Source organism: Helicobacter sp. L8 (assembly GCF_003660355.1).
Classification (GTDB): Bacteria; Campylobacterota; Campylobacteria; order Campylobacterales; family Helicobacteraceae; genus Helicobacter; species Helicobacter labacensis.
Window position 1 is genome coordinate 1 of sequence record NZ_QXQR01000002.1, and the last position, 57,671, is coordinate 57,671.

At 47.4% G+C, this 57,671-nt stretch carries 48 protein-coding genes, 5 tRNA genes and 4 pseudogenes (1 of these 57 running past the window's edge); 27 read left to right on the forward strand and 30 right to left on the reverse strand.

Going from position 1 to position 57,671, the window contains the following annotated elements; genetic code table 11:
• From EAO37_RS01130 to EAO37_RS01150, 5 genes and pseudogenes are all read right to left on the reverse strand, one after another.
• Positions 1–497 (reverse strand): annotated as a pseudogene (locus tag EAO37_RS01130) (hypothetical protein); the annotation flags it as partial.
• An 8-nt stretch (positions 498–505) separates the two neighbouring features.
• Entirely contained in the window at positions 506–1,681 is a 1,176-nt protein-coding gene (locus tag EAO37_RS01135; protein ID WP_120951067.1) for a tRNA methyltransferase, read from the reverse strand.
• Entirely contained in the window at positions 1,632–2,924 is a 1,293-nt protein-coding gene (locus EAO37_RS09490; protein WP_240451676.1) for a hypothetical protein, read from the reverse strand. Before EAO37_RS09490 ends, EAO37_RS01135 begins: the two co-directional genes overlap by 50 nt.
• Positions 2,924–4,108: a tRNA methyltransferase gene (locus tag EAO37_RS09495; protein WP_240451677.1), complete on the reverse strand. Its 1,185-nt coding sequence runs from the start codon at positions 4,106–4,108 to the stop codon at positions 2,924–2,926. The genes EAO37_RS09490 and EAO37_RS09495 overlap by 1 nt, the downstream gene beginning before the upstream one ends.
• Positions 4,109–4,251: 143 nt before the next feature.
• The gene (locus tag EAO37_RS01150; protein ID WP_120951069.1) at positions 4,252–4,449 is read right to left on the reverse strand and encodes a hypothetical protein; all 198 of its coding nucleotides are present in this window, start codon (positions 4,447–4,449) and stop codon (positions 4,252–4,254) included.
• A gap of 248 nt (positions 4,450–4,697) precedes the next feature.
• Between EAO37_RS01150 and EAO37_RS01155 the strand changes: the two genes are divergently transcribed.
• On the forward strand, positions 4,698–7,025 hold the full coding sequence (locus tag EAO37_RS01155) for a TonB-dependent receptor family protein (protein WP_120946022.1): 2,328 nt from the start codon (positions 4,698–4,700) through the stop codon (positions 7,023–7,025).
• Here the strand turns inward: EAO37_RS01155 and EAO37_RS01160 are convergent.
• The 5 genes from EAO37_RS01160 to EAO37_RS01180 all read right to left on the reverse strand — a co-directional run bounded on the left by EAO37_RS01160 (position 7,009) and on the right by EAO37_RS01180 (position 10,843).
• Positions 7,009–8,223, reverse strand: a complete 1,215-nt coding sequence (locus EAO37_RS01160) for a molybdopterin molybdotransferase MoeA (protein ID WP_120951071.1) — start codon at positions 8,221–8,223, stop codon at positions 7,009–7,011. The genes EAO37_RS01155 and EAO37_RS01160 overlap by 17 nt on opposite strands.
• Before the next feature lie 9 nt (positions 8,224–8,232).
• Entirely contained in the window at positions 8,233–9,000 is a 768-nt protein-coding gene (fliR, locus tag EAO37_RS01165) for a flagellar biosynthetic protein FliR (protein WP_120951073.1), read from the reverse strand.
• Between the two features lie 17 nt (positions 9,001–9,017).
• Complete coding sequence (rpe, locus tag EAO37_RS01170) at positions 9,018–9,653, reverse strand: ribulose-phosphate 3-epimerase (protein WP_120951075.1); 636 nt, start codon at positions 9,651–9,653, stop codon at positions 9,018–9,020.
• Positions 9,654–9,668: 15 nt separating this feature from the next.
• Positions 9,669–9,745, reverse strand: a tRNA-Ile gene (locus EAO37_RS01175).
• Positions 9,707–10,843, reverse strand: a complete 1,137-nt coding sequence (locus tag EAO37_RS01180) for an FtsW/RodA/SpoVE family cell cycle protein (protein WP_162982932.1) — start codon at positions 10,841–10,843, stop codon at positions 9,707–9,709. Before EAO37_RS01180 ends, EAO37_RS01175 begins: the two co-directional genes overlap by 39 nt.
• A gap of 76 nt (positions 10,844–10,919) precedes the next feature.
• Between EAO37_RS01180 and EAO37_RS01185 the strand changes: the two genes are divergently transcribed.
• Entirely contained in the window at positions 10,920–11,693 is a 774-nt protein-coding gene (locus tag EAO37_RS01185; RefSeq protein WP_120951077.1) for a sulfite exporter TauE/SafE family protein, read from the forward strand.
• Between the two features lie 227 nt (positions 11,694–11,920).
• Here the strand turns inward: EAO37_RS01185 and putP are convergent, their stop codons facing one another.
• The 6 genes from putP to EAO37_RS01215 all read right to left on the reverse strand — a co-directional run bounded on the left by putP (position 11,921) and on the right by EAO37_RS01215 (position 17,395).
• Entirely contained in the window at positions 11,921–13,396 is a 1,476-nt protein-coding gene (putP, locus tag EAO37_RS01190; RefSeq protein WP_120951079.1) for a sodium/proline symporter PutP, read from the reverse strand.
• Entirely contained in the window at positions 13,386–16,934 is a 3,549-nt protein-coding gene (locus EAO37_RS01195; protein WP_120951081.1) for a bifunctional proline dehydrogenase/L-glutamate gamma-semialdehyde dehydrogenase, read from the reverse strand. Before EAO37_RS01195 ends, putP begins: the two co-directional genes overlap by 11 nt.
• A gap of 103 nt (positions 16,935–17,037) precedes the next feature.
• Positions 17,038–17,114 (reverse strand) — tRNA-Arg (locus EAO37_RS01200).
• Between the two features lies 1 nt (position 17,115).
• Positions 17,116–17,192: transfer RNA gene (locus EAO37_RS01205), tRNA-Arg, on the reverse strand.
• A 27-nt stretch (positions 17,193–17,219) separates the two neighbouring features.
• A tRNA-His gene (locus tag EAO37_RS01210) sits at positions 17,220–17,296 on the reverse strand.
• Between the two features lie 22 nt (positions 17,297–17,318).
• Positions 17,319–17,395 (reverse strand) — tRNA-Pro (locus EAO37_RS01215).
• A gap of 168 nt (positions 17,396–17,563) precedes the next feature.
• Between EAO37_RS01215 and EAO37_RS01220 the strand changes: the two genes are divergently transcribed.
• The 9 genes from EAO37_RS01220 (at position 17,564) to EAO37_RS01260 (ending at position 27,748) form a co-directional block, all read left to right on the forward strand.
• On the forward strand, positions 17,564–18,178 hold the full coding sequence (locus EAO37_RS01220) for an XRE family transcriptional regulator (RefSeq protein WP_120951083.1): 615 nt from the start codon (positions 17,564–17,566) through the stop codon (positions 18,176–18,178).
• A gap of 81 nt (positions 18,179–18,259) precedes the next feature.
• Complete coding sequence (locus tag EAO37_RS01225; protein ID WP_104695791.1) at positions 18,260–18,634, forward strand: chemotaxis response regulator CheY; 375 nt, start codon at positions 18,260–18,262, stop codon at positions 18,632–18,634.
• Positions 18,631–19,563, forward strand: coding sequence for a 50S ribosomal protein L11 methyltransferase (locus EAO37_RS01230; RefSeq protein WP_240451678.1), 933 nt, complete (start codon positions 18,631–18,633; stop codon positions 19,561–19,563). Before EAO37_RS01225 ends, EAO37_RS01230 begins: the two co-directional genes overlap by 4 nt.
• 8 nt (positions 19,564–19,571) lie before the next feature.
• Entirely contained in the window at positions 19,572–21,479 is a 1,908-nt protein-coding gene (ftsH, locus tag EAO37_RS01235; RefSeq protein WP_120946029.1) for an ATP-dependent zinc metalloprotease FtsH, read from the forward strand.
• Positions 21,469–22,185, forward strand: coding sequence for a CDP-diacylglycerol--serine O-phosphatidyltransferase (gene pssA / locus EAO37_RS01240; protein ID WP_120946030.1), 717 nt, complete (start codon positions 21,469–21,471; stop codon positions 22,183–22,185). The genes ftsH and pssA overlap by 11 nt, the downstream gene beginning before the upstream one ends.
• The gene (locus tag EAO37_RS01245) at positions 22,185–24,545 is read left to right on the forward strand and encodes a copper-translocating P-type ATPase (protein WP_162982924.1); all 2,361 of its coding nucleotides are present in this window, start codon (positions 22,185–22,187) and stop codon (positions 24,543–24,545) included. The genes pssA and EAO37_RS01245 overlap by 1 nt, the downstream gene beginning before the upstream one ends.
• A gap of 3 nt (positions 24,546–24,548) precedes the next feature.
• The gene (locus tag EAO37_RS01250) at positions 24,549–26,189 is read left to right on the forward strand and encodes an ABC transporter ATP-binding protein (protein ID WP_120946031.1); all 1,641 of its coding nucleotides are present in this window, start codon (positions 24,549–24,551) and stop codon (positions 26,187–26,189) included.
• 18 nt (positions 26,190–26,207) lie between these two features.
• On the forward strand, positions 26,208–26,837 hold the full coding sequence (locus EAO37_RS01255; RefSeq protein WP_120951085.1) for a hypothetical protein: 630 nt from the start codon (positions 26,208–26,210) through the stop codon (positions 26,835–26,837).
• Positions 26,838–26,839: 2 nt separating this feature from the next.
• Positions 26,840–27,748, forward strand: a complete 909-nt coding sequence (locus tag EAO37_RS01260; protein ID WP_120951087.1) for a PDC sensor domain-containing protein — start codon at positions 26,840–26,842, stop codon at positions 27,746–27,748.
• Positions 27,749–27,884: 136 nt separating this feature from the next.
• Here EAO37_RS01260 and EAO37_RS01270 read toward each other — a convergent pair.
• From EAO37_RS01270 to EAO37_RS01295, 6 genes and pseudogenes are all read right to left on the reverse strand, one after another.
• A pseudogene (locus tag EAO37_RS01270) lies at positions 27,885–28,328 on the reverse strand (SLC13 family permease); the annotation flags it as partial.
• Positions 28,329–28,380: 52 nt separating this feature from the next.
• Complete coding sequence (locus EAO37_RS01275) at positions 28,381–29,121, reverse strand: glycosyltransferase family 2 protein (RefSeq protein ID WP_120951274.1); 741 nt, start codon at positions 29,119–29,121, stop codon at positions 28,381–28,383.
• Complete coding sequence (locus EAO37_RS01280; protein ID WP_240451679.1) at positions 29,118–30,152, reverse strand: glycosyltransferase; 1,035 nt, start codon at positions 30,150–30,152, stop codon at positions 29,118–29,120. The genes EAO37_RS01275 and EAO37_RS01280 overlap by 4 nt, the downstream gene beginning before the upstream one ends.
• On the reverse strand, positions 30,134–31,069 hold the full coding sequence (locus EAO37_RS01285; RefSeq protein ID WP_240451680.1) for a glycosyltransferase family 2 protein: 936 nt from the start codon (positions 31,067–31,069) through the stop codon (positions 30,134–30,136). Before EAO37_RS01285 ends, EAO37_RS01280 begins: the two co-directional genes overlap by 19 nt.
• On the reverse strand, positions 31,044–32,267 hold the full coding sequence (locus EAO37_RS01290; protein ID WP_120951093.1) for a glycosyltransferase: 1,224 nt from the start codon (positions 32,265–32,267) through the stop codon (positions 31,044–31,046). Before EAO37_RS01290 ends, EAO37_RS01285 begins: the two co-directional genes overlap by 26 nt.
• Complete coding sequence (locus EAO37_RS01295) at positions 32,268–32,756, reverse strand: HAD-IIIA family hydrolase (RefSeq protein ID WP_120951095.1); 489 nt, start codon at positions 32,754–32,756, stop codon at positions 32,268–32,270.
• 104 nt (positions 32,757–32,860) lie between these two features.
• Between EAO37_RS01295 and EAO37_RS01300 the strand changes: the two genes are divergently transcribed.
• On the forward strand, positions 32,861–33,811 hold the full coding sequence (locus EAO37_RS01300) for an SMP-30/gluconolactonase/LRE family protein (RefSeq protein ID WP_120951097.1): 951 nt from the start codon (positions 32,861–32,863) through the stop codon (positions 33,809–33,811).
• 15 nt (positions 33,812–33,826) lie between these two features.
• Here the strand turns inward: EAO37_RS01300 and dnaA are convergent, their stop codons facing one another.
• Genes dnaA through tig form a run of 6 tightly spaced genes read right to left on the reverse strand, consistent with a single transcriptional unit; the run spans position 33,827 to position 41,144 of the window.
• A complete protein-coding gene (dnaA, locus tag EAO37_RS01305) occupies positions 33,827–35,131 on the reverse strand; it encodes a chromosomal replication initiator protein DnaA (RefSeq protein WP_120944084.1) in 1,305 nt (434 codons plus the stop codon).
• Positions 35,132–35,140: 9 nt separating this feature from the next.
• A complete protein-coding gene (locus EAO37_RS01310; protein ID WP_120951276.1) occupies positions 35,141–37,186 on the reverse strand; it encodes a heavy metal translocating P-type ATPase in 2,046 nt (681 codons plus the stop codon).
• Positions 37,187–37,189: 3 nt separating this feature from the next.
• Complete coding sequence (locus tag EAO37_RS01315; RefSeq protein WP_205589729.1) at positions 37,190–38,671, reverse strand: YifB family Mg chelatase-like AAA ATPase; 1,482 nt, start codon at positions 38,669–38,671, stop codon at positions 37,190–37,192.
• A gap of 41 nt (positions 38,672–38,712) precedes the next feature.
• The gene (gene def, locus EAO37_RS01320) at positions 38,713–39,234 is read right to left on the reverse strand and encodes a peptide deformylase (protein ID WP_120944080.1); all 522 of its coding nucleotides are present in this window, start codon (positions 39,232–39,234) and stop codon (positions 38,713–38,715) included.
• Between the two features lies 1 nt (position 39,235).
• A complete protein-coding gene (gene clpP, locus EAO37_RS01325) occupies positions 39,236–39,829 on the reverse strand; it encodes an ATP-dependent Clp endopeptidase proteolytic subunit ClpP (protein ID WP_120944078.1) in 594 nt (197 codons plus the stop codon).
• A 13-nt stretch (positions 39,830–39,842) separates the two neighbouring features.
• Positions 39,843–41,144, reverse strand: coding sequence for a trigger factor (tig, locus tag EAO37_RS01330; RefSeq protein WP_120944076.1), 1,302 nt, complete (start codon positions 41,142–41,144; stop codon positions 39,843–39,845).
• A gap of 85 nt (positions 41,145–41,229) precedes the next feature.
• Here tig and fliI point away from each other — a divergent pair, with 85 nt between their 5' ends.
• The 15 genes and pseudogenes from fliI to EAO37_RS01405 all read left to right on the forward strand — a co-directional run bounded on the left by fliI (position 41,230) and on the right by EAO37_RS01405 (position 56,065).
• Positions 41,230–42,540, forward strand: a complete 1,311-nt coding sequence (gene fliI, locus EAO37_RS01335) for a flagellar protein export ATPase FliI (RefSeq protein WP_120944074.1) — start codon at positions 41,230–41,232, stop codon at positions 42,538–42,540.
• A gap of 93 nt (positions 42,541–42,633) precedes the next feature.
• The gene (locus EAO37_RS01340) at positions 42,634–43,800 is read left to right on the forward strand and encodes a NifS family cysteine desulfurase (RefSeq protein WP_120944072.1); all 1,167 of its coding nucleotides are present in this window, start codon (positions 42,634–42,636) and stop codon (positions 43,798–43,800) included.
• Positions 43,801–43,809: 9 nt separating this feature from the next.
• Positions 43,810–44,790 (forward strand): iron-sulfur cluster assembly scaffold protein, encoded by a 981-nt coding sequence (locus EAO37_RS01345; RefSeq protein WP_120944070.1) that lies wholly within the window; start codon positions 43,810–43,812, stop codon positions 44,788–44,790.
• Positions 44,791–44,866: 76 nt separating this feature from the next.
• Positions 44,867–45,685, forward strand: a complete 819-nt coding sequence (locus EAO37_RS01350; RefSeq protein ID WP_120944068.1) for an HpaA family protein — start codon at positions 44,867–44,869, stop codon at positions 45,683–45,685.
• 7 nt (positions 45,686–45,692) lie between these two features.
• Positions 45,693–47,339, forward strand: a complete 1,647-nt coding sequence (locus tag EAO37_RS01355; RefSeq protein ID WP_235852959.1) for a methyl-accepting chemotaxis protein — start codon at positions 45,693–45,695, stop codon at positions 47,337–47,339.
• A gap of 37 nt (positions 47,340–47,376) precedes the next feature.
• Positions 47,377–47,880 carry a type II 3-dehydroquinate dehydratase gene (aroQ, locus tag EAO37_RS01360; RefSeq protein ID WP_120944064.1) on the forward strand — a complete coding sequence of 168 codons (504 nt, stop codon included), beginning with the start codon at positions 47,377–47,379 and terminating at the stop codon, positions 47,878–47,880.
• Positions 47,877–48,899, forward strand: coding sequence for an aminopeptidase P family protein (locus EAO37_RS01365; RefSeq protein ID WP_120944061.1), 1,023 nt, complete (start codon positions 47,877–47,879; stop codon positions 48,897–48,899). The genes aroQ and EAO37_RS01365 overlap by 4 nt, the downstream gene beginning before the upstream one ends.
• A gap of 4 nt (positions 48,900–48,903) precedes the next feature.
• On the forward strand, positions 48,904–49,389 hold the full coding sequence (folK, locus tag EAO37_RS01370; protein ID WP_120944059.1) for a 2-amino-4-hydroxy-6-hydroxymethyldihydropteridine diphosphokinase: 486 nt from the start codon (positions 48,904–48,906) through the stop codon (positions 49,387–49,389).
• A pseudogene (gene flhF, locus EAO37_RS01375) lies at positions 49,386–50,713 on the forward strand (flagellar biosynthesis protein FlhF). The gene folK and the pseudogene flhF overlap by 4 nt, the downstream one beginning before the upstream one ends.
• A complete protein-coding gene (locus EAO37_RS01380) occupies positions 50,710–51,582 on the forward strand; it encodes a P-loop NTPase (RefSeq protein WP_120944055.1) in 873 nt (290 codons plus the stop codon). Before flhF ends, EAO37_RS01380 begins: the two are co-directional and overlap by 4 nt.
• A 9-nt stretch (positions 51,583–51,591) precedes the next feature.
• Positions 51,592–51,903: a hypothetical protein gene (locus EAO37_RS01385; RefSeq protein WP_120944053.1), complete on the forward strand. Its 312-nt coding sequence runs from the start codon at positions 51,592–51,594 to the stop codon at positions 51,901–51,903.
• Positions 51,890–52,603 (forward strand): RNA polymerase sigma factor FliA, encoded by a 714-nt coding sequence (locus tag EAO37_RS01390; RefSeq protein WP_235852970.1) that lies wholly within the window; start codon positions 51,890–51,892, stop codon positions 52,601–52,603. The genes EAO37_RS01385 and EAO37_RS01390 overlap by 14 nt, the downstream gene beginning before the upstream one ends.
• Positions 52,596–53,657 carry a flagellar motor switch protein FliM gene (fliM, locus tag EAO37_RS01395; protein ID WP_120944051.1) on the forward strand — a complete coding sequence of 354 codons (1,062 nt, stop codon included), beginning with the start codon at positions 52,596–52,598 and terminating at the stop codon, positions 53,655–53,657. The genes EAO37_RS01390 and fliM overlap by 8 nt, the downstream gene beginning before the upstream one ends.
• Positions 53,654–54,538, forward strand: coding sequence for a flagellar motor switch protein FliY (gene fliY / locus EAO37_RS01400; RefSeq protein WP_120944049.1), 885 nt, complete (start codon positions 53,654–53,656; stop codon positions 54,536–54,538). The genes fliM and fliY overlap by 4 nt, the downstream gene beginning before the upstream one ends.
• A gap of 126 nt (positions 54,539–54,664) precedes the next feature.
• Positions 54,665–56,065 carry an outer membrane protein gene (locus EAO37_RS01405; protein ID WP_120944046.1) on the forward strand — a complete coding sequence of 467 codons (1,401 nt, stop codon included), beginning with the start codon at positions 54,665–54,667 and terminating at the stop codon, positions 56,063–56,065.
• Here EAO37_RS01405 and EAO37_RS01410 read toward each other — a convergent pair.
• Both EAO37_RS01410 and dnaJ read right to left on the reverse strand, forming a co-directional pair.
• Positions 56,062–56,889, reverse strand: a complete 828-nt coding sequence (locus tag EAO37_RS01410) for an NYN domain-containing protein (protein ID WP_162982153.1) — start codon at positions 56,887–56,889, stop codon at positions 56,062–56,064. The genes EAO37_RS01405 and EAO37_RS01410 overlap by 4 nt on opposite strands.
• Positions 56,890–56,900: 11 nt before the next feature.
• A pseudogene (gene dnaJ, locus EAO37_RS01415) lies at positions 56,901–57,671 on the reverse strand (molecular chaperone DnaJ); it runs 341 nt beyond the window's last position.

Genomic DNA, 57,671 nt, shown 5'->3' on the forward strand with positions numbered 1-57,671 from the left:
TTTGTGTTTTGCCATATCTCATCCATGTTTAAACAATCTGGAGTCAAACATGCGTGCGTGTTGGTGTAGTGGTGGATAAACCTAATGTATGCAAAGGGGTTAATCCCATGTGCTTGGAGTTGCAAAAGGGGCATATAGAGAAATGCGTTAATTTGTGAAAAGTCTAAAGCAATTTGCGTGGCTGTCTTACTAAATTGGGGCACTTTTGGATCATCTGGCATGGATTCTTTGATAAGCTCTAAAAGGATGAGCGTGCTAAAGAGATGCATCGCTTCTAGCATGGCGCGCTCTTTGGGGGTGTTTGCCTTGAATTGCTTTAAGATGGGGATGGCAACACTTTTGGCTAGCTGGATTATTTCTTGTCTTTGGGGACTTAGGTTTATCAAAAAGGCATGCAAAGAGGGAGGGTGTGTGTGCCCATATAAGGCTTGTATCTTGTCAATGGGGTTGGCTAGCAGGGGCAGAAAGAGTAAGCCCATCCAAAGTAAAAAGGGCATAGATTTCCTTAAAATTTCATTTTTTGTAAGGCTTGGCATAACGCATTATCAGACTTAAAGACTTGGAGTTTATCCTTAGGGTCTAAATACACACAAGGGCTATCATCAATGGAGAGCAGGCGCACAATGTGTAATTGCTCTTGGATGTCCTTAGTGTCGTAGGTGTTAGCTTGAAAGAGTTGTTGGCAAGTTTGCTTAGATTGTGCGCTTAAGTATTTGGGGCTTAAACACATGGTGGGGTTGTCTTTTAGCGTGTCTTTTAAAATCTTGGGGTCGTCATTTTGTAAGTTATCGTAGTAATAAGGGGCGTTGCGATTTAGGGGGAACACCCGCGCTAGATAGAGATCAAAGAGATGTTCGGGGTCTATGCGTTGGATGTTTTTATCCATGAAGTCCCAAAATGTACGCTTATCAGGTATCCGGTTTGCAGATGTCCCCACCTCAAAGATTGTGTTCATAACGAGCATAACCCAAGAAGGATAGTCTATACCAAGGACGAAGATTTTCATGGGTATATCTACTTCATGCATATCTTGAATGAGGCGTTTTTCAAAAGGCTTATAGTGGACGATGTTTTTTCTTTGTTCTTCATATAGCCCTTTTTCATGAAAAACAAAGATATTTCTCCTACGACGCAGATCAGCATTTTTAGAAAAGATACGATGGAGTTGCTTTAGATAGGCGATCACATCTAGCCCCGCTTTGTGGGCGTTGAAAAGCGGGGCATAAAGCCATGCGTTGATGTGTAAAAACTCGTGGGCAACAGATGTAACCTTTTCTTCAAGCGAAATGTCTATGAGGTCTAGGGCATGGAGCATTGCCATATCCTCAACATGGGCTAAGAATTGCGCTTCTCTTTGGTTTTTGGGCTTAAACTCTTTAAACAAGGGGACTTGCTTAGCCACAGCTTTGGCTAGGGGGATGGCGGCATCTGTGTAATCTGCCATAATCTGAGCCATAGTATAGTTGTAGTTGTCATTTAATGGGACATTTTCGCACGCATCTTTTATCTTAGCCGAGGATTTTTTCATGTAAGTAAAGAGTGCCTTAAACGCCTTGAAAAATTGGGCGTTTTGGGATTCTTGGGGTTTGCCTATGGGGACAAAGTGGAGAAAGATAGCCAATACATCTTCTTTAGCTTGTAGGTTTAGCACCAAGAGGGCTAGAAGGAGTAGGCGGATCATTTTTATTCCTTTGTGAAGTGTTTTTGCAATGCCACACACAACGCGTTACTAGACTTAAAAGTTTGGAGTTTGTCTTGTGCGTTAAGATACACACAGGGCGCGTTTCAATGGAGACAAGGCGCAAGGATTTTAGGTATTTTTGTAAGGGTTTGGGGTTGTAGCTGTGTTGCTTAAACACTTGCAAGCAAACCGCTCTAGCCTCTTTGTTTAAATACTGGGGTTGTAAGCAGGGAGTGGGGTTTTTGGTGAGAGTTAGTTGCATCGCTTTAGCCAAAGGGACTTTTGGCTTGAGAATAGAAACTGAATACTCAACATCCTCAACAAGGGTTACCCGCACATGGGTAACACTCTCCCAATAGAACCCCATGGCACTTTCATAGTCATAGTCATGAGCAACATCCCCTAAGAAGGCAAAATCTTGCGCCTGGTAATAAGCCATCCATGCGTCTAAATCTTGGATCTTGACACCCCCAACAGCACGGACAATCTGGATTGTAAAAAAATCTTTGTAACCATACTCTGCATTTGCGTTATCATCCTTGACCTGGAAACCAAGGTTACCCATGTAATCGTCGTGCGCATCGATGGATTTAAAATCCTCAAAATAGTGGCGCAAGGTCGGGGTCTTAGGACCTTTGATCATGTCCAAACTATCTGCTCGAGTGTCCATAGTCATCCAAAACATCTCAGGAGATAATGCGTCATCCTTGTCTTGCAATGCCTGCAAATGGTAGAGATAATCTGTGAAGTCCAAACCCTGATGATAGGCTTCAATCAAGGGAGTGTAGGTCAATTCTATGCCCCTTAAAAATTTTAGAGTGTGTTTTTTAGCGTCAAAGGGCTTAACACGCTTGGGAAACTTCATTTTCTTGCACTTTGAAGTGTGGTTTTCACAATAAAATTCTGGGGTAGAGTCGCGCAACAAAATAAAAAGGTTATACATCTCAAGGGCTTTGAGTGCTTGGATCATTTGGGCTTGCTTGGGGGTTTTGGGTTGGAGGGTTTGTAAAAGCGGGATATGATCGACAAAGGCTTTTAGGTGCTTGACAAGAGGTCTCGCCTTGTCTTGCATGGCAGTGGAATAAACCATGTCGCTAGCATATACGCGATCGCAACGCTCTTTGAAGGCTTTGTAGTAGATTTTAACCATCAATGCGCGGGCTTGTTGCATTTGCTGGATTAAATCGGTGCTTACAGCCCATAGGGGGCTTATGAGTAGAAGTATGCTAATTAAGCGGGTCATCAAAACCCCTTTTCTAAGTGCTTTTGCAACGCCAAGCATAGCGCATCACTAGACTTAAAAATTTGAAGCTTGTCCTTAGGGTCTAGATACACACAAGGACTCTCATCAATAGAGATCAAACGCACAAGGTGTAACTGCTCTTGAATGTCCTTAGTGTTGTAGGTTTGGGTATCAAAGAGTTGTTGGCAAGTTTGCTGGGACTTTGGGCTTAAATATTTGGGGCTTAAACACATGGTGGGGTGATCTTTGAGTGTGTCTTTTAAAATCTTGGGGTCGTCGTTTCGCAAGAGGTCGTAAAAAGGGGCGTTGCGATTTAGTGGGATCACCCGTGCTGTGAAGAGATCAGAGAGGTGTTCGGGGTCTATGCGCTGGGCGTTTTTGCTCACAAATTCATCAAATTCATTCTCAAATACAAAGGTTGAGGGTATTCCACTATTTAGGATTTTATTGACAACTACGCTGGTCCATTCACCCCAGTATAATTGAAAAGTCCTCATCAGTTCTCCCACATTATACATATCTTGGTCGAGGCGTTTTCTAAAAGGCTTATGGGGGACAATGTTTTTTTCTTTTTCATAGTATCTGTCTGTATTAAACAATCCGATTTGGTGCATATCAAACGACGCCATGGTCTTTTCGCTGCTCTCCTCCTTGTGGAGTTGTTTAAGATAGGCGATCACATCTAACCCAGCCTTGTGGGCATTGAACAAGGGTGTGTAGAGAAAGGCAACAGAATCTAAAAACATATGGGCTGCGATCTTTGGTGTTACTCTTGGGTAAATGGGACGAGGAGTGAATACATCGATCGCATCTAGTATATGGAGCATTTCCATATCTTTAACATGGGCTAAGAATTGCACCTCTCTTTGGTTTTTGGGCTTAAATTCGTGAAGCAAGGGTATTTGCTTAACTACAGCTTTGGCTAGAGGGATGGAGGCATCTGTATAATCTGGCAGTTCTGATAGGCGATCGAAGTAAGGCTGTCTCTCGTTTGGATCTTCGGGCTCTATTTTTCTAAAAGACTTATCTATGTAGTCATAGAGTGCTTTAAACGCTTTAAAAAAGGAGGTGTTTTGGGATTCTTGGGGTTTGCCTATGGGGACAAAGTGGAGAAAGATAGCCAATGTATTTTCTTTAGCCTGCAGATTTAAGAGCAAGAGGGATAAGAGAAGTAGGCGGATCATTTAAATTCCTTTTCTAAGTGCTTTTGCAACGCCAAGCATAGCGTATTTCTAGATTTAAAGACTTGGACTTTATTTTGCACAACAGGGTTCATTATCCACGGTGATCAAGCGCAAAGCCGGGCGCGCGCACGAAATCCATTTGGCTAAGTGTAGATAAAACTGCAACTTTTTCTAAAAGACTTATCTATGTAGTCATAGAGTGCCATAAATGCTTTGAAAAATTGGGCGTTTTGGGATTCTTGGGGTTTGCCTATGGGGACAAAGTGGAGAAAGATAGCCAATGTATTTTCTTTAGCCTGCAGATTTAAGAGCAAGAGGGCTAAGAGAAGTAGGCGAATCATTTAAACTCCTTTAAATATTTTTGCAACGCCAAGCATAGCGTATTTCTAGATTTAAAGACTTGGACTTTATTTTTGCACAACAGGGTTCATTATCCACGGTGATCAAGCGCAAAGCCGGGCGCGCGCACTAAATCCATTTGGCTAAGTGTAGATAAAACTGCAACGATCGTTCTCATTCTTGCATTAATATGATTCTTAGAATTGTTCTTATATAATCGCCTTCCTAATTTTCTTTTAAAGGGCTTAAAATGAGAAAAGTCATGGTTGTGCTTTGGGGGAGTTGTTTGGCAGTCCATAGTCTACAAGGGGTAAAAACCCACCGCCTCCAGAGGATAGAAACCACAGGGGCTGTTCTCAATGAAGAAGCCCCTAAGAGTTGGCGCAGCCCGGAGGTGAAAAACTATTTGGGCAGCCAAACCATCATCTCACACAAACAACTCACCCAGCAAGCTAACCAAAGCATAGAAGAAGCCTTGCAAAATGTGCCCGGAGTGCATATCCGCAATGCCACAGGAGTAGGGGCGGTGCCTAGCTTTTCGGTGCGTGGGTTTGGGGGCGGGGGCTCAGGGCATAGCAATACGGGGATGATTCTAGTCAATGGGATTCCAGTTTATGTCGCGCCCTATGTGGACATTGGCATGCCCATTTTTCCAGTTACCTTCCAATCAGTCGATCGCATCAGTGTGATCAAGGGGGGGGAGAGCGTGCAGTATGGACCTAATGCCTTTGGGGGGGTGATTAACATCACCACTAAGGATATCCCCAACAAATGGGAAAACCAAATCGCCGAACGCATGACCGCTTGGGGGCGCGCCAATGGGAATTTTGTGGGATCAACGAGCAAAGGGCAGTCCTTCATTGACACCCTAGCTAATAATTTTTTATTCAACTCCTATCTCAAAAGTGGGGGGATGATCAACAAGCATTTTGGGGTGCAAGCCCAAGCTAACTACATCACAGGGCAAGGGTTTCGCGCCAATAGCCCGACCAATATCCAAAACTACCTCCTAGATGCTCTCTATGAGATCAACGAAAACCACAAGATTACCCTCTTCTACCAGTATTATAAGTTTTTCTTAACCGATCCCGGATCTCTAGGCGTGCAAGCCTATGAACAAAATCGATTCCAAAATAACCGCCCCAAAAATGATAAAAGTGGCAAAGCGATGCGCTGGGGGGCGGTGTACCAAATGTTCTTTGGAGACACCTCTAAAATTGGCGGGGATTTCACTTTAACCTACTATGGGCATGACATGAGTCGCGATTTCCAATTTGACTCTAATTTCCTCAATGTCAACACCAACCCCAAATTAGGTCCGGTTTATACCAACCAAAACTACAAGGGCTATATCATCGGCGATCACCCCCGCCACTACTTCATCAACGCCATTGAGCCTAATACCAATGTGATTTTCAACACCAAGCACACCAGACACACCCTCAAAATTGGTCTGCGTTTCATGGCTAGTAACATGTGGTTTAGATTTTTAGAGAACAAATGCACCTCTCTTAGCAATGGGGTTTGCAACATGTCTGGTTTTCTCTTTGATACAAAAGCCAGCCAAAATTTAGAGATGTTTAACAATTACACCGCCGTGTATGCGAGCTATAAAATGGAGTTCTTTGGGGGTAAATTGGTGCTAACCCCGGGGTTTCGCTACACCTTTTTAAACTATAAAAAAGTGTTGCCCGAAAATGTGAATCCCAGCAATGGCGATTTTACCCTCTCCAAGAGCATTAAAAAGACGGACAACCAATGGAGCCCTGCTTTTAATTTGGGATACAAACCCTTGAAAGATTGGGTGATGTATTTCAATTACCGCCGCAGCTTCATCCCCCCCCAAGCCAAGTCCGTTAGCATTTTCTCCACCAATTACAACCAAATTTTTAATGAGTTTGAGGTGGGGTCGCGCTATTCCTATAAAGACCTCTTGAGTTTCAACGCCAACTACTTTGTCATCTTAGCCCACCACTACTACAGCGGGGGGTATGGGAGCAATGCTTTAGACATTGATGCTAAGAGTCAGGGCGTGGAGCTAGAACTTTACTACGCTCCCATTAGGGGTTTGCAATTCCATGTGGCTTACACCTACATAGATGCGCGTATCACCAACAACGCCCAAGATAACCCTAGCTATTTTGAGGGGATTGTTAACCAGTCCTTTAATCTCAAGGGCAAGAGATTGCCCTATGTGAGTCCTAACCAATTCATCTTGGACATGATGTATACCTACAAGAAAACCACCTTTGGTTTGAGCAGTTATTTTTACAGCCGTGCTTATTCCTCTGTGCTCAACCAAGCCACGCCCAAAACAGCCTGCTTTAACTTTGGCTATAGCATTGATGGGGCTACTTATGGCTGTAATAGTGTGGGGCTTTTGCCTTGGTATTGGGTGTGGAATTTGCAATTAAGTCAGGTGTTTTGGCAGGGCGGACGGCACAAAGTTATGGGGAGCCTGCAGGTCAATAATATCTTTGATATGAAATACTACTTTAGGGGCATTGGCACCAGCCCCACAGGCAGAGAACCCGGACCGGGGCGTTCAGTAACCGCCTATCTTAGCTATGAGTTTTGATCAAGAGCACTTCTACGCTTTTTTGGACTTCTAGCACACCCGGGGGGATCAACGCTAGGGCATTGCACGCCCCCAGCGCGTCAATAGCCCCCGAGCCATAGCGGTTATGCCTATAGGGGGTAAACACTCCCTGCACCAAATTCCCCAGCACTAGATGCAAGCGTTGCCCTTTGAAGTGCAGGGGTTCACTCAAAGGCACGCGCAAAATCTCTTGCTTTTCGCTTAAGCCAGCCAACTTAGCTAGCATGGGTAACACCAAGACTAGGCAGGTGAGCATACAGCTCACAGGGTTACCTGGCATGCCAAAGACAAAGGTGGGGTGGGGGAGGTGGGGAAAACTAGCTAACATGATGGGCTTGCCCGGCTTGAGATTGACCCCGTGGTAATGGATAGTTGCCCCTTGTTGTAATAACGCGTCTTGAAAATAATCCTTATCCCCCGCGCTCACCCCCGCGCTACTCACCACCACATCATACTCCCCCCATGTCCGCATGGCTTCTTGTTGGCTATGCAGATCATCGCTAAGTTTGCCCACATGCCTAGCGTCATACCCGTAACTGCTTAAAAGCGCAACTAGCATGGGCGCGTTGCTGTCATAAATTTGGTGGGTTTTAGCGCTTGCGCCTAAAGGGACGATTTCATCGCCACTGCTAAAGATCGCAATGCTAAGGCGTTTGAACACTAAGACATGCGTAATACCCTGAGAAGCTAGCAGGGCGATCAGCCCTGCGTGGATTTTTTGCCCGGCATGCGCGATGAGTTCGCCCTTTTGGATATCTTCGCCCTCAAAGCGGATATTAGCCCCTTGTTTGAAGTCTTTAGCGGGGGCTTGGGCTTGATCCTTATGGTAGAAATCCATCTCTTCAAAGGGCACAACGATCTCTACCCCCTTGGGCACTAGCGCGCCAGTCATGATTTTTACACAAGCCCCACCCCCAACACTAACCCCCTCAACGCTTTGTCCTGCATAAAGGGTATGGGTGATTTCTAAGGGTTTACCCACATCCTCTAGGCGCAAGCCAAAGCCATCCATCGCAGAATTTGTGGCTTTGGGTAGGGGTTCACGCGCACACACGCTTTGTGCTAAGATTCGCCCCATCGCCTCTTCTAGGGGGATTTGCTGTGTCTGGGGGCTGTGTTTAACAAGGGCTAGACTCAATTCTAGCGCGTCTTTGTATTCAAGTAGGGGGGTTTTCATTCATCTCCTTTAAAAGAATTTAGAGAGCAGGGCAAAAGCATTCAAGAGCTGATCTTTAAAACGGTGTATCATCGCGCCCAAGACCATGATAAGCCCAAGCAGGGCGATGGCGATCTTTAAAGGGAAGCCAATGGCTAAAAGATTGAACTGCGGGTGGGTTTTCATGATCATGCCAAAGACAACATCGCTCAACATGATCAAAGCGAGAATAGGGAAAGCGATACTAAAGCCAATGCTAAAGAGATACCCAAAGGCTTGTACGCTGGCTTGCACCACATGCCCAGAGAGGGCAAAAGTGCCCAAGGGCACTTTTTCTAAACTGTGTTGCACCCAAAGGATGATGAGGTGGTGCATGGAGGTTTGGAGCATGGTAAGAATAGCCAAGAGCAACACCACCTGCCCTACGATCGCCTTTTGTGCGCCTGAGATGGGATCGTAAACGCTTGCCATTGTCAAACCCATAGAAAAACTAATGGTGTCTGTGGCAAACGCCAAAGTGCTAAAGACCACATGCAAAAAGAAAGAGGCGCACAACCCTAGCAGGAGTTCAGAGAGCAGAGCGATCAAAAAATCCTCTGGACTCAAATGCATGGGGGTGGGGGAGATGGTGGGGTAAAATAGCAAGGTTAAGAAAAAGCCCAACGCTCCCCTTACAGACACTGGAACCAAATTATTATCAAAAAAAGGGAAAAACGCCATCACGCCTGCCAAGCGCGCAAAGAGCAACCAAAACCCCATGATATTTTGGGTTTGCATCCACACCAACCAATCTAACATGGGGTTATTATAGAGTTTTAATCGCGACCACGCAAGGCTTGTAGGGCATGTGTGGGGTTGGCATGGCTGAAGAGATAATTCCCCACCACAAGCAAATTAACCCCACAGGCGCGCAATAGGGGTGCGTTGTGCGCGTTGATTCCCCCATCTACCTCTAATACACCTACATAATGGGGGAAACGCGCCCTAAAGGCTTTGATTTTCTCAAAGCTCAAAGGGATAAAACTCTGCCCCCCAAATCCCGGATTGACGCTCATAAGCAAGATCAAATCCACATCTTGGATAATGTAATCTAGCGCGCACAAGGGCGTGGCCGGATTCAAACTCACCCCCGCTTTGATCCCCAGATTTTTGATGTAGTGCACACTTCTATGCAGATGGGGGGTGCTCTCAGCATGCAAAGTGATAAAGGCGGGTTGTAAATCCTTGCATAAATCCACAAAAAACAAGGGATTTTCTACCATTAAGTGGATGTCTAAGGGGGTGTCAAAGTGGGCGTGCAAGTTTTTTAATACGCAAGGTCCAAAAGTGAGATTGGGGACGAAATGCCCATCCATCACATCTACATGGAAAAAATCCACCCCTAAAACGCGCTCCAAACTGGCTTTGAGATTCATAAAATCCGCACTCAAAAGGCTGGCGGCAATTAGCATGTAGACCCTTAAAGCTGGTGGATTCTGTAGGACTTGAACCTACGACCAATCGGTTATGAGCCGAGTGCTCTAACCAGCTGAGCTAAGAATCCCTTTTTTCTAGCGGGGCGATTATAACCAAAACCGAATTTAAAAGCAAGTAGATTTTCAAAAACTCCAAATAATGCGACAAAAGTGATAAAGCTACTCCCCCCATAACTTAACAAGGGCAGGGGCAAGCCCACCACTGGCGCTAACCCCAAGGTCATGGCGATATTCACACTTGTGTAAATGAAGATCAAAATGGCGATCCCGGCTGTGATCGCCTGTAAAAAATGATCATGGGGATCGCTTCTAAAATAGGCTAAAAAGTGCATCACAAAGAACATGTAAAAACCCAGCAGTAAAAACGCCCCAAAGAATCCAAAGCGTTCCACAAAGTAGGCAAAGATGAAATCGCTCGTGGCGATGGGTAAAAACTTTAACTTAGCCTGTGTGGATTCTTCTTTAGACTTGCCCCAAAACCCCCCCGAACCGATGGCGATGATGGATTGGCGCACATGATAATTAGGTTTTTCGGCGATGAAGTCGTGGATGCGTTTTTTTTGGTAATCGTGTAGAGAGCTGTAAATAAGCGGGGAGGCGATAGCAAAGGCTAATCCTAAGCTGATCCAAATCTTAGGGTGCACGCCCACCAAGAAGAGCACCCCATAGCCCATGATCAAAATGACTAAGGCTGTGCCTAAATCGGGCTGTCTTAAAATAAGCGCGCAGGGGATCGCAATGTAAAAGCTGAATTTACCAAAGGCTCTCCAACCATAACCCCCGCTAGGCACGGGATTTGTTCGAATCAAATGGGCGAGCAGGAGTAAAATCGCGATCTTGATGGGTTCGCTAGGTTGGAAAGAAAAAGAAGTCCCCGGGATGGCTAACCAGCGTTGCGCGCCTAATTTGCTTGTGCCCACCGCGTTCACCAAAGCCAGCAAGATCACACAAAACCAGTAGAAAAGATGAAAAGAGCGATCCAAGTGCCTAAAGGGGATCAAAAAGGCCACCCAAAACACCCCAAAGGCGATGGCAAAATAAAACCCCTGCTTGAGACTGAGAGTGGCGTTAGCTTCGTGGATCAAAAAGGCAGACAGAGCCATCAAGGGCAAGAGAAAGAAGAACAATAAAAAGTCAAAATGCGTGAGGACACGCCGATCCAACATATTTTGCATGGCGTTAGCATAACACAAAAACTCTTGGATTTGTGGTAGTATCCTTAGCGTTGATATAGGGGCGTGCATGGAAGTGTGGGTACTTGCTTTATTCTTGTTATTAGGGGGGATCACGGGGGCGATGTCGGGGTTTTTTGGCATTGGGGGAGGGATGGTGATTGTGCCCACGATGCTGGTATTAGGGCATTCTTATGATAGCGCAGTGGGGATTTCCATTTTGCAAATGGCTTGCTCCTCTGTGGTGGGGAGTTTTGCTAACTTCAAAAAAGGGCTTTTGGATGTCAAAATAGGGGTGTGGGTGGGTCTTGGAGGGATGGTGGGGGCAAGTTTCAGCGGGCTGATTTTGGCTAGCTTTTCGCATAAGACTTTGCTAGGGGCGTTCATTGTGGTAACCTTGTATTCCTTTGTGCGCTTTGTCTTTAAATCTAAAGCCACCCCCCTAGAATCTAAAGAACCCTACATCCTTAGTGCCAAACACAAAGCTCTCTTGCTAGGTATTGGCGCGCTTACAGGGGTGTTTGCCATTAGCTTAGGTATTGGGGGGGGCGTGCTAATGGTGCCCCTATTAGCCTATTATCTTAAAATCCCAGCCAAGCAAAGCGTGCCCCTAGGGCTGTTCTTTGTGATCTTCTCTTCTTTCAGTGGGGTGATCTCTCTAGCGCGCCATTCTTTGCTAGACTTTGAAGATTTGCAATGGGGCTTGATGGTGGGGCTTGGGAGTGTGGGGGGGGTGATTTTGGGGGTTAGACTGGTGCCCTTAGTGCCCGCCCTTTGGCACAGACGCGCCCTTTTAAGCGTCTACACCTGCGCGATCACAATCTCCATTTACAAATGGTTTTAGTGCTCTCCAAAGCGCGCGGGGATTGTTCTCACGCAAGGGGGTTGTAGAAAAACCAGCTACCCATGGACATTTTGGGATTTGGGGTTTGCGCCCTCTTTGCGGATAAAGCCACTTTGGTAAGGCGCGCTAAGGCACGCGAGGACTCTTAATGTCCAGCAAAGTAGCGCAGGTGCGCTATTATTTGCGCAAAAACCCGCGCTCTGCTGGCACACCAGTATGTCCTCATACTAGCCTTTCTCAATTTCTTGCAACATGGTCTTAAAGGCATCTCTAGTGCCCGGGCGCACAGAACTTATTAGGCTAAAGATAACAATGGCTAGAGAGCTGGCTAAAAACCCGGGCACAATCTCATAGATGTCTAAAAAACTCTTGCCAAATTTGTCATACAAGATCACCGTGCTAGCCCCAAAGACCATGCCCATGATCGCCCCAAGCCTTGTCATGCGCTCCCAAAAGAGAGAAAAGAGAATCACCGTGCCAAAACTCGCCCCAAAACCTGCCCACGCATAAGAGACAATTTTTAACACGCTGGCATTGCGATCCATAGAAATAAAAAACGCCACGCAAGCCACCGCCAACACAGAGGCACGGCTAACTAGCATGACTGTTTGCACAGGGGCTTTCTTATTAAAGACTTTGGCGTAAAAATCCTCTGCGATTGTTGAGGAACTCACCAAGAGTTGGGAGCTAGCCGTGCTCATCACAGCCGCTAAGATCGCGCTTAGGAGCACCCCGCTTACCCAAGGGTTAAAAAGGGTCGCGCTCATGTGGATAAAAATTTTTTCTGGATCGCCTAGATTTAAATGAAATTTTGCCACATACGCCACGCCCAACAAACCAATTAGGCATGAGCCAGCTAAACTAATGCCCATCCACCCGATCCCAATGCCAGTTGCCTTAGGGATTTCTTGAATGGAGCGGATAGACATGAAGCGCACCAAAATATGGGGTTGCCCAAAATAGCCCAGCCCCCAAGCCAAGCTAGAGATCACCGCTACGATAGAAGTGTCTTTCAAAAAGGTGAGATTCTCCGGCTTGGTTTTGGCAATTTCTGCAAAGCTTGCGCCAAAACCCCCCAAATGATAGAGCATCATGCAAGGCACCACAATGAGCGCGCCCATCATCAAGAGCCCTTGGATGAGATCGGTCCAGCACACCGCCTTATAACCCCCCAAAAAGGTGTAGGTTACAATGATGAGCGTGCCCACCACCAGCGCATAGCTATATTGCACCCCAAAAGTCGCCTCAAAGAGTTTTGCCCCACTCACCAGTCCGGAGGAGACATAAAAGGTAAAAAAGATCAAAATCACGATGGCAGAGATGAAGCGTAAAATGTGCTTATCATCGCTAAAACGGGTTTCAAAGTAATCCGGGATAGTGATGGAATTAGCGATCACGCTGGTATAAACCCGCAAGCGTTTGGCTACTAGCGACCAGTTAATAAACGCCCCAATGGTTAGCCCGATAGCAATGTGGCTATTGACTAATCCGCCCACATACAACGCCCCGGGCAAGCCCATTAAAAGCCAACCGCTCATATCACTCGCCCCAGCACTCAGCGCGCTAATGACTGGACCCATAGAGCGATCCCCTAGAAAATAATCCTCGGTGGTCTCATTCTTGCGGTAAAAGTGAAACCCAATGTAGAGCATCAAAGCTGAGTAGAGCACAAACACGATCAAGATTTGGTAGCTAATGTGCATGCAAATCTCCCTGTTCTAGGGCGCGCGCGCCCAAGTTGCCATAGCGGTGGTAAGAAATGCTGACAGATTTTTCTAAGTGGTAGTTAAGCAATTCAAAACGCCCACTTTTCAAGGGCTTGGCATTGGCTAGAACCACGCCCGCTTGCGCGCTTTGCTTGTAGAGCGAATCTAAAACCCCTCCAAAGTAGCGCACGCGCGCAAATTCGCCTATCTTGGTGCTAAATTCCTCCAAGCTTTCATAAAAGATGGTGGGTTTGAAATGGTGTTGCAAGCCATCTAAACACTCTATAAAGAGATCAAAATGGGGATTGGTGGGGGGGTTATCCACACTCACACTCAAGGGGATCGAACACACCGCACAGGCTAATAGCACACTAAAGAGTTCTAACAGCCCATCATCAGGGCTCACGCGGTAGCCCACGCTAGACACTTTGGTGTAGCTAAAGTAATTTTCTTCGCCCCGCACACGGATAAATTCCACTGGGGTGCTAAAACTGTGTTGGGCGTGGTAGGCGTAATCGCGCGCGAGGGTGAGAATTTCTTCTAGGGCGTTATTGTGGTGGGTGTTTAGAGCCTCTAGGGCTTGGATAAAGGGCAGATGCGCGTCATGGGGAGTTTGGGTGGGGGTGTTCTCCTCAATATCCACAAATTGCAAGGCGTAGTTATAGCTCCCCACCTTGCGCCCCAAGCCCACGGCTGATTTTTTCACTCCGCCAAAGGGTTGGCGCAAGACAATCGCCCCGGTGGTGGGTTTGTTGATATAGACATTCCCCACTTCTATATGTTCTTGAAAATACGCCCATTCGCGTTCATCTAGGGACTCTAAGCCTCCGGTTAAGCCATAACCCGTGCCATTAGCTAGATCAACTGCCTCTTTTAAATCTTTGGCTTTCATCACACAAAGCAAGGGCACGAAGAGTTCGGTATTGTAGGTGTAATCCCCGGCTTTGGTGCCATATTTGATGCAGGGGCGCATCAAGTAAGAATTGTCTTGTAAAAACTCCGGCTTTAACACCCACTCTTCATGGGCTTCTAAGTTGTGCAACGCCTTTTGCACCTTGGGACTGGGTGTGCTAGCCAAAGTGCCAATCTTATGGTGTAATTGTAAAGGGTCGCCCACACTCATGGACTGCGTGGCATCCACAAGCATTTTTTTGAAGTTTTGATCTTCATAGACCTCTTCTTCTAAAATGAGCAAAGAAGTCGCTGAACACTTTTGTCCGGAATTGCTAAAAGCAGAATGGACAATGTTTTTAACAGCCTGCTCCCTATCTGCCATTTTGGTTACAATGGTGGCGTTCTTGCCCCCTGTTTCTGCGCTCAAGTGCAACATGGGATTGGCTTTTAGCATCTGGTAGGCGGTTTCTTCAGAACCGGTTAAGATCGCAAAACGCACCAAAGGACTAACTAGCAGATGTGCGCTAAACTCGCTCCCCCGACAAGGCAGATAAATCAACGCATCTCTGGGCACTCCTGCATCCCAAAAGCACTCACACAAGCGATAACCCACCACCATGCTCATGCTAGAGGGTTTGTAGATCACCACATTGCCCCCTGCTAGCGCGCTAGCGATGCTCCCCACAGAAATGCCGATGGGAAAATTCCACGGGGCAACCACCACACCCACACCCTTAGGTTTAAAGCGCACATGGGGGTATTCTCTAAGTAGAGCTTGCAAACTATGGGGGTAAAACTCCAAAAAGTCAATGGCTTCACTCACCTCCGCATCGCTTTCTACAAAGGTCTTGCCCACTTCCAACGCGCTTAGACCTATGAGATCGCCTCTTCTCTCCCTAAATTTCTGGGCTACCTGGCTTAAAAGGGCATGGATTTCCTCTAAATGGCGTTGGGGGAATTGGCTCTGTTGGGCTAAATGGAGTGCCTCTTGCATGACAGCCTCATTGGCTAGAAAAACCGAGGCGACTTTTTTGCATTCGATTTTATCAAAGACATCCAAGCGTTTGAGCCCCTCAAATGCGCATGCCTTGCCCACCACCGGGGAGAGTTCAATGGGCGGGATGTTGCGCGTCTTATCTACGATCCTTTGCGCCCATTCTCGATTAGCTTTAAGCGTAAAATCCGTGTCGCTTTCATTGACAAAGGGGTTATTAGGATAAGTGCTTTTACCTGTAGGAGGTCGGTTGCGATCTTGGGTGCGTCTTGGGGCGGTATTTAAGCCAGCCATGCCCGCCAAACTCTTTAAAAAACGCTCCTGCTGATCTTTCCACGCGCTCGATCCCACCTGCAGGTTGAAAAAGGCTTTCATAAAATTGTCTGGGGCGGTATTTTCATCTAGGCGGCGCACCAAATAGGCGATAGCATTATTGAAATGCTTTTCATCGCACACGGGGGCGTAGAGAATGAGCCGGTGCATTTGCCTAAGCTCCCTGCTAGCCTGCACGCTCATCCCCTCCAACATCTCGAAACTAAAATGCTCTAGGGCAAGCGGATCGTTGAGCGCGTGGATGCGCGTGTAGGCGTAGGCGATCTCAAAGATGTTGTGCGAAGCGATTCCGATGTGAATATACTTGTAATTCTCCTCACTTAGGACATACTCTAACATTTTATTGTAATTGGAGTCGGTATCCTGTTTGCTAGAAAATGTGGGTAAAGCCCAACCCTTGATGGAGGCGATGGTCTCTTCGTTCTCCATGTTTGCGCCCTTGACAAAGCGAATCTTAATGGGGGGGAGATCATTGAGCACTCTCTCTTTAGAAAAGGCGATCAAGGTCTTCAGGTGGTGGTAAGAATCCGGGATATAGGCTTGCAACACGATCCCCGCGCTGATGGGGAATTTAGCAATAGACTCCATAAAGGCGGCGATGGTGAGTTCTAGGTCTTTGAACTCCTCCATATCTAGGTTAATGAACTTATCTACACCATTTTGTGTTTTTTGTTCAAGGGCTAGAGCATAGAGGGTGTCTAGGCGTTTGACGACTTCTGCCTTAGAATATTCAAAATCCAAGGGCTGGATTTGAGAAAAGATCGTGGTGATTTTGATGGAAATGTATTGGATATAATCCGATCGGATCACATCTTGGTATTTGTGCAGGCGGTAAGCCGCCTCTGATTCGCCTAACACCTCTTCGCCAATCAAATTGACATTGAGCACGATTTGATCGGCTTGGCGTTGGGCAATTAGGCTTTTTAGCGCGTTGCTATTCTCATCTAGCACCATCGCTTTCGTGTTAGCGCGCACCTTATCCACAAAAAAAGGCACACTCAGCGAAGGAGCGAGTTTGCCTACATGCAAAAAGCCCATTAAAAGAAACTTCTCAAACGCGCTAAAGAAGTCCGCAATGCCGTATTTGTTCAAGGTGTATTCAATGAGATCAAAACGGGCATGGTTGTCCTGACATCTAAAGGAGCGATCCAAAAGCTCGATGAGCATAACCTTATTTTGTGGGTTATCCAAGAGTTTTTGCATCTTATTGTGGAAACTCTTCTCTTGGTGATCCAAGTGTTCGCTAATATTGGCTTGCAAGGTGGCGGCTAAGTTCAAGGCGGACTGCACTAAATCTTTGGGGGGTTGTTCCATGATCGCTCCAAGTTGATAATCAACCCTCCAGTATAGAATACTTGAGTTAATATAGCGCGCTAGGTGAGAATGAAAACGCATGCGGGTATCAATTGGTAACCTGTGGTGCGCCTGGCAGGATTTGAACCTGCGGCCTACGGCTTAGAAGGCCGTTGCTCTATCCAGCTGAGCTACAAGCGCGTGGTGCGCTTGAAGGGAGTCGAACCCCTAACCCCCAGATCCGAAGTCTGGTGCTCTATCCAATTGAGCTACAAACGCTAAGCCAAAACGGAGTTTTTGAAAAAATGGGGTGGATGATGGGGCTTGAACCCACGACCCCCAGGACCACAATCTGGTGCTCTAACCAACTGAGCTACACCCACCATATCCTAGTTGCGCCCAAAATGGTCGGGGCGAAAGGATTCGAACCTTCGACCCCTTGGTCCCAAACCAAGTGCGCTACCAGGCTGCGCTACGCCCCGAAGTTTGACAAATCGGCATTCTAGCACAAATTTTAGAATCTTGTCAAGATATTTTGCCTAATGAAACATTTTAAAGCATTTGTTATGGAATAGTCTTAAAACTTAGCCACATTTCAACTCTAGTATTGTATAGGGTTCTTACCCATATATTTTGTAAAAGGAGTCAAGATGCTTAAAGAAAAACTCAAGCAGTTACGCAACGCCAATAATTTGACCCAAGAGGAGCTCGCGCTCAAGTGCGGGGTGAGTTTGCAGAGTATCAAACGCTATGAAAGCGAACAGAGAAGTAATATCACTTTAGACACCCTAGAAAAGCTTGCCAATGCCCTTAACACCGATTTGCACTTTTTCACCTCCACACACAAAGAGGTAGAAGATGTGGTGATGGTCCCCTACATCAAGGACATCAAAGTGCATGCCACTAGGAATAAGAACCAAGATGAGGGCGTGGTGTTCTTGCCCCAAAGTAAGACTTTTCTCAAGAGGCATTTTGGAATCACCTCTATCGATCATCTGGGACTCTTGCAGGCTGCGGGCAATGCTATGGAACCCCTCATTAAGGAGGGTGATCTATTGCTCTTCCAAAATGATGGGAGTTGCTATGAGGGAGCGATTTATGTGGTGAATTTGGATGGGGAATACTATGTCAAACGCCTTAGCAAGCGCCCCGAGGTGTCCTTAATTAGCGACAACCCCATTTACAAACCCATCCGCTTGCAAAGCCTAGAAGACATCGCCATTTTGGGGCGCGTAGTGGGCGTGTTGCATACCCGTAGTCTTTAAAGCGCACTTTAAAGATAGGCGCGCAATAAACATGCTAACATGCGCGGGTATTTGTGCAACTAAGCCGACCAAGGAGCGATTTTGAAAATTTTAGTTGTAGATGATAGTTCCACCATGCGAAGGATCATTAAAAACACCTTGCAACGCTTGGGTTATGAGGACATCATGGAAGCCGAACACGGGGTGGAGGCATGGGGGAAGCTAGATAGCAACGACACCACGGGGGTGCTTATCACAGATTGGAACATGCCCGAGATGAACGGCTTGGATTTGGTAAAGAAAGTGCGTTCTGATGGGCGTTTTAAAGATCTGCCCATCATCATGATCACCACAGAGGGGGGGAAAGCGGAGGTCATTACCGCTTTAAAGGCGGGAGTGAATAATTACATTGTCAAGCCTTTCACCCCCCAAGTGCTCAAGGAAAAACTAGAAGTGGTGCTAGGAACCAATGATTGAAATACAGGATTGTAGCGCGCGTGTGCCAAGATGTCTATTTTAAAACCTTTGTTCTCCCCACACACTGCCCCGATCTATTCGCCCATCACCTGCTAGAGTTCACTAAAGAGGCTATTGAAGAGATTGACTCTCCCCCAGCCCTTGACTACCACTACTTTGGCAACGCGCCTTTAGCCCTCCCTAGTGCGGGTTTTGTGATCTACTCTAAGTGCTCGTGCGAGGCTCTTTTAGATCATCTCAAAAGCCTGTGTTGTGCGCTGGCGCAACGCTTGGGTGAGAATGTCGGGTTTTACCACCATAGTAGCGCGCACCCCGATTTGGACTGGGTGCAAGCCTACCAAGAGAGTGTGAAACCCCTTACTTGTGGTCAATTTTACATCACTCCTAGCTGGGGCGCATGCGCGCCAGAGGGCTTGGTGGCTTTGTTGCTCGATCCTGCTTTGGCTTTTGGCACGGGCAGGCATGAGAGCACGCGTTTACTCTTGCAAGAAATTTCGCGCCTAGAGGTACGGGGCAAATTGAGTTTGGATGTGGGTTGTGGTAGCGGAATTTTGAGTTTGGCTTTAGCCAAAAAGGGAGCGATCACACATGCTTGCGACACAGACACGCAAGCCACCACCCAGACCCAAGCGAATTTTGCGCGCAATGGGCTAGAATGCACGCGCCTATGGGAGGGCTCTATTGATGCTATCCCCCCTGACACGCGCTACGATCTCATTGCGATCAACATCATCGCTAGCGTGATCATACAAATGCATGCGGGTGTGCTAAGGGCAAGCCAAGAGGGGAGTTTGCTATTGCTCTCGGGTATTTTAGACATCTATGAAGACACACTGTTAAACGCCTACGCCCAAGATTTCACTCTTGTGCGTAGAACCCAAGAAAATGAGTGGGTAAGCTTGGTTTTATGCAGGCATTCTAATTCATAAGGACACCAATGGATAATCGTTCGCAAAACCCCAACCCCAAGAAGCCTTTACTCCAAAACCCCTTAGTGCTGGTGCTGATCTTTGTGGTTATCGCCATTGTGGCGGTGCGCATGATGAGCTCAGAGGGGGGCTTTGGCGATCGCTTTCTCTCTACTAGCACCAAGAACATCAGCTATCACGAGATGAAAGAGCTCATTGAGAAAAAAGAAGTGGATAGTGTGAGCATTGGGCAAACCTTGATCAAAGCCACTAGCAAGGAAGGCAATAGCAAGATCATCTATGTAGCCAAACGCGTGCCCGATCTCTCTTTAGTGCCCCTCTTGGATAGCCAAAAAATCAACTACTCCGGCTTTAGCGAGTCGAACTTTTTCACCGATATTTTAGGCTGGCTCTTGCCCGTGTTGGTGATTTTGGGCTTGTGGATGTTTATGGCAAGCCGGATGCAAAAGAACATGGGCGGGGGGATTTTTGGCATGGGTAGCTCTAAAAAACTCATTAACGCCGAAAAACCCAAAGTGCGTTTTAATGACATGGCAGGCAATGAGGAGGCGAAAGAAGAGGTGGTCGAGATCGTAGATTTCTTAAAATACCCCGATCGCTACGCCTCACTAGGGGCAAAAATCCCTAAGGGGGTGCTCTTAGTAGGACCCCCCGGCACGGGCAAGACTTTATTAGCCAAAGCCGTAGCCGGTGAGGCGAGCGTGCCTTTCTTTTCAATGGGAGGCAGTAGCTTTATTGAAATGTTTGTAGGTCTTGGGGCAAGTCGGGTGCGCGATCTCTTTGATATTGCCAAAAAAGAAGCCCCCAGCATTATTTTCATTGATGAGATCGATGCGATCGGCAAGAGCCGGGCAGCCGGGGGGATGATTAGTGGGAATGATGAGAGGGAGCAAACCCTTAACCAACTGCTAGCCGAAATGGATGGCTTTGGCTCAGAAAACGCCCCCGTGATTGTGCTAGCTGCCACCAATCGCCCCGAGATTTTAGACCCAGCATTGCTAAGACCGGGGCGTTTTGATCGCCAAGTCTTGGTGGATAAACCGGATTTTAACGGACGGGTGGAGATTTTAAAAGTGCATATTAAGCCCGTTAAATTGGCTAATGATGTGGATTTGCAAGAGATCGCCAAACTCACCGCCGGATTAGCCGGGGCAGATTTAGCTAATATCATCAATGAGGCGGCTTTGCTAGCCGGGCGCAATAACCAAAAAGAGGTCAAACAACAACATTTAAAAGAGGCGGTCGAACGGGGCATTGCCGGGTTAGAGAAAAAGAGTCGGCGTATCTCTCCTAAAGAGAAAAAGATTGTTGCCTACCATGAAAGCGGGCATGCGGTGATCTCTGAGATGACAAAGGGTTCAGCACGGGTCAATAAGGTCTCAATCATCCCTAGAGGGATGGCAGCTTTGGGCTATACGCTCAACACTCCAGAGGAAAATAAATACCTCATGCAAAAACACGAGCTCATCGCTGAGATCGATGTTTTGCTAGGCGGACGGGCAGCTGAAGATGTGTTTTTGCAAGAAATCTCCACCGGGGCAAGCAATGATTTAGAACGCGCCACAGACATCATCAAGGGCATGGTGAGCTACTATGGCATGAGTGATGTGAGCGGGCTAATGGTGCTTGAAAAACAGCGCAATTCGTTTTTAGGTGGGGGCTTTGGTAGCCCTAGAGAGTTTAGCGAAAAAACCGCCGAGCAAATGGATCACTTCATTAAGAGTTTGCTAGAGGAGCGCTATAACCATGTCAAGCAGACTTTGAGCGATTATAAGGACGCGATTGAGGTGATGGTGGGCGAACTTTTTGAAAAAGAGGTCATCACGGGCGAGCGGGTCAGAGAGATCATCGCTGAATACGAGGTGGCTAACCAATTGCAAAGCCGTCTAGTGCCCTTAGAAGAGCATGCCAGCTAGTGGCATGAAACCTCTGTATCTTTTCCCCAATCTTTTCACTGCTAGTAGCATTTTTTTAGGAATGATGGGGGTTTTTTACGCGGCTAGGGGGAGTTTTGTGCTGGCGTGTTGGTTTGTGGTGGTGTGCTTGGTGCTAGATGGGCTAGATGGGCGTGTAGCGCGCTTGACCAACACTACGAGTAAATTTGGGCTAGAGTTTGACTCTTTAGCCGATGTGATCGCCTTTGGAGCTACCCCTAGTATTATCGCCTACTTTTATATCGGGCAAGCTTATGGGCGTTGGGGCATGGCAGTTTGTGCGCTCTTTGTGATCTTTGGGGCGATTCGCTTGGCGCGTTTTAATGTAACCACCCAAACCACCGACCCCTATTCCTTTATTGGTATCCCCATTCCCACGGGCGCGGTTTTGGTGGTGCTCGTGATTTTACTCGATCACAAATACGGCTTATTCAAGGTCGAGCATGGCTATTTGATGCTAGCCTACATTGTATTTTTAGGGGTGATGATGGTGAGTAATATCCGCTACCCCAACTTTAAGAAAGTGCGCTGGAATCTAAAACTCTTTGTGCTCTTATTGCTTTTCTTGTTGCTCATGTTTATCAAACCCCTTGAGGTGTTGAGTGGCTTTATGTTTTCCTATCTGTGCTACGGCATTGTGCGCTGGCTCTTTGTGATGGGCAAAATCTTGTTCAAACGGAAAAGTTAATGCAACAGGTGCGTTTTTACATTGAAGGCATGACTTGTAACGCATGCTCAAGTGGGATTGAACGCGCCCTAGAGCGCAAGAGTTTTATCCAAGAGGTGCGCGTGGATTTGCTCTCTAAAAGCGCGGTGGTGGTCTTTGATAGCACCCATGCTAGCTTGGAGGATATTTTTCAGATCATCACCAAGCTAGGCTACAGCCCTAAAGAGAGTCTAACCCCCCCAAAAACCCAAAAATCCCCTTTATGGATCGCCATTGGCGCGACTGTGGGCGTGCTCTATCTCTCTATGTTGGGCGCGCATTTGCCTATTTTGCTCCCCGATATTTTGCGTGAACCCTTCATTAGTGGCTTCCTACAAGCCTTACTCACTCTTGTGGTGATGCGCGCGCTCAAGGGTTTTTACACCAAGGGGTTTAAAGCCCTATGGGAGCGTCAGCCCAATATGGATAGCTTGATCGCGCTAGGTACCAGTAGCGCGTTTCTCTACAGCCTCTTTTTATTGGGCAAAGCCTTTCAGGGCGCGCACACGGGGTATTACTTTGAGAGCGCGTGTGTGATCTTGGTGTTTGTCATGCTGGGTAAACGCTTGGAGAGCGCTTCTAAACAAAAGGCGCTAGACGCGATGGAGGGGTTACTAGGCAAACAACCCCAGAGCGCATTGAGGGTAGAAGAGGAGGGTATAGTGGAGGTGTTAATCGAGCGCGTGCAGGTGGGTGATGTCTTGCAGATTGTGCCTGGAAGCGTGATCCCAGTAGATGGCGTGGTGGTGGAGGGGGAGAGCGAAATTGATGAATCCATGCTCACCGGGGAGAGTGTGCCCGTTTATAAGACCAAGGGGGCATTAGTGTTTTCAGGCACGCTAAACACCACGGGCACTTTTTGTTTAAAAGCCACGCACACCAGCGCGCAGAGCGCGTTACAAAAGATAGCCCAGCAAGTGCGCAACGCACAAGGCTCTAAGGCACAAATCGCGCGCCTAGCAGACAAAGTGGCTGGGGTGTTTGTGCCCGCTGTGATTGGGATTGCTAGTTGTGCCTTTTTGGTGTGGCTGGTTTTGGGGGATTTTGCACGCGCCCTAGAGGTATTTATTAGCGTGCTGGTGATCTCTTGTCCCTGCGCGTTGGGATTAGCAACGCCCATGTCCTTGTTGGTGGCGCATAAGGAGGCGAGTCATTTAGGCTTGTTTTTCAAAGACGCGCAGGCGTTGGAAAAAGCGCGCTTGGTGAGTTATGTTGTCTTTGACAAAACAGGCACGATCACCCTAGGGCAACCCCAAGTGCAACACATCCTAGCCATCCCTGAGATCGCGCCCCAAGAAGTGTTGATCTTAGGGGCGAGCGTGGAGGCTTTGAGCGAACATGTGCTAGCCCAAGGCATTGTGGCTTACGCTAAGGATCAAGATGTGGTGTTAAAAGAAGCCACGCAGGGACGCGCATTCTTGGGGCGGGGGATGCGCGCATGCATAGAGGGGGCGATCATCAAAGTGGGGAGTTTGGAGTTTTTTAATACCCCCAGCCCTTTTGTGCAAAGTTTACCCGGGACTTGGGTGTTTGTGGGCATAGAGGGGCGAGTTGATCACATCTTGGGCGCGTTTGTCTTGCAAGATCGACTCAAAGCCCATGCTAAAGAGGATTTGGAGCGTCTGAAGACTTTAGGGCTTAAGAGCATGCTCCTTAGTGGCGACACACAGGAAAATGTGCAAGCCTTAGAGATTCCCCTAGACGCGCGCATCGGGCAAGCTAGCCCTGAGATCAAACTAGCCAAGATCGAAGAACTCAAAGCGCAAGATGAGATCGTGATGATGGTGGGCGATGGCTTGAACGATGCGCCTTGTTTGGCGCGTAGCGATGTGGGTTTAGTGATGGCTAGCGGGAGTGATGCCAGCCTAGAAGTGGCTGACATCGTGAGTTTTAATAATGAAATTGTGGCGGTGGAGAACGCCATTAGATTGAGTCAAGCCACAATCAAAAACATCAAGCAAAATCTCTTTTGGGCTTTTGGCTACAACGCCATCGCCATCCCCCTAGCCTGTGGGGTGGCTTTTAAGGCAGGGATCATGCTAAGTCCCATGCTGGCTAGTTTGGCGATGAGTTTGAGTAGCCTTAGCGTGGTGCTCAACGCCCAAAGACTTAAAAAAGTCCATCTTAAAATCAAGCGCGCCATGGAAGTTAAATTAGTAGTCCCAGAGATCACATGCGATCACTGCGTGGATAAAATCGAACGCTTTGTAGGCGAGATTGAGGGAGTCAAGCACATTGATGTCAATGTCGCTACTAAACAAGTGCGTGTAGAATTTGAGCCCCCAGCCAGCCAAGAGGCTATTGGCGAGGCGATCTTAGATGCGGGCTACACGCTAGGCTAGGGTTTGAAACTCTTTTTTAGGCGTTTTGCTCCCTATTTAAGAGGGCATTACGGGCATTTTGCGCTGGTGTTGATCGCCTCTTTGGTGGTGGCTGCTAGCACGGCTTGGGGGACTTATTTGGTCAAGCCGACTCTAGATGACATCTTCATTAAAAAAGACACCCACATGCTCACCATTTTGCCCTTTTTGGTGATCCTAGCCTATTTGGGCAAGAGTGGGGGGATTTATATCCAAACCTATTTCACTAACTACATCGGGTTAGACATCATCAAGCGGTTGCGTCAGCGCATGCTAGAACGCCTACTAGAAATGGAGCTAGGTTTTTTTAACCGCACCAAAAAGGGCGAGCTCATCGCGCGGATCACCAATGACATCGCGCTTGTGCGCGCTAGTTTGTCCAATTACCTAGCCGAATCCATACGCGAGGGTTTAACCATCATCGGGCTCATTGGGGTTGTGATCTACCAAAGTCCTAAACTAGCTTTTTGGTTGCTTTTTTTACTCTTAGCAGCCATCCCTTTGAGCAAGATCATCAAAAAAGTCAAAAAACTTTCCAAAGAAAACCAAGAAACTAACGCGCGCATGACCGCCAGATTGTCCGAGATTTTCCATAGTGTAGAGGTGATCAAGACCTCCAATGGGGAGGCTCTAGAATTGCGCGCTTTCCAAAAAGAAAACGACGCTTTTTTTCATGTTAGTTTGAAGAGCATCAAATACGCCGAAATTTCTTCGCCTTTCATGGAGTTTTTGGGTTCTTTGCTCATCGCTTTAGTGATCTATTCGGGAGGCAGGGAAGTGATCGCTGGGGACATGAGCGTGGGAGCGTTTTTCTCTTTCATCACGGCGTTATTCATGCTATATACGCCCTTAAAACGCTTGGTGCGTATCCTAGCGAGTTTTCAAGAGGCTTTAGTAGCTGGGGAGCGTATCCATGAAGTGCTAGAGAGGGTTAGCCCCCTAACAGATGGCACGCAGATACTGGACAAACCCATCGAGCGCATCACCTTTAAGCATGTCCATCTCACCTATGGCACACAGGGCGCGCCTTTTGCCCTGCAAGATATTTGTCTAGAGTGGCACAAAGATCAAATCATCGCCCTAAAGGGCAAGAGTGGGAGTGGCAAAAGCTCTCTAGTCAATCTCATTTTACGCCTTTATGAACCCAGCAGCGGGGACATTGAGATCAATGGCATGCCTATTGCCTCTTTGCAACAAAAGAGTTTACGCGATCAAATTGGCATTGTTACCCAAAAAGTGTTTATTTTTAGCGGGAGTGTAGCAGAAAATGTCGCTTATGGGCTAGAGATCGATGCGCAAGCCGTGCTAGATTGTTTACAACGCGCCCAAGCGCTGGACTTCGTGCAAGCCATGGGGGGTTTGCAGGCGCAATTAGAAGAATTTGGAGCGAATTTAAGCGGGGGGCAACGCCAGCGAATCGCCATCGCGCGCGCGCTCTACCGTAACGCTAGCGTGTTGATCTTTGATGAAGCCACCTCAGCCCTAGATAGCCACACCCAAGCAGGCATTTACCAAACTATCGCAGAACTTAGAGAAAATCGCATCGTAGTTGTGATCGCGCACAACCAAGAGAGTTTAAAAATTGCCAGCCAAATTTGCGCCCTAGATCAGGGCAGGTTAAAATAACGCGTCTTAGGAGAGTGCATGCGTTTTGTTATAGGTCTGCTATTAGCCCTGCTGGGTATGGGGTGCACGCATGGGGTTTTTAGCCGCCCTACTTTAACTCTGCGCTATAAAAGCCCCCTAGCCCAGGTCCCCCCCAAGGCGCATTTGCTCTTGCAAGCCCCCCAAGTTAGCTTTTTGCAAGATTTCATACCCCCCTACTACCAACACCAATACACCAAAGCCTTGCAAAAAGACATCCCCGCTTTATTAGCCCACTTGGGTTACACCCAAGCACCTAACGCCCCTAAAGCGCACCTGAAGGTTAGTGTGCGCCTAGCCTTTAAATCCACTCCTCCCACTCTCAAAGAAACAAAAGCCATGCTCAAGGCTAGCGGGAATGAATATGTTGATCCGGTGCGGGTTTTGCGCATGCTACACGCCCAAAGCACTGTAGCACTAGAGTGCGCGCAAGCTTTTCCATGCGGGTTAAAGGCGCGTATAGAGGTGCTAGAACCCGTGTGGCGGGCTAACCCTTTAGATAGCGATCCTAACACCCATCCTAGCGATGAGATGCGCTATAATGACGCGCTCATAGAAACGCTCAACAAGCTTTACCAAAAGAGCTTACAAACCTTAGAAACCCAGATCCACAACCCCAAAAAAGAGTAGCCATGCTATCTAAAGACATCAGCGAATACATCAAAGTCAAAAACGAGCTCTATGCCTATGTTTCCTATCTTTTAACCCAAAATATTAAAAATTATCTCAAAACCCCCACACTTCGATACATTCGAATCGCGATGGCGCGTATCAAACAAGAGGTGCGCATTAAAGAAGATCTCTTTATCTTGGATGCCAATGGGAATTTAATAGACGAAAAGGGGGTGGTGAAAAGCACTTTTGGGCAAAACTCCCCCGAACACGACTGCTTCCATGAAGCCATCGTAGAGGGGCGTTGTATCTTAACCAACCCCTACCCCACCCACCACAACCGCAGTTTGGTGGTTACAGCCGCCTACCCCATCTACAACAGCCAAAACGAACTCTTTTGTGTGGTGTGCATGCATATCCCTATTAAGGTGGCAATCGCCTTAAGCTCCTCTTCCAAGCATTATAAGCTCTTTGCAGAGGGTAGTGTGGTGATGTATTTTTCCATTTCTTTCATGCTGGGCTTGGTCGCCCTATTGCTCTTTGTTAAAAGCATTTCTACCCTCTATGACGCGCTCATCCACTTTAATAATTTTGATGTCAAAGAAGTCTTCCACCCCATTGTCTTGCTCACTTTAGCTTTAGCCACCATTGATTTAGTCAAGGTGATCTTTGAAGAAGAAGTTTTGGGGAAAAATAGCGGAGATAACCACCATGCTATCCACCGCACCATGATTCGTTTTCTAGGCTCGATCATCATCGCCCTAGCCATTGAAGCCTTAATGCTAGTGCTCAAGTTTAGTATTAGCGAACCTAGTAAACTTCTCTATGCTGTCTATTTAACTGGGGGGGTGTCTCTCTTGCTCATCAGTCTAGCCATTTATGTCAAATTCGCCTACGGGGCGGCTAATAAATCCAACAATAAGTCCTAAAACCAGCGGTGCGCTACCAACTCCACCCACGGCACACACAGCACCAAGAGAGCCGTTAAATTCAACAATCCAAAGACAAATCCTAGCTTCCAAAATTGTGCGCCTTGGATATAGTGGCTACCATACCACACTAAAGAGGGATGAAGGGAGCTAGGATTAAATCCGCTAGGGCAACCGCATAGCCTAGCCCCAAAGTGGTTTTGCCCAACAAGGCGATGAGCCATAGGGCGATGCGCTTGCCTAACCCGCTTTTTTCATACCCTAAACCTAACATGAAGGCGATGAAGACTAACCACACGGTTTTATTGGCAAAACCGCTTAAGCCCCAGTTAATCGCCTCCCCTGGGCTGACTTGTTGTGTGCTAGGACCAATGCGCAAGAGCACACACAGCACCACCCCAATCACGGCTACAAAAGAGGCGGGCACGGGCTCAATGATAAGACCTAGCACCATGCCTATAAAGATACTAAAATATAGCCAAGATAGCGGGCTTAAACCCTCAGGCGTGGGCAAGAGCCATAACCCAACAGCCACCATGACGGGCAAGAAATAACGCCAAAGAGATAAAATTTTTGCCATCCACACTCCTAGATTTTAAATGTTAGTCTATTAAATGTTAGTCATCTTAATTTTAAGACTTTTTGAATAACCCCAAGATTTTATAAGGGTATTTCAACAACATTGTCCCCCAGTGCGCCCTAACCCCATTTTCTCTACACGCGCGCAAATTTTCTACATTAGCCACCCAAAGGCTTTTAAGCCCGCGTGTGCTCACCCCCCCCACGCCCATTTTCACCCACACCCCCGGCACATACACCGCCCTTAAGCCCCCCACATACAAAGTGCGCAGTAAAAACTCATAATCCGCAGAAATTTTATAATCAATCTTATAGCCCCCAAAATGATCATAAACTTCTTTACGCACAAAAAGGGTCGGGTGTGCCGGGACCTTGCCATAAAAAAAGCCCTCTTTGCTAAATGCCCCGCTTTTATAGTAGCGCACAATGCGGTTATTTTTGACATACACCAAATCCGCATAGAGCATATCCGCCTGTGGGTGTGTTTTAAACGCCTCGAGCACTTGACTTAAAACATTAGCATGAGCATAACAATCGTCGCTATTGAGTATCCCTATAATCTCCCCTTGCGCGCGCGCAATGCCCTTATTCATCGCATCATAAAGCCCTTGATCGGGCGCGCTAAAAACTTGCACATGCGTATAATCTTTTAAAATCTCTAGTGTGCCATCCACACTCCCCCCATCTAGGATTAAATGCTCCATAGGGGATGTGCTTTGCATCGCCACAGATTTAAGAGTGGCTTGAATGCTCTTAGCCCCGTTCAAAACGGGCGTAACTAGAGAAATCTTCACAAGTACGCCTCCACTTGTTTTAAATTTTTGGCGCACAAGTCCCATGCACTCGCCCCCTTTAAAAGCGTGGGATAAGAGTTTTCTAAACTCTGCAAAAGTGCTTTTAAAGCCCCCTCATCTTGGGGATCAAAAACAAAGCCATTGCCCCCATTTTGCACCAGCACACTCGCCCCACAAGCCCAGCTCACCAGCACGGGCACACCCACGCTTAAAGCCTCCTCCACCACCAAGCCCCAAGGCTCGCTAAGGCTGGGTAAAATCAAAGCGTCATGGGCACAAAGCAGGGGGGCAATCTTAGAATTTTCCACAGCCCCTAAAAAGGACACATTCTTACTAGCCATCGCCTTTAAGCGTGCTTCTAACTCCCCCGTGCCCACAAGGCTTAAAGACAAGTCGGGCAACCTAGCAAAGACCCTCAGTAAAAACTCTAAATTTTTCACAGGGGTTAAGCGGGCGATACAGATAAATTTTTGGGCATAGGGGCGTGGCTCTCTTTTTAAACTAGAGGGGTTGATGATCCCCACCCCGTGCATGGTTTTAATAACCCCCTTAAAGCCCAAAGCTTCTAAGAGTTGTGCATGCAAATTGCCACACACAAAACCCACAGACACACGGGCTAAAAAAAGTTTCTTCACCCACGCCTTTAGCCCACTTATAACACTCTCTTGGATGCTCGACTCCACCACTATGGCATTTTTAGATTTCGCGCTAAAAGCCCACCCCGCCCAAAACTCCACACAATCCCAGCCCCCAAGCAATAATCTTTGGTAAGGGTGTTGTCTTAAAATCTTAAAGAGTTTGGTAACATTGCTCCACAAAGGGCGCTCTTGCAATGCCCCACAAAACAACACTTTATAAGCAAATTGCGCGTGATCTAGGGTGCTAAAATCTTTAGCGCGGGTTTCTTTAGTGTCGCTCGCCAAAAACACCACAAAGATTTTTAAACGCTGGGCTAGGGCGTTGTAAAGATTGACTTTATAAAAGACGGGCAGGGGGGTTATCATTAAGTAATCTAGTGTTTGCCCCGCCACCCTAAGACCTTTTTAATGTAGAACTTAGCTAGAATCCACCCCTCTATAGCTTTGAGAACTAAAGGCGGGGCGATTTTATTCTTGCGCTTAATGTGCGCCCATTCTTTAAAAATCTCTAATTCTTTATGCGTGCCTAGTCCATCATCACGCCATTGGGCTAAGACATTTTCTTTGGCTAAAAAAGAGGGGAAATTGTGGTAAGCGCGCAAGAGATGTTCATAATCCATGCTAAAGATCAAATCTTCATCAAAAAGTCCATAGGTGTTAAAATAATCCTTATGAGTCAACAGCCCTTGGTGGTGGATCATTTTAAAACGCAATAAGTTTTTATTAAAATTTCGCAGGTAATCGGAGATAAAAAGCACTTCTCCCTTTTCATTTATGCGCTTAATCCGTGCGCTAATAAATGTGTGTCCATTGACCCCTGCCATCACTTCCTTTAAAGCATTAGGGGCAACAAATCCATCCCCATCGCCTTGAAAATTAATATAATCCCCAAAAGCCAAACACACACCCCGATTGAAAGCCTGCGCAATGCCCCTATCTTTAAGACTCATGAAGTAATCAATTTTGTCGGCGTGCCTTTGCAAAATCTGCAAAGTCCCATCGCTAGATGCCCCATCAATGATTAACAATTCTAAGTTAGGGTAAGTTTGCTCAAAAATGCTTTGCAAGGTTTCTTCTAAAAACTCTTGGCTATTTAAAGTCGCCATAATGACGCTTACTAGCGGGCAATCGGCAGAACTTTGTTTAAAAAACCCCTTGGTGCGTAAGCCCCCTTGCAAATCTGCATTAGGATAGGTTATAAGCCTTTCAAAAAGCCCAGCACTCTCTAGCTTTGGCACTTGTCTAAAAAGCCTTTGGGTGGTGCTAAAGCGCGTATCTAGGCATTCAAATTCCATGTAAAATTTCCTCATACAAAGCTAGCATTCTTTGCGCCACCACCGCCTCGCTAAAATGCTCTAACGCATGCGCGCGCGCGTGATCGCATAGCTTAGGGTAATGCGCTGTGTTTAACACCCACTCAATCCCCGTTTTTAAATCTGTAATATCAAAGGGGTGGGCTAAATAGCCATTGTGTTGATGTAAAATTAAATCAAGCAACCCACTTGTAGCAAAGGCTACTACGGGTGTGCCACAGGCTAGACTCTCCATAGCTACATATCCCAAACTTTCTTGACGGCTGGGCACGACCACCACATCTAGGGCGTTGTAAAGGGCGATTAAACTTGCTGGATCGCGCAATGCGCCTAGCGTATAGGTTTTAAGCGGCAAGTTTTGTAACCCCCCCTTGCCAAAGACCACGCAAGCCCCCTTAAAATCCAATCTCCTTAGGGCTTGTAACAATAAATCACCCCCCTTAATGGGATTACTTGTATCCATTGCCCCAAAGCCTATTAATTTTTGTGGCAAGGGCAACCCCAAGAGTTGCCGACAAAGGGTTTTATCTAGGGGCTTGTATTGTTCTGTATTAATGGGATTGGGGATCACCACATGGGTTTTCTCTTTTAAAAGTGCGCTTTGGCTGGCGCGCTTAGAAATCCAAGAACTCACCCCCACCACGCTTAGGTGAGGAATTTTGGCATAGGCGCGTTTTTTTAGCCAAAAGCCCAAAGTGGCTAAATCCCGCTTAAAGGGGCTGTTTAAAATGCAAGAGTGATCATAAATATGCTCGGCTTCGTTGCCATGATAGTGATCCCCCCCGCTAAAAGCCCACATGTCATGCAAACTCCACACTAAAGGGGCTTTAATCTTGGGTAAATCTCCTAAAGCCAAAGCCCCCCGCCCCAGCCAGTGCAAATGCACAATGTCGGGCTTTAAAGACTTAATCACACTTAAGGGCAAACTAAAAGGCAACCAGCCCAAATTAAAAGTGCCTTTTTTGCGCTGTGGGTAGAGCAAAATCGGGGCTTTGTCTAAGTAAGGACGCATAAACGCCCACGCTTTAGCTAGCCTAGTCTTTGGGCTTAAGATATTGGGCTCTAAATTTGCCCCCCGCCCATCTTGCACCCACACAAAGCTATTAACCCCCTCTTTTAAAAGGGCTGTGTGTAGGCGCAAACACGCGCGCGCCGCCCCCCCGGTGAGCGTGGCGTTGAGGTGGAGGACTTTCACTTAACCAAGCACTCTAGGGTTGTTTAGCCACAAATCAATCAATGCCCGCACGCCCCCCTCACCGCCCTTTTTAGGCGAGATTGTGATCCCGGGTAGGGCTTTTAGGTGGGCGTGTGCGTTTAACACACAGCCCTTAAAGCCCACACACTCTAACACGGGTAAATCGTTGATGTCATCGCCCACATACGCCACTTGTTCTAAGCTAATGTTTTCTTGTGCGCAAATTTCACGCGCAGCGTCTAATTTACCCTGTGGGCTACAGCCTTGATACAAATAATCTACCTTGAGCTTTTTGGCGCGGTGCTCGACTATGGGCGTAATCTCGCCCGTTAAAATACCCGTTTTAATCCCGGCCGCTTTGAGTAGTTCAAAGCCGATCCCATCGGCGACACTGAATTTTTTAAACTGCTGTCCGTCCTCTAAATAATACATCCCCCCGTCTGTGAGCGTGCCATCGCAATCGCACAAAAAGACTTTAATTTGGCACATGACATTCCTTTAGTTTGGAAAATAAGGGGTATTTTAGCACAGCTTGAGTCGCCATGGATTAGCATAAGCGTTTTTATTAGCCAAGAAACATTAAAATAGCAGGCATGGAAAAACTTATAGCGTGGTTGTGTCTGTGCGTTGTGTTGTGCGCACAGGAGGCAACTTTTAAGGTTTATGACAAAACATTTAGCACCCTAATCAACACCCACACCCAGCCTAAAATTCTTTATCACCGGGGGTTGTGGCTTGAAGGACCGCAGGTGCTCCCTAATGGCGATTTGGTGGTGAGCGATGTAGAAGGCAATGAGGTCTTGTTATTCCAAAGAATCCACCATAAATTTAAAATGCGGGTGTTGCTCCAGCCATCGCACCGCCAAAATGGGCATGCCCTAGATACTAAGGGGCACTTAGTGGCAGTTAGTCATGGCAATAGGGATTTAGAACGCCTAGAACATGGACATTGGCATGTGTTAGCAAGCACTTACCACCACAAACGCTTCAATAGCCCCAATGATGTGATTGTAGATCACCAGGGCAATATCTATTTTAGCGATCCCAAATTTGGCTTGCTTGGATCAGGACAGATCGCTGCCCAAGAGGGCGAATTTATCTACCGCTACAACCCTCATACCAAACAAGTAGTGCGGCTCAACACCCCCTCGCTCAAAAGCCCCAACGGACTAGCCCTAAGCCCTGATGAAAAAATTCTCTACATTGCTGATAGCCAACTTGCCTACGATCCTAGCGATTTAAATTTAAAACACCAGATTTTAGCCTACGACATTTTCCCTAATCAAAGCTTACACAACGAACGGGTGTTTGTCGTGATTGCTCCGGGTTTTCCCGATGGCATCAAGGTCGATTCACAGGGCAATCTATGGGCTAGTAATGGGCATGGCATTCAGGTTTTCAACCCCCAAGGCAAGATGTTAGGCGAAATCATTCTGCCCCAAGTGGTGAGTAATTTAGCCTTTGATTCTAAAACCCCCGCCCTCTTTGTTACTTCAGATTCTAAACTCTACATGTTTAAACTAGGATCAAAGCAGAGCGACTAAGGGACTGAGGTTTGTCTAGCTTGTGGACTCCAAGGTTTGGAGTTTGTGCGCCATCTCTTCTAAGAGGGCTTTGCTTTGAGGATCGCTAAGGACGCTCTCTTGCATGAGTTTTAAGGACTTGCTCACCGCGCTGTGGTCTTTGAGCCCTAAAAATTGCGCAATGGCTACGCTAGAGTGGGGGGTAAGCTGGCGGGCTAAATAGATCACACTCTTTTTAGCCAAACTGACTTGGCGGGTGCGCGCGTTGCTTTGAATCTGAGAGGCTTTGAGATTGAGGCTGGAGGCAACCACCCTCAAAATGCGCTCCAAGCTAATTTCTTGGGCGCGCTCCTTGGTCGTTTCTTGCACGATGCCTTGTGCCATCTCTAGGCTAATGGGTTGGTGGCTGAGAGTGGCAGTCGCGCTTAGGCGCAAGATTGTGCCCTCAATTTGGCGGATATTCTCATTTAAATGGCTAGCCAGATAGTGCAACACCTCTTGAGGTAGACAAATGCGATCAAGGGCGCACTTTTGCTCAATAATGGCGAGTTTTGTCTCTAAAGTGGGGGGATGCACGCTGGCAATCATCCCCATCTCAAAGCGTGATAAGAGTCGTTCAGCCAAACCCTTGATGTCCTTAGGGGGTTTGTCTGAGCTCATCACAATTTGCTTATTTTGGGTGTGCAAGGCGTTAAAGGTGTGGAAAAACTCTTCTTGCACCTTCTCTTTGCCGCCAAAAAATTGCACATCATCAATCAAGAGGTAATCACAGGAGCGGTATTTCTCTTGGAACTTATCCATGCTATGGTGGTTTAACCCAGACACATAATCGTTGAGAAATTGTTCAGCGCTCACATAAAGCACACTCTTGAGTTGATCGCAGGCGTAATTCCCAATAGCATTGAGCAAGTGGGTTTTACCCAAGCCCACCCCGCCCACAAACAACACCGGATTATACACCCCTCTTTGGCGCGCCACTTGGGTGGCGATTTTGATCGCCATTTGGTTACACGCCCCCACCACCAAGCTTTCAAAACGAAAAACAGGGTTGAGAGTGGGGTTATTTTTGGCTAAGATGAGGGGTTTGGGAGGGGTGGGATTTTGCTGGCTCTTGGGGCGCACCTGCACCTGCACTTTGTAACCCTTGTGCGCGCCAATAGCGGTTTCTAAAAGGGTGCGGTATTTAGCGCTGATGTAATGGCACACCAACACATTGGGCGCGTAAAAGACAAAGAGATCAGCTTTAGAGGCATGCGCATCGTAGTGTAAGAGTTGCATGTAAGTCTTAAACTCGTATTCGCTCACACCCAACTTTACAGCGTCCCAAATTTGCTCGATCAAGCGCGCTCTTTAGATGCGCATGGCGCGCATGGAATTAGCCAGCGCGATCAAGGTTACCCCCACATCTCCAAAAACCGCCTCCCACAGCGTAGCGATCCCAAAAAAGCCTAGCACAATAAACATCGCCTTGATCCCTAGCGCAAAGACAATATTTTCAATGATGATGCGTTTGGTTTTCTTGGCGATCTTGAAAACCTTGAGAATGGACTCTAAGGAATTATTGGTGATTACAATGTCCGCGCTCTCTTTGCTAATCTGGCTAGCACTCCCCATGCTCATGCTCACATCCGCGCGCGCCAAAGTGGGAGCGTCATTAATCCCATCACCCACAAACGCGCTTTTATGCTTGTGCTGTTGTTGGAAGTTTTCAAACGCGCTGAGTTTATCCTCAGGCAAGAGATTGGCATAATAGGGGCAATCTAAAGCCTTAGCTACGCGCTTAGTGCTGTATTCATTGTCCCCACTCAAAATGCACATGTGTTCGATGCCCGCGCGCTTGAGCGCATCTAGGCATTCTTTGGCGTTGTCTTTAAGCGTGTCTGCTACCACGATGTAGCCCACATGTTGCCCATCAACAGCCACATGCACGATCGTGCCCTCTAAACTGCAGGCATCATGGGGAATATTGTATTTACGCAACATCTTTTCATTGCCCGCGATGATGAGATGGGCATGGCAACTGGCTTTAACCCCAAGCCCACCGATTTCTTGGTAGTCTTCAATTTCATGCTGGCACTGGCGCTTATAAGCCTTTTGAATAGAGATCGCAATGGGGTGGGTGGAGAGAATTTGTGCGCAAGAGGCATGTTCTAGCACATCTTCCTTAGTAAAGGGCGCAACGGGCACGACATCTACCACCTGAAATTCTCCCTTGCTCAAAGTGCCCGTCTTATCAAAAGCGATATTTTTCACTTGACTGAGTGCCTCTAAAGTTTGCACGCTTTTGATCAGAATCCCCGCGCGACTAGCCGCCCCCACGCCCCCAAAATACCCTAAAGGCACAGAGATCACCAGCGCACAAGGGCAACTCACCATCAAGGCAAAGAGTCCGCGGTAAATCCAAGTGTCAAAATCCCCATGCCCTAATAAGGGGGGGACAAGAGCGATCAAAAGGGCAATCACAAAGACAGCGGGGGTGTAGTAGCGCGCAAAGGTGGTGATGAACTTCTCAGTTTTAGATTTTTGGCTCACCGCATTAGACACCAAGTCTACAATTTTAGCCACCGAAGAATCCGCATAGAGCTTACTCACTTGGATTTCTAGCACGCCCCTAAGATTAATACTCCCCCCTAATACGGAGCTATTTTCCTTGACATTGAGGGGTAAAGATTCCCCTGTGAGGGCTTTTTGATCCAACAAACTCTCCCCGGTAAGCACTATGCCATCGGTGGGGATTTTCTCGCCCACCTTAACCACGACTATATCCCCAATACCTAGCGCGCTAGGCTCGACCTCTTGCATCTCTTGCCCTACTTTACGCACCGCGCGATTGGGCGCGACATCTAAGAGCGCGTGCAAGGATTGCTTAGAGCGCGCGATGGCAAGTTGTTGCAAAAACTCCCCGGCTGAGTAAAAAACCATGATCGATACGGCTTCTTCATGCGCGCCCACGCCAAAGGCGGCAATAGTAGCACTGAGCATGAGCGTGTTTTCATCAAAAAATTGTCTGTTTCTAATCGCCCGTAATGCGCCCAAAAAGACATCTCTGCCCGACACTACATACACCCCAGCTAAGACTGCGTAGCTTAAATAAAATTCCCAATTTTGGGTGCTAAAATGGATGGTGGCTATCGCTATTAAGTAGAGCGCGATACTAATGAGTAGAGGTGTTGCGCTGGGTTTAGACTCGCTTTGGGCTTCAGCGCAGAGTTCCATCTCGGGTTCTAATTGCTTGATGAGGGCTAAAGCTTTGGGCATGTCATGGGTTTTTAAATAGAGCGTGTTAGTGTTAAAAATCACCCGTGCCTCTTGGACATAGCTTTGTTTATTGAGTGCGCTTTCTAGTTTGTTGGCACAATCAGGGCAATCTAGCCCGGTGAAGTGGTATTTTTGCATCACTCAAACCTTTCTAAATTGGAGTGCCTTCAAGATATGTGGCTTGTCGATATTAGCACAGCTTGCTAAATCAGCAATGGTGCGCGCGATCTTTTTGGTTTTGTGGATCACGCGTTGGGAAAAGCCAAAGCGCATAATGGCTTGTTCTAACACCTGTGTGGCTTGGGGCTCGAGGGTGCAAAAGGTTTGCGTGTCCTGTTCAGAGAGTTTACCATTCAGGCAGGTTTGCCCTCTAGATTTTTGCATCTTGAAAGCTTCTAGCACGCGTTGGTGCATCTGTGCGGAGTTGAGTGTGCTCTTAGCTTGCGCCTCTGTAGGACTCATCTGCACGAAGAGATCGATGCGTTCTAAAAAGGGCGCGCTCAAGCGGTTTTTATAGGCACTGATGTCTTTTTCTAAACAACGGCAGACTCTAAAATTATCCGTCAAATTCCCACAAGGGCAGGGATTCATCGCCCCTATGAAGAGAAACGAAGTGTCGTAAGTGATCTTGCTAGCCACCCTAGAGATGACCAGCTGGTTATTTTCCATAGGCTCGCGCAAGGATTCCAAGATGTCTTTTTTGAAATGGGGCAATTCATCAAAGAATAAAATCCCATTATGGGCTAGGGCGATCTCCCCGGGTTTGGGATTATTAGCCTGTGTAGAGCCTAGAATACTGGACTTAGAGGCACTTTGGTGGGGACTTCTAAAACTTCTTAGAGGGCTATAAACGCTCTCTTGATCGCTTAAAATGCGTAACTTGATAGAGGTGATCATTTCATCTAGGGTGCTGGGAGGTAAGATGTAGCGCATGCGCTTGGCGATCATGCTCTTCCCACAACCCGGATTGCCCTCAAAGAGAATATTATGCATCCCACTTGCTGCGATGAGCGCGGCTTGTTTGGCATGCTCTTGTCCCTTGACATCGCTAAAATCTAGGGCGAAATCTTGCAAGTAATAATAGGGGGTGTTGCCAATGCGCAAACACTCAAAGGGCAAATTAGGCGCGTGGGTGCAGGGGGTTTGGGTGTCTTGGGTGATGATCTCTAAAGCTTGGTTTAAGTGCCCCACAAAGTGTAGGTGCAAATTAGGAATCAGGCTAAAGAGTTCTTGTCCGGCTTGGGGGAGGAGCACATGCGCGCCGGGAGCCTGCAAGGCAATGTCTAAGAGCATGGGAAAGATCGCATCGCTATGTTTGATCTTGCCATCTAAACCCAACTCACCAAAAGCAAACCACCTAGATTTAAGCGGGTTTCTTTGCAAGGCGACCAAGAGTGCCATGGGCAGATCAAAATGACTCCCGCTTTTGGGCAGATCGGAGGGGGAGAGGTTGATGGTGATCTTTAGGGGTGGGAAAGCAAAACCATTGTTTTGCAAAGCCCCTTGCACGCGCTGTTTGGATTCCTGAATGGCGCTATTGGCTAACCCGGCGATCACAAAGGCAGGCAGGGCGCGTGTGAAACTCCCCTCCACCTCCACAATTTTCGCGCTCACGCCCTGCATAGTGGCGCAATAAAGGGTATTCACATGGGTATGGGCGCGCATCAACCCTCACTCTTGAGAGTTTTTTTAAATTCCTTTTCAAATTTCTTGCGCTTGAACATAGAGAGTTTATCCACAAATAAAACCCCATTGAGATGATCGATCTCATGCTGGATTGCCACGCTCAAAAGCTCGCTGGCTTGCAACATTTTAGGCGTGCCGTGGCGATCTTGATAGGCTAGAGTGAGGTTAGCATGCCGTTCGATTTCCTCGTAAAATTCGGGCACGGACAAACAGCCCTCACGCCATAAAATACTGCCCTCTGTGTGGGTGATGACAGGGTTGATGATCTCTAAAGTGTTTTGGGGGTCTTGGGTTTCGTCCTCTTGGTCGGGTAAATTGATGATGAGAACGCGCTTGGGCACGCCCACTTGGATAGCGGCTAAACCTATGCCCTTGTGCGCGACCATGGTTTCATGCATGTCGTCTAAAAACGCGTGCAACTCTGAGTCAAAGGCATGCACCTCACTGGAGCGTAGGCGCAACTTCTTATGGGGGTATTGCAAAATTTCTAAGATCGCCATGTTAAGCCTGCTTAGAGCTCTTCACTAACACCTCATCTACAAGTCCGTATTCCTTGGCATCTTGCGCGCTCATGAAAAAATCCCGGTCGGTGTCTTGTTCGATCTTTTCTAAGGGCTGGCCGGTGTTGGTTGCCATGATTTGGTTGAGTAAATCCTTTAGGCGCAAAATTTCTTTAGTGTAAATAGCGATGTTGGCTGCCTGTCCTTGCGTGCCCCCTAGGGGTTGGTGGATCATAATCCTAGAGTGGGGCAAAGAAAAGCGTTTGCCCTTGGTCCCACAACTGAGCAAGAACGCCCCCATCGAGGCAGCCTGCCCGATACAGATGGTGCAAATATCTGGGTGGATGTAGTTCATGGTGTCATAAATGCTAAAGCCACTCGTAACAGAACCGCCAGGAGAATTGATATAGAGGTTGATGTCCTTTTCGGGGTCTTCGGCTTCTAAGAATAGCAATTGCGCCACAATGCTAGAAGCCACCGCATCGTTAATCTCTCCACTCAGCAAAACGATGCGATCCTTTAAAAGTCTTGAGTAGATGTCATAGCTACGCTCACCCCGTCCCGTCTTTTCAATGACATAGGGAATGTAATTCAAGAAACCCTCCTCTTTAAGCTTTGCTTAAATGTTTGTCGAGCAAGAAAGTGAGCACGCGATCCTCAATCATCGCCATTTTAACCGCCGGGAGCATGTTGTTTTTTTGGTAGTAATCTATGAATTGCTGGGGGTTTTGGTTAGTCATCATGGCTTCATAGTAGAGGGTTTGGAAGACTTCATTATCCTGCACTTCAATCTTTTCTTGCTTGGCTAAAGCGTCTATGATGAAAGTTACCTTCACACTTTTAAGCGCATTTTCCCTAAAACTCTCGCGCTTCTTTTGCACCTTAGAGGGATTTTCTTGGAGTCGCTTGATCTCTTCTGCGGGCATGTTTTGTAAGGATTGGCGCAAGGAGAGATCCATTTCCTGCTCCACAATGGTGCTAGGCAGATCAAAACAAAAGGTTTCATCCAGCTTATTGATGAGCTGCTCTTTTAACTCTTGGTTGTAGAGCTTGGTTTTAGCCTCCAAGAAAAGCTGATCTTTGATCTTTTCTTGCAATAATTCCAAAGTGGGTTCTTTTTCTTGATTAAGCACGGCTTTGACAAACGCGTCATCAATCTCAGGGATTTGGCGGATTTGGATCTTATGGAGTTTGGCATGGAAAGAAACTTCCTTACCTGCTAGGGTGGCGTTAGTGTAGTCTTTGGGGAAGGTTACCGCAAAGTATTTTTCATCGCCCACTTTCATCCCCACTAATTCTTTTTCAAAACTCTCCAACAAACGCCCTTCACCCACGATGAGCGCAAAATTCTGCGCTTGGTTACCTTCAAAGGGCTGGTTGTCTAAAAGACCCTCGAAGTCTATCACCACACCATGCCCCTTAGCCACAGCACTGCCCTCTGGCGCGTCTGAAAAAGTGGACTTTTCCTTAGCTAATAACGCAAGGCGATCTTGGATTTGTTTTTGGCTAATCTGGGCTACAGAAAAATTAGGGATACAAGCCTCCACACCAGAGAGATCGATAGTGGGCTTGAGACCAACATTGAGTTCGATCTCAAAATGTGTGTCCTGTTTGGTGAATTTGAGAACCGCTGGGCTACCTATCATCTCCTGGGGAGTGAGTTCTAGGGCTTTTACCCCCGCTTGCAAGACTGAGTCCAATAATTCCTTTTGGGATTCTTGTTCGATATGCCCCTGGTAGCGTTGCTTGATGATCTCCAAAGGGGCTTTACCCTTCCTAAACCCATCTATTTTGGTGTTCTTGGCGATCTTTTGGGCGATCTTATTGGATTTGTCTTCAAAATCCTGTAAGGAAGGCTTGGCGTAGATACGCGCGTTGGCTCCATCCAGCCTTTTGGTTTCTAAATCCATTCCATAACTCCTTGAGTTTGAGTATAATAAGGATTCATTCTAACTAAATATGCGTTAATCCACAATAAAAACCCTTTGGAGGATTATGTCTTTAGAAACTCTCAAAGCCCGCCTACAACTTGTGCGCGATCTCTCGCCGCGCTATGGCATGGTGTGTAAGATTTTACCCAACATGGTGTTTGTGCAGGGGTTTTTACCCTCTGTGGGCGATGTCGTGAAGGTAGAACGGAGCGATGGCAAGGAATGCTTAGGTATGGTGGTGGTGGTAGAACAAGGGCAATTTGGCTTTGCGCCCTTTTCCTTTGTGGAGGGGTGCAAGGTGGGAGATCGCGTGCTCTTTGTCAAAGAGGGTTTGAGTTTTCCTGTGGGGGAGGGTTTGTTAGGGCGCGTGCTAGACCCCTTGGGCAATCCCTTAGATGGGCTAGGGTTTGTGCGGGCAAACGCGTTCGCGCCCGTCATGGTAGAGCCCATGAAACCCTTAGATCGAGGCGTGATTGATGAAATGTTTGGAGTGGGGGTTAAGAGCATCGATGCCTTATTGCCCTGTGGCAAGGGGCAGAAGATGGGGATTTTTGCGGGCAGTGGGGTGGGTAAATCCACGCTGATGGGTATGGTGGTGCGCGGTTGCAACGCGCCTATCAAGGTGATCGCGCTCATCGGGGAGCGCGGGCGCGAAATCCCAGAGTTTATCCACAAAAATTTACAGGGCAATTTAGACAACACGGTCTTGGTGGTGGCGACCAGCGATGACTCTCCTCTAATGCGTAAATACGGCGCGTTTTGTGCGATGAGCGTGGCGGAGTATTTTAAAAACCAAGGGCATGATGTGTTGTTTTTGATGGATTCGATCACGCGTTTTGCGATGGCACAGCGCGAAATAGGGCTTGCTATGGGAGAACCTCCCACTAGCAAAGGCTACCCTCCCTCAGCACTGACTTTACTCCCCCAGCTTATGGAGCGCGCGGGCAAGGAAAAGAATAAGGGGAGTATCACGGCGTTTTTCACCGTGTTAGTGGAGGGCGATGATCTCTCAGATCCGATCGCCGATCAAGCCCGCAGTATCTTAGATGGACATATTGTGCTCAGTCGTGAACTTACCGACCATGGGGTTTATCCCCCCATCAATATTCTCAATTCAGCTTCAAGGGTGAGCAAGGAAGTCAGCACCCTTGAGCATCTCAAAGCCACGCGCAAATTCCGCAAGCTCTACGCCCTATTGAAAGAAAATGAAGTCTTGATTCGCATCGGGTCTTACCAACAGGGTTTTGATTTAGAATTAGACGAGGCGATCGCCAAAAAGGCGGGCATGGAGGCTTTCATGGCGCAAGAGGAGGAAGAAATTATACAGAGTGAGGTGAGTATCCCCGAATTGATCGCGCTTATGCAAGAATCTTAAGATTGCATAAAGGATAGCGTGGTATACCAAATTTACCATGAGTATTAGATTTTATCCATTTTTTCCAATCCCATTTTTTTATTAGGAGACTCCATGGAACGCGTGTATTTAGACAATAATGCCACCACTAAGGTAGATCCAGCCGTAGAGAGCCTTATGGCTCCCTATTTTAGTGCCCAGTATGGCAACCCCAACTCTTTGCATAAATTTGGCACAGAAACCCACCCGGCGATCTTAGATGCCTTTGACAAACTCTATGCGGGCATAGGCGCGCGCAATGAGGACGACATTATCATCACTTCCTGCGCTACAGAGAGCAATAACTGGGTGCTCAAGTCCATGTATTTTGACGCGTATCTCAAGCAGGGCAAAAACCACATCATCACCACCGAGGTGGAGCATCCGGCCGTGCAAGCTACCTGCGAGTTTTTAGAAAGCGTGGGGATGGAGGTAACCTACCTGCCCATCAACGCGCAAGGCACAATTAGTGCCCAGCAGGTTAAAGAGGCTATCACACAGGACACCGCCTTGGTGAGCGTGATGTGGGCTAATAACGAAACCGGTTTGATCTTCCCCATTGAGGAGATCGGCGCGGTGTGTAAAGAAAAGGGTGTGTTGTTCCACACGGACGCGGTGCAAGCCATTGGCAAAATCCCGGTTAGCGTGCAAAAAGCCCATGTGGATTTTCTCTCTTTTTCAGCCCATAAATTCCACGGACCTAAGGGTGTGGGGGGTTTATATATCCGCTCAGGGGTGGAACTCACGCCACTTTTGCATGGCGGGGAGCACATGCGCGGAAGGCGTAGCGGGACTTTGAATGTGCCCTACATTGTGGGCATGGGCGAGGCGATGCGCTTAGCTCAAGAGAATTTGGACTATGAGAAGGAAGTGGTTGCCACACTGCGTAACAAACTAGAGGACGCGCTTTTGAGCATTAAAGATGTGTCCGTGATTGGGGATCGCACTTACCGCGTGCCTAACACTACCTTGGTGAGTGTGCGCGGGATTGAGGGCGAAGCGATGCTATGGGATTTGAATCGCGCGAATATCGCTGCTTCCACAGGGAGCGCGTGCGCGAGCGAAGATTTACAGGCTAACCCGGTGATGGTCGCCATTGGCGCGGACAAGGAGTTAGCCCACACGGCGATTCGCTTTTCTTTGAGTCGTTTCAATAGGGCAGAAGAAATTGACTACACCATTGAGGCGTTTGGGAAAGCCGTGAAGCGTCTGCGCAATATTTCTAGCGCCTACGGGTTTTAAGGAGATCGCATGGCAAAGAGCAATTTATTAGGTGGCGCGCTATGGGATGCGTATTCTAAGGAAGTCAGCAGACGCATGAATAACCCCACACACTTGGGGGTTATTACGCAAGAGGAAGCGCAGGCTAAGGGGGGTAAACTCATTGTAGCCGATTATGGCGCGGAGGCGTGTGGGGATGCGGTGCGCCTTTACTGGTTGGTAGACCCTAAAACCGATGTGATTGTGGACGCTAAGTTTAAGAGCTTTGGGTGTGGGACAGCCATCGCTAGCTCGGATATGATGGTGGAATTGTGCTTGGGTAAACGGGTGCAAGACGCGGTTAAGATCACCAATTTAGATGTGGAACATAGCTTAAGGGATCATCCCGATGTGCCCGCTGTGCCCGGACAAAAAATGCACTGCTCGGTGATGGCTTATGATGTGATTAAGCAAGCTGCTGGGCAGTATCTAGGCAAGAATCCGGAGGATTTTGAAAGCGAGATCATCGTGTGCGAGTGCGCGCGGGTGAGTTTGGGCACGATTAAGGAAGTGATTCGCCTCAATGATCTAAAGAGCGTGGAGGAGATCACCCAATACACTAAGGCTGGGGGCTTTTGTAAAAGCTGTGTGAAACCCGGAGGGCATGAGGCTAGGGAGTATTACTTGGTAGATATTCTCAAAGATGTGCGCACAGAAATGCAAGCCGAAGCGCTGAAAGAGAACGCGCAAAAATCCTTGAGCGGGAATTTAGCCTTTGTGGACATGACAATGGTGCAGAAAGTCAAGGCGATCGATCACACCATCGATCTACACATCCGTCCCATGCTCATGATGGATGGGGGGAATTTGGAGATCTTGGACATCAAAGAGGGTGGGGGCTTTGTAGATGTTTACATCCGCTACATGGGCGCATGCGATGGATGTGCCAGCGCGGCTACGGGGACTTTATTTGCCATTGAAGGGGTCTTGCAAGAACACCTAGATGAGCATATCCGCGTCTTGCCCATCTAAGCAAAGCAGGGGGGGGGGATTAGTTTTTCATTCTGTGTTATAATGGGGTCATCATCTTAACATTTGAAGGTTTTTCATGCACAATATCAGACAGGGGGTTTTATTTGCAGGCATCGCCCTGACCTTTTCAGGCTGTCTTTTCATCAAGCACCCCTCTAGAACCCCAACTCCAGCTAGCAAGCCCAAACCCGAACCCACCGCCCACAAACCCGCACAGAAATTCACCAAAAAGCACCAACCCAAAAAAATCGTTGGGGACACCCTCTTGGATTTCCACTACCCCATCAAGATCGTCCAAGAACCTATCAATAACCGCTTTATAGGACTTCTTGCGCCCCATATGCAGGTGAGCGATAATCTCAAACCCTATGTGGCGCAATTCCAAGAAGCCCTGCTCGATCAAATCCAAGAGATCTTCCAAAAACGCGGTTATCAAGTCCTGCGCTTTAGCACTAGACAATCCCTCAGTGCCGCACAAAAGCACAAGACATGGGCGGTGTTGGATTTGAGTGGCTGGGTGGGCGTGCTAGAGGATGTGAAAATGAACACCAGCGATCCAGCCAAGCAGGATTTAGATGTCATGGTGGATCAAAGTTCGGGTTCGGTGTGGTTTAATTTCTTCGAGCCTGAAACGGGCAGGGTGATTCACAATTTTGGAGTGGATGTGGGCAATTACCAAGCAGTAACCCACACTTACAGCTACCGCGCCACAAATTCGGGCGGATTTTACGCGCCCCGCGTAGAGGATCAAACCCAGTTAATTAAAGACAAGGACGATGCGATCCGCAAGATCTTAAACGACATGTACACCAAAGTGATGCGCTCTTTGGTGGAGGAGCTAACAGACACCAATATCAACCGCTACAGAAATGCCATAGAAAAAATTAAAAAATAGATGGGTGATGATGAACAAGGTGAGTATTTCCGCAAAACTCTATGGGGGCTTTGGGGCTGTGATTATCTTAATAGTGATCTTGAGCGGGATAGGTATTTTGCGGGTGCGCACCATCAATCATCTCTTAAGCGAGATCACAAACTACAACGCCCTCAAGGAACGCTACGCTATTAACATGCGCGGGGCTGTGCATGACCGCTCTATTGCTGTGCGCGATGTGGTGATCACCAAAGACCCCCAGTTTTTACAAACCCAAGTCGCCTTGATCACCAAACTCTACAACGACTACAAAGTGGCTAAAGAGTCTATGGACAATCTCTTTGCCCACCCCCATGACTTGGAGCGCATCAGCCAAGAGGAGCGCGCTTTGTATAGCCAAATCAACGCTATCGATGCCATCGCAGTGCCCCAGATTGAAAAACTCATTGCCCTGAAAAGACAAGATACACAGCTAGCTGCAGACTTCTTAAGCCAGCATTTAGCCCAAAGCTTCATCAAATGGTTAGCCGCGATCAACGCTTTCATTGACCATGAGGAGAATCTCAACAAACAGCTCACTTCGCTCGCCAAGAGTATCGCTAACGACTTTAGCCACTTGATGATCACCTTAACTCTTGTAGCTCTTGTCATTGGAGTTGCCATTGCGATCATGATTGTGCGCCACATTAGTGCTTCTTTGGGGGCTGAACCCCTTGCTATTAAAAAGATTGTGTGCGCCATTGCTGAGGGCAATCTCTCTAGGTCTATGCGCGCGTGTTCTACAGGCAGTGCCCTAGAAGCCATCCAAGAGATGCAAGCCTCTATGGTGAACATTATTAGACAGATTGGTCAATCTTCTGATGACATTACCATAAAATCCGCATTGGTTTCCAACCTCTCGCGTATCTCACAAGAAAACGCCAACAAACAAAAGGAGATGACTGCAGAGCTCATCAAAAGCATGAGTTATGTCCAAAATAGTATCCAAGGGGTGAGTAACACCATCGCCCAAACAGAGGAAAACTCCTTGCAAAGTGTGGAGTTGAGTCAAAAGGGTAAAGAAGCGGTGAACGACACCGCACAGAGCATGGAGGGCATTACCCAGAGTGTGCGCGCGGGCGCAGAGCAGATCCAATCCCTAGACAAACATGCCCAAAACATCGGGCAGAGTGCGGAGCTCATTCAGGGCATCGCTGATCAAACAAATTTATTGGCTTTGAATGCCGCCATTGAAGCCGCACGCGCGGGTGAACATGGCAGAGGTTTTGCGGTGGTGGCAGATGAGATCCGCAAGCTAGCCGAACACACTAGCGGAGCGACCCAAGAGATCGATCGTATCATCAAGATTATCCAAGAGGAAACCAAGAAATCTGTAGCCAGTATGGAACACATGGTTGCTGAAATCACCAAGAGTCAGGAGCATGCCAATTTAGCCTCCGGCGCGCTAGAGGCTATCTACAACAAAGCCACCAGCTCGCTAGAGGACGCTAAAAGTGTGGTAATCCATTCTAAAAACCAATTCCAAGACATCGCCAATATCGCCACACAGATCAAGCAGATCGCTAAGATCGCCCATGAAGTTGCCACCTCTATGAGTGGCAATACCCAAGAAATCGCTGTTTTGGAACGCACAGCGCAGGACTTGCAAAAAATCGTGCGTAAATTTACGCTGTAATTGTGCTATAATTGGGTATCTACACTAAGGAGTTTTGATGAAAATTTTGGTGATTCAGGGACCTAATTTGAATATGCTAGGGCATCGCGATCCTAGACTGTATGGTCCTGTAACTTTGGATCAAATCCATGAGAATTTGGAGAATTTTGCTAAGCAAAACGAACAGAGCGATTTGGAGCTGGAGTTTTTTCAAACCAATTTTGAGGGTGAGATCATCGATCGCATCCAAGAATGTGTGGGGAGCGAGGTAGAGGGGATTATTATTAACCCCGGGGCGTTCTCGCACACTTCTGTGGCGATCGCCGATGCGATCATGCTTGCAGACATGCCCGTGATTGAGGTGCATTTGAGCAATATTTTCGCGCGCGAAGATTTTAGAAAAACTAGCTACACGGGGGCGGCTAGCATGGGTGTGGTAACCGGTTTGGGGCACTATGGCTACCATGTGGCTTTGATTGCCATGATGCAGGTGCTAGCTGAGATCAAGGCGATCAAAGAGAACCAAGTGCAAAACAACAGCACTCCGGGGGGAAGTGCTTGAGTGTAGCTCCCCATTTTACCACCGATGAGAACGCCCAATATTTTGCTTGTGGCTATAGTTGCGACCATGGGGTTTTCTTGCAATTAGAAGATCGGGCGTTTTTCATCACCGATGCGCGCTACACTTTGGAGGCGCGCGCGGGCGTGCGCGCGGGCGTGGAAGTGGTAGAGAGCTTTGATCTGTGGGCAAAAGCCATTGAATTAGCCCAAAAAACTCCCAAACTCTATTTTGACAGCGCACAGATTAGCGTGCATGTTTATGGGCGCTTGGAGGCGGGCTTGAGAGGCTGTAAGCTCATAGGGGAGAGCGACTACCACAGAAAACAGCGTATCATTAAGAGTGAAGCCGAGATCGCTTTGCTCAGACACGCCCAAGCGTTGAATGTGGAAGCGTTTGAGAGTTTCGCGCGGGCATGCGCGCAAGGAGAAGTGGAGAGAGCGTTGCAATTCAAGAGCAAAGCTTTTTTGACTTGTGAGGGGGAGCTTGATTTGAGTTTTGAGCCCATTGTGGCGATCAACGCCAATGCCGCTAAACCGCATGCCCTACCCAGCCCACAAACACGCTTGCAAAAAGGGGATTTGCTTTTGGCAGACATGGGGATTAAATACCAGCGTTATTGCGCCGATCGCACCCGCACCGCCTGTTTCGGTGAAAATTTTAGCTTTGATCGCACCCAGTGTTTCAAGGATAAAACCTTACAAGAGATTTACGATGTGGTGCGTGAAGCCCAAGAGCGCACCATCGAGAATTTGCGCGCGGGTATGACGGGCAAGCAAATCGATGCGATCGCGCGGGGAGTGATCGCGCAAAGCGGGTATGGAGAGTTTTTCAGCCATAGCACTGGGCATGGGATCGGCTTGGACATCCACGAATTGCCCTTTATTTCACCTAGAAGTGAGATGATTATTGAAGAGGGCATGGTTTTTTCAGTGGAACCTGGGATTTACATCCCCGGGCGATACGGGGTGCGTATTGAAGATTTAGTGGTGGTGAAACATTCTAGGGCTGAGGTTTTGTGATGGGGTGAGATGCACGCTTGTCTACACGCGCTTTTTTCCTAGCAAGTGTGCTCGTGCCTACCCTTTGAAGAATAGAGCGACTTTGGGTATAGGGAGTAATGTGGGCGATTCTAAAAAGATTTTTGAAGCGTTGTGGCTGTATCTTACACGCCACCGCCTATTTTCGCGCCTGCACTCCTCGCCACTGTATCTTAATCCGGCCTTTGGCTATACTAAACAAAGGGATTTCACCAACGCCACCTTGTCTTTTGACACGGCTTTGGGTGTGTTAGAATTGTTTAGGCTGGTGTTCTATTTGGAAAGACGCTGGGGGCGCGCGCGCAAACGCCCCTTTAAAAACGCCCCAAGGACGCTAGACATTGACATGCTATTTTTCAACCGCATGGTGTATAAACAGCCCTATTTGACTCTGCCCCACCCTAAATGGAAACAACGCGCTTCGGTGCTTGTGCCCTTATTCTTGCAACGCCTAGCATGGAGGGGGGCATGAAACTCTATACTTATAGTGGAGAAACCACCGCTGAAGCCTTGAAGCGCGCCCAAAGCGAACATGGGCACAACGCCTTAGTGGTGAAAGCTCAAGAGATTCGCAAGAAGAGTCTCACAGAACCCGGGCTTTATGAAGTGGTGGTGGCTGTGGACAAGCCCAAAGAAGAGAGCAAACCCAAGAGCAATAGCATGCAAGAGCGTCTAGAGAACGCCTTGCAACCCCCCCCTCGCCCCAAAGAGAGCACCCCACCCCTCAAAGAAGAAGTGAGCATTGAACTCTCCAAAACCCTAGAGGAGATGCGCAAGCTTGCCGGAGTCTCTACCCCGCCCCCCCCACCTCCTGCCCCCCAAGCTGGCGCGCTCAACCCCCCAAAGAGAGCGCACCCCTCAAGCAAGACAAAGAGGGGGTAGGGTTGCACTCCATCAAGGGTGAACTCAACAAGATTAACGATAATCTCAAACTCATCCAAAACATGGTATGGAGCGAGGAAAAGGGACAAAATTTTGTGATCCCCCATGAGTTTGCTGAGATTTACCGCTTGGCTAAAAATAGCGGCATGCACAAACTGCATTTAGATGAGATCATGCGCTTGAGCTTGGAGATGATGCCTGTGAAGATGCGCGAAAACTCAGTAACGGTGAAGCGTTATTTTAGAGAGGTTTTGCGCAAGATGATTTATTGTCGCCATGAGAGTTTAGATCCTAGCTACAAGAAAATTTTAATGCTAGTGGGACCTACGGGGGTGGGTAAGACCACCACCTTAGCCAAGCTGGCTGCGCGTTATTCTAAATTGCTGGACAAGAAATACAAGGTGGGGATTTTAACCTTGGATACCTACCGCATCGGGGCGGTGGAACAGCTCAATTGGTATGCTAAGAAAATGAAGATTAGCATTGAAACCGTGATGGATTCAGAAGACTTCAGTAAGGAAATGCAGGCTTTGGAGTATTGTGATGTGGTGTTGATTGACACGACAGGGCACTCCCAGCATGACAAAAAGAAAATTGAAGCCTTGAAAAAGTTCACGCAAAATGGCTATAAGATAGACACCACTTTGGTGTTGTCGCTCACCACGAAATACGAGGATTTGAAAGACATTTATCAAGCCTTTAGCCCCTTAGAAATTGATAGCTTGATCTTCACAAAACTAGACGAGAGTCGGGGGTTTGGGAATTTGTTTTCCTTAGTTTATGAGAGCAAAAAGCCCATTAGCTACTTGTGTATCGGGCAGGAAGTGCCGATGGATTTATTGGTGGCGAGTAACGATTACTTGGTGGATTGCATGTTAGATGGATTCATCCATCCAGATAGGAAAAGAGTATGACGCACAACCAAGCAAGCGGTCTGGAGCACATCATGGAGCCTAGGAGTATTTTCAGCAAAAAAGGCAAGACTAAATTTGTTGCCATCACTAGCGGTAAGGGTGGGGTGGGTAAATCCACCATCAGCGCGAATTTAGGCTATAGCCTTTTTAAGAGCGGTTACAAGGTAGGCGTGCTAGACGCGGACATTGGGCTGGCTAATTTAGATATTATCTTTGGGATTAAAACCAGCAAGAATATCTTGCACGCCCTAAGGGGGGAGGCGCGTTTTAATGAAGTGGTCTATCGCATTGAAGAGGGGTTTTACTTGGTGCCCGGGGATAGCGGGGAGGAGATTTTTAAATATGTGAGCCAAGAGATTTTGGATAGCTTTGTAGATGAAGAAAATGTGCTAGATGATTTAGATTACATGATCATTGACACAGGGGCGGGGATTGGGGAGTTTACCCAAGCCTTTTTGCGCGCAAGCGATTGCGTAGTGGTGATCACCACTTCTGATCCAGCGGCTATCACCGATGCCTACACCACCATTAAGATCAACTCTAAGAATAAGGACGATGTCTTTGTGCTGGTGAACATGGTTGATTCGGCAGACAAAGCCATGCAGATTTTCAACGGAATCCAGCGCGTGGCTAAAGAGAATATCCCGCACATGACCTTGAATTATCTAGGCTATATCCAAAATAGCAACGCGCTTAGACAATCCATCAAAAACCGCAAACTCCTATGCCAAAGCGAACCGTTTAATACCTTTTCTTTTGCCATAGGGCAGGTTTCTAAAATTTTAACCATGAAAATGGAACACAATGTGTTAGAAACGCCTAAGGACAATTTCATCGGGTTTTTCAAGCGTTTGCTCAAATACTTGTAAGGTGGTTGCATGAAAGTGGACAACTTTGTGAATTTTGCGATCGTAGGGGGGTTTTTCATCGGGCTTATTCTCTCTTTAATCAAGTTTGATGAACCCGAGTATGTGCTTTTTGGCACTTTGGTGTCTACAGCGGGTTTTTACATGATCATGCTTTTGTTCGCCTCCATCTTCATGACTTTCATTTATCCACGCAAACGCTTTTTAAATAAGGCAGAGTTGGAACGCAAATTAGGGCTTTTCAATAAAGAGTTTGTGGAGAGAGAAAAAGAGATAGACGCGCTTTTGAAGTATGTGCATGATTATGAGTATGATGAGCAATAAAGTGCTTAAGAAATCCAATTATGACGCGCAAATCCAAAGCACCCAGGACGATCTAGCTATCCAATACCTCCCGGCTGTGCGCGCGATGGCTTTCCGCTTGAAAGAACGACTCCCTAGCACTGTGGATTTTAACGATCTGGTGTCAGTGGGCACTGAAGAGCTAATCAAGCTAGCGCGCCGTTACGATGTCGCGCTCAACGATTCCTTTTGGGGCTACGCTAAAACCCGTGTCAACGGGGCAATGTTAGATTACTTGCGATCCTTAGATGTGGTTTCGCGCGCCTCTAGGAAGCTCATTAAAAGCATTGATTACGAGGTGTCTAAGTACTATAACGAACATGGGTATGAACCCGATGATAGCTACTTAGCTGAGGTATTGCAAGAGGATTTGGAAAAGATTAGGGAAGCCAAAGTAGCGTCTGATGTCTATGCGCATGTGCCTATGGATGAGCAATTCAACGCCATAGAACAGGACACGATTGGCATGAAATTGGAGTTAGAAGAGCTCATCGCCCATGTGCATAGCGTGTTAAAGACCATGTCCGAGCGTGAACAGCTCATTATCCAGCTTTATTTTTTTGAGGAGTTGCACTTGGGTGAGATTAGAGAGATTTTAGGGGTTACCGAATCTCGAATCTCACAAATCATCAAGGAAGTGATTAAAAAAATCCGTTCCAGCTTGGGAGGCACTTATGGCTGATATTCTAAGCCAAGAAGAAATCGATGCTCTCCTAGAGGTTGTAGACGAATCAGAGGATGTCAACACCCTCCAGAAAAAAGAGATCATGCCCCAAAAGCAGATCACTCTCTACGACTTCAAACGCCCCAATAGGGTCAGCAAGGAACAGTTGCGATCCTTTAGAAGTATCCATGATAAAATGGCGCGTAGCCTTTCTAGCCAAATTTCTGCCATCATGCGATCCATTGTAGAAATCCAGCTCCACAGCGTGGATCAAATGACTTATGGGGAGTTTTTGATGAGTTTACCCAGCCCCACAAGTTTTAATGTCTTCTCTATGAAGCCAGTGGGGGGCACGGGGGTGTTAGAAGTCAATCCTAGCATCGTCTTTCCTATGATCGACCGCCTATTAGGGGGCAAGGGAGGCTCTTACGATCAAACCCGCGAATTTAGCGACATTGAGCTCAATTTGCTAGACACCATCTTAAAGCAGGTGATGCAGATTCTCAAAGACATTTGGAGTCCAGTAACAGAGTTCTTTCCCACCATTGACGCTAAGGAATCCAGCGCGAATGTGGTGCAGATCGTGGCGCAAAACGAAATCGTCATCATGGTGGTGATGGAGATTGTGATCGGGCATTCTAGGGGCATGATGAATCTGTGCTACCCAGTGATCTCCATTGAAGGCATTTTATCTAAAATGGGGAATCGCGATGTGATGCTCACAGAAACCAGTTCCAAAAAGAGTCGCAATAAAGAATTACAAGCCTTGGTGGGCGGTGCGAGTGTAGATGTTTCGGCGTTTTTGGGGAGTGTGAAGCTCACTCTCAAAGAGGTTTTGGACTTGGTTGTGGGGGATACCTTGCGTCTTAACAAGGTGGCTAATGATACGGTGGTGGTTAATATTGACAAAAAGGAACGCTACTTAGCCACGGTGGGCTACCAGGGTTACCGCAAGACGATCAAAATTAAAGAAGTGATCTATACAGAAAAAGACCGCGTTAAAGAGGTGCTAGAAGTGCTAGAGAATCAACGCAAGATCAAGATCGGCAATATTCGCAAGGAAGAGGAATGATAGAGGATTTTTTAAAGATTTTTGTCCAAGAATGCACTTCCACTCTAGGCGGGCTATTGGGCAAAACTCCAGCGATAGAATTGAAAAACGAAATTTCGGTGGGGGATTTTATTTTTATAGAACATGCCTCTGTGGTGGTGCAAGTCAAGCCCGAAACCAATGTAACCATCACTCTAGCCCTTCCCGTGCCTATGGCGACCGCGTTAGCGGACATGATGATAGGGGGCGAGGGAACTAGCAAAGAGAATTTAGAGACAGACGATTTAGATGCAATCAAGGAGATTGGTTCGAATATCTTTGGCGCGCTCACCACCGCTTTGCAAGCCCAAGAAGTGATCCCTAAGCTGTCCTTTGAAGTGAGTGAAGCCGTGGACGCGCATGACGCTTCCTTGCTAGACCCTTATAGCGATGGCTTTGAATTTGGGTTTGAATTAGGGAGTGTGAAATCTAGCTTTTTTATTTTCTGTGGCGGGGTTTTCATTGACCTCTTCAAAAAGAAAGTTGCCCCACAAAACACCTCTAAGATCAAACACTCTCCCTCCATGCCTAATCTCCCCGTGGTGCCCAAGAGTGAACGCACAGAAGGGGATAATAACCACCTAGAACAAGTGGAAGTGCGTAACATTAACATGCTTTTAGACATTAAGCTCAATGTCAAGGTGCGTATCGGGCAAAAGAAGATGATCTTAAAAGATGTGGTGTCCATGGATATTGGGAGTGTGATCGAACTCAACCAAATGGTCAATGATCCCTTAGAGATTTTAGTGGATGACAAGGTGATCGCTAAGGGCGAGGTGGTGATTATCGATGGGAATTTTGGGATTCAGATCACAGATATTGGTAGCAAGAAAGAACGCCTAGAGCAACTCAAAGAGAGTTAGAGCCCATAAATTAGCCCCTAAAAGTTATTTTTAAGATTTTAGTTTTATCATGGCGATCTAGATTTATACCCGTTGGAGGTGTGATTTGGTGCTTGTTACCCCCCCCCCCAGCGATAAGGGATCACTATGAAACAACCCGTTTTAAAGACATTGTCTTGGATTGGAATGGGTTTTTGTTCTTTATGCGCGGAGAGCAATGGGTTTTATAGCGATATAGGGTTTGAGTTCTCACGCATGCAAACCATCGAACACTCCAATGCGCCCGGAGCCTTGAAGTCTTTGCGCCCTAGCACCCAAAGCTCTATACTTTACAAACTCTTTAGACCCGGCGCAAGCAAGGCAGACATCGCCGCGGCTGCGCGCCAGATCGCTGTTATAGAGGGAATTGTTAAGGATAGTTCATGCGCTACAAAGGGCTGTCTTGTCAGCCAAGCCCAGATGCAAAATGTGATCAACGCCCTCTCTTATGCCGACTCCATTAATTTAGCCATCTCCACCATTTTAAAAGTCTTGCCACCGGGCACGACTTATGATGGAGTGGTGATCACGCAACAAAATATCGGGCAGGTGTTGTTTGACTACATGAGTAAAAACAGCGCGCACCATACAGGTCAGGATGGCACTTTGGGTCTAGGCATGATTCCCTTTAACACCTTGATTCACTCTCCTACACCCTTGAGTTTTAGAGATATACGGGTTTTGCGCGCGAGCATGTATTGGCTGTTTGCGCCCATGTATCCGGGGGGCAGTAGTCTTTTAAACACATTTTCTAAGCAAGTCCAACAAAGCGATCCCTTTGCAAGCGGTGTAGCGTTTAAAACTTTCTTACAAGGGGCTTCTGACATCGCGCAGGGACAACAAGACCTCAATAATGTGTTGAAGAATAGCTTAACTTCCATGAGCACAGCCCAACCCCAGCAATTACGCGACTTATTGAGTTATTACAGACAACTTGAGGTGAGTCCTGCCATCCCCACTTTGGGGATTTTAGAGCAATTCATCAACATGGGTAGTCAAGATAGCAACATGTATGGGGTGGATATCCAATTTGGCTTCAAGCATTTCTTTGGGGCTAAACGGCGTTTTGGCTTGCGTTATTATGAATATTTTAGCTACCAGCATGGCAATAGCCGTTTAAACGGGGCGTTGAATAATTTTATCTATGGCGCGGGGATAGATGTACTATGGAATTTCTATGAGAGTCAAAGCGGTGATTTCACCTCCGGTCTTTTTGCCGGGCTCATCCTTGCAGGGAGCTCATGGCTAGTGCAGGGTTCTAATGGGTGGGTTACTTTGACGGATAATATTAAGGCTTCTGGAGGTAGCGCGCGCTTGGACAACACCTTTTTCCAATTACCTATTAACATCGGTTTGCGCACCAACATCGGCACAGAGGGTTTTGAAATTGGTATGCGTTTCCCGGTCATTGATAACACCTACTTTAAAGGCACAATCAGCGGGTTTTCTGAAACCCTTGTGTATAAAACCCAGATGAGCATCTTCTTCAACTGGGTGCATAATTTCTAGGGGTGTTTGAGAACGCCATTTAAGGGGGGGGCGTTGAAAGGGGGGGTAGGACGGTTGGGTTTTTCTATAGGTGGTTTGGAGAGCCCTTTGGGGATTTTGCTTAAGATTTCTTTGATATTTCTTTGGCGCACGCCCGCATTCCCCGTTATTTCCTTGAGCGCGTTGGGGACGAAGTAACCACTCTCGGTGATATGGGCGACAAAAACCTTACGCCCCTCCTCTTTAGCGTATTCCAAAGGGGGCACCATGTCTGTATCCTTACTGAAGAGTAAAATGCGATCAGCCAGTTCTTTACAACTCACACGCACCACATCGGCGGTCAAATAGGTGTCAGCCTGCTTTTGCTTTAAACGAGGCTTGATCTTGGGGACTTTGACATCTTTACCAATCTCCTTTACATACTCTGGGCTATTGCGCTCTTCAAACTCCACCTTGAGTTTCACTTGGCGCACTTCAAAAAAGCCAGACAGGCGCATCTCTTGGTTGAAAATCTTAGTGATATCGGATTTACGCCTAGCCTGCTTATACTCTTCAGGGTTTTGTTGTTTATAGCTCTCTAGCTTGTAACCATCTTGGCTGTGATCTAAAATCTGCCCCTCCCACTCCTTGAGAGGAGTAGAAACATATAAAAAAATTTTATCCTCCATCAACTCTTCATCCTCTTCCATAAACGCCGCAAAAAACGCGCGCAAATGCCCCTGATCGTTGAAGCGAAAAAATTGCTCGCCAAACTCCTTGTGGTAGCGCTGGATACTCTCTAACTCAATACGCAAATTTTCCCAATCTACGAAAATGGCTAGTGTCGCCTTTTGTGTATTTTCCATAAAACTCCTTGCTATTTTTTCACTAAATCCTGCCACCATTGCTTGACTTTGTCATAACACACCCCAAAGACATTTTTATAGGGTTCGCTCTGGTAGCCAAAACTCTCGTGTAATTTGAGTAATAATTCTCTTTGTTTCTCCTCTAAGCGTTCCGGGTAAACGATCTTAATCACAGCGATCAAATCCCCATGTCTAGTGCTATTGACATCTTTCACTCCCTGGTTTTTAAACACAAATTGGGCGCGATTGGGGGTGTTGGGGGGGATTTTGAGCTCTAATTCCTGCTTGAGGGCTGGCACCATAATCGTGCTCCCCAGAGGAATGGAAGTGAAAAAAACGGGCACTTCAATGAAAACATGCAAGCCTTCACGCACGAAATGTTCGTCCGCCCCCACTACCGCTTCCAAATACAAATCCCCCGCACTCCCTTTTTGTATTCATTCCCCCGCCCCCCCACGCGGATTCTCTGCCCCCCGTCAATGCCCTCAGGCACTTCTAAGCTAAATTCTTCATGCGCGATGACAAAACCCTCCCCCTTGCAGGGCGCGCATTGTTCTGTAGCAACCTGCCCCCTGCCCTGACATCTAGGACAAGGACTAGCCAAAGTCATAAAGCCCTGTTGCGTGTAAGTTTGCCCCCTCCCTTTACACAGCCCACAAGTGCTAAGTTTGCCCTCTTTAGCCCCACTCCCTGCGCAATCTTGACATAGAGTCTTGTAAACATTTTTGATAGATTTTTGACACCCAAAGACGGCTTCTTTAAAACTCAATTCCAAGGAGATC

Excerpts from the sequence above, each read along its gene's own strand:
- EAO37_RS01295 (WP_120951095.1), bottom strand. The coding sequence starts at position 32,756 with ATGTGCCAAATTAAAGTCTTTTTGTGCGATTGCGATGGCACGCTCACA.
- EAO37_RS01285 (WP_240451680.1), bottom strand. The coding sequence starts at position 31,069 with ATGAGGAAATTTTACATGGAATTTGAATGCCTAGATACGCGCTTTAGC.
- EAO37_RS01410 (WP_162982153.1), bottom strand. The coding sequence starts at position 56,889 with ATGGAAAATACACAAAAGGCGACACTAGCCATTTTCGTAGATTGGGAA.
- def (WP_120944080.1), bottom strand. The coding sequence starts at position 39,234 with ATGGCGATCTTAGAAATTTTGCAATACCCCCATAAGAAGTTGCGCCTA.
- EAO37_RS01195 (WP_120951081.1), bottom strand. The coding sequence starts at position 16,934 with ATGGAACAACCCCCCAAAGATTTAGTGCAGTCCGCCTTGAACTTAGCC.
- EAO37_RS01135 (WP_120951067.1), bottom strand. The coding sequence starts at position 1,681 with ATGATCCGCCTACTCCTTCTAGCCCTCTTGGTGCTAAACCTACAAGCT.
- rpe (WP_120951075.1), bottom strand. The coding sequence starts at position 9,653 with ATGCTAATTGCCGCCAGCCTTTTGAGTGCGGATTTTATGAATCTCAAA.
- EAO37_RS01160 (WP_120951071.1), bottom strand. The coding sequence starts at position 8,223 with ATGAAAACCCCCCTACTTGAATACAAAGACGCGCTAGAATTGAGTCTA.
- fliR (WP_120951073.1), bottom strand. The coding sequence starts at position 9,000 with ATGTTAGATTGGTTGGTGTGGATGCAAACCCAAAATATCATGGGGTTT.
- EAO37_RS01350 (WP_120944068.1), top strand. The coding sequence starts at position 44,867 with ATGCACAATATCAGACAGGGGGTTTTATTTGCAGGCATCGCCCTGACC.
- EAO37_RS01385 (WP_120944053.1), top strand. The coding sequence starts at position 51,592 with ATGAAAGTGGACAACTTTGTGAATTTTGCGATCGTAGGGGGGTTTTTC.
- EAO37_RS01380 (WP_120944055.1), top strand. The coding sequence starts at position 50,710 with ATGACGCACAACCAAGCAAGCGGTCTGGAGCACATCATGGAGCCTAGG.
- EAO37_RS01390 (WP_235852970.1), top strand. The coding sequence starts at position 51,890 with ATGATGAGCAATAAAGTGCTTAAGAAATCCAATTATGACGCGCAAATC.
- putP (WP_120951079.1), bottom strand. The coding sequence starts at position 13,396 with ATGCACATTAGCTACCAAATCTTGATCGTGTTTGTGCTCTACTCAGCT.
- EAO37_RS09495 (WP_240451677.1), bottom strand. The coding sequence starts at position 4,108 with ATGATCCGCCTACTTCTCTTATCCCTCTTGCTCTTAAATCTGCAGGCT.
- fliY (WP_120944049.1), top strand. The coding sequence starts at position 53,654 with ATGATAGAGGATTTTTTAAAGATTTTTGTCCAAGAATGCACTTCCACT.
- aroQ (WP_120944064.1), top strand. The coding sequence starts at position 47,377 with ATGAAAATTTTGGTGATTCAGGGACCTAATTTGAATATGCTAGGGCAT.
- EAO37_RS01355 (WP_235852959.1), top strand. The coding sequence starts at position 45,693 with ATGATGAACAAGGTGAGTATTTCCGCAAAACTCTATGGGGGCTTTGGG.
- pssA (WP_120946030.1), top strand. The coding sequence starts at position 21,469 with ATGCCAGCTAGTGGCATGAAACCTCTGTATCTTTTCCCCAATCTTTTC.
- EAO37_RS01150 (WP_120951069.1), bottom strand. The coding sequence starts at position 4,449 with ATGATTCGCCTACTTCTCTTAGCCCTCTTGCTCTTAAATCTGCAGGCT.
- EAO37_RS01405 (WP_120944046.1), top strand. The coding sequence starts at position 54,665 with ATGAAACAACCCGTTTTAAAGACATTGTCTTGGATTGGAATGGGTTTT.
- EAO37_RS01155 (WP_120946022.1), top strand. The coding sequence starts at position 4,698 with ATGAGAAAAGTCATGGTTGTGCTTTGGGGGAGTTGTTTGGCAGTCCAT.
- EAO37_RS01220 (WP_120951083.1), top strand. The coding sequence starts at position 17,564 with ATGCTTAAAGAAAAACTCAAGCAGTTACGCAACGCCAATAATTTGACC.
- EAO37_RS01260 (WP_120951087.1), top strand. The coding sequence starts at position 26,840 with ATGCTATCTAAAGACATCAGCGAATACATCAAAGTCAAAAACGAGCTC.
- fliI (WP_120944074.1), top strand. The coding sequence starts at position 41,230 with ATGTCTTTAGAAACTCTCAAAGCCCGCCTACAACTTGTGCGCGATCTC.
- EAO37_RS01180 (WP_162982932.1), bottom strand. The coding sequence starts at position 10,843 with ATGTTGGATCGGCGTGTCCTCACGCATTTTGACTTTTTATTGTTCTTC.
- EAO37_RS01255 (WP_120951085.1), top strand. The coding sequence starts at position 26,208 with ATGCGTTTTGTTATAGGTCTGCTATTAGCCCTGCTGGGTATGGGGTGC.
- EAO37_RS01345 (WP_120944070.1), top strand. The coding sequence starts at position 43,810 with ATGGCAAAGAGCAATTTATTAGGTGGCGCGCTATGGGATGCGTATTCT.
- fliM (WP_120944051.1), top strand. The coding sequence starts at position 52,596 with ATGGCTGATATTCTAAGCCAAGAAGAAATCGATGCTCTCCTAGAGGTT.
- EAO37_RS01315 (WP_205589729.1), bottom strand. The coding sequence starts at position 38,671 with ATGCAGGGCGTGAGCGCGAAAATTGTGGAGGTGGAGGGGAGTTTCACA.
- EAO37_RS09490 (WP_240451676.1), bottom strand. The coding sequence starts at position 2,924 with ATGACCCGCTTAATTAGCATACTTCTACTCATAAGCCCCCTATGGGCT.
- EAO37_RS01300 (WP_120951097.1), top strand. The coding sequence starts at position 32,861 with ATGGAAAAACTTATAGCGTGGTTGTGTCTGTGCGTTGTGTTGTGCGCA.
- EAO37_RS01340 (WP_120944072.1), top strand. The coding sequence starts at position 42,634 with ATGGAACGCGTGTATTTAGACAATAATGCCACCACTAAGGTAGATCCA.
- EAO37_RS01310 (WP_120951276.1), bottom strand. The coding sequence starts at position 37,186 with ATGCAAAAATACCACTTCACCGGGCTAGATTGCCCTGATTGTGCCAAC.
- ftsH (WP_120946029.1), top strand. The coding sequence starts at position 19,572 with ATGGATAATCGTTCGCAAAACCCCAACCCCAAGAAGCCTTTACTCCAA.
- tig (WP_120944076.1), bottom strand. The coding sequence starts at position 41,144 with ATGGATTTAGAAACCAAAAGGCTGGATGGAGCCAACGCGCGTATCTAC.
- EAO37_RS01185 (WP_120951077.1), top strand. The coding sequence starts at position 10,920 with ATGGAAGTGTGGGTACTTGCTTTATTCTTGTTATTAGGGGGGATCACG.
- EAO37_RS01245 (WP_162982924.1), top strand. The coding sequence starts at position 22,185 with ATGCAACAGGTGCGTTTTTACATTGAAGGCATGACTTGTAACGCATGC.